This is a genomic window from Mesorhizobium sp. M0243 (genome assembly GCF_040321775.1).
Taxonomy (GTDB): domain Bacteria; phylum Pseudomonadota; class Alphaproteobacteria; order Rhizobiales; family Rhizobiaceae; genus Mesorhizobium.
The window spans coordinates 1-57,671 of the sequence record NZ_JAMYSF010000031.1 but is presented as its reverse complement, the minus strand read 5'-3'; the positions used below and the strand labels follow the sequence as shown (position 1 = coordinate 57,671).

Here is a 57,671-nt window from a genome sequence, read left to right as displayed (position 1 = left end):
GGATGGCGCGCCTCGAACTTTTCACGAATGGGGACGGGCCACGCGGGATTGGCGGTCGATTTAGGAATGCGGACGCGGATCGACAGTGAGGGATCGTCCTGCGGTTTTATCCATTTCTCAACTTCGATCCCCACCCACAGGAGCTTCTTGATTGCGACCAGCAGGTGCTTGGCAACCGTCCGGTTGGCGGCAAAGACGCTTTCGACAATCGCGCGCAGATGGTCGGCGTCGAGATGTTCTACTGGCGTATCGCGCCAAGTCAGCGGATAGGCAGGATCCACCTGCATTCGGAGGAAGCGTTCAATAAGCCGGGCATTTTTCCGTTGCGTCGCTTCGTCAAAGTCCAGCCATTCCATCGTCGCTTCAAGTCGCCGCGCAGCATGACCGAACGTCTTTGGCAACGCCCGACCGGGGAGGTCGATAATAATTGCCTTCAGGCCCTGACCCTGCGTTGCCCTTTCATAGGCAGCCTCGAATTCCGGATCGCCGGGCTGACCTGGGAGGCGGATTTCAGGCATTCCCTTTGCACGATAGCGATAGACTGTCTTTCCATGACATCTCCTACGAGTTGCGCGCCGGTTCCAAGGAAACAGGCCTTAATGAGGCCGTACTGGAGATCGGTGCAGTCCTGGAACTCGTCCAAGAATACCTGGCTGTATGTTTCCTCAGCGCGTTCCGCGCGATCACGCTGCCCTCGACGATCGTCTTCGCAAGAGGGATCATGTCCCTGAATGTAATCGACTGGCCCTGGATGCGAGCCGGCCCGACGGAGAAGTCCGCAGCCAGTACGTCCTGCCCGGTGAGCGCGAGGCGGAACTGCTGGATTATGCGGAGCACGAAGCGATGGAATGTGAAGCTGTCGAAGCGTTCCCCAAGCTGGTGGCCGCACCGGCGCCTTACGCGCGCCTTGAGGTTCGTGCTGGCATCGACCTTGAAGGAGATCGCAAGGATACGCTTTGGGTATCTGCAGCTTCGCGTCCGCAGGAGAAAGTCGGCGCGTTGCGAGCATCTCCGTCTTGCCGGCTCCCGGTCCGGCAGTGAGCGCTAGGTTGGCTTCGGTCTCTGTTGCTGCCTCTAGGGCATTGGGCTCCAGAACGAACCCGTCCGAAGGTTTCCAATGTTCCGCACGGATCATTCAGGAAGATTTCCCAGCATCGTCCTCACGCGTTCGAGAGCCGATCGAGGAGCTGGCGAAACGGCCGGAGGTGCGCTTTCGCACGCGCTCTTACGAAACGGTGCGCTCGGCCGTCGCATCCGGCTTCGGCATGGCCGTCCTCAACATGCGGCCTATCGGTCGCGCCACCGCCGATGGGGAGGAGATCGTTCGAAGACCAATCCTCGATGAACTGCCGCCACCGACGCTGATCGTCGCCGACATGAACAATCGAGTGGGAATGATTCAGGCCCACTCAAACGTCGATTGGCTTTGATGAACCTTCGCATATCGCCCACCCGGATTTCTAGGTACCACCATCAGAGCAATAAGGCTCACGGTGGTGCTTTTTAATGCCCAATGCGATGGAGAAAAGGCAATTTCCTGCCATGAAGCCTTCAATTGTCCTGAGGTATCTTTCAGGAGGCAATTGCTATGTTGTCGGCGTCGCCCTTAAAGCACTGAAAAGAACTATAAGCTGGCTGACCGTGACGGCATCTACGTCCGCGTCATGTCCAGGGGCGCGATCTAGGCAGATACGGCCGAGACGATCGCTCGCGGAGATCCGATGTCGCGCGCTATGGTACTTCGCTTACCCAAACGGATATGACTCTTGGGATCTGATTCCCCTGCGATAGTCCGGCCAGTCCAGAATGAGGCGGGCTATCTTGATTTCTTGGCTCCAATGACTGAGTACCCGCGCCTTGCCTACAGCATGAAAGCCGTTCGCAAGGCAGGCGACCGGCTGGCAAAACCTATTCAGTTCGGACGAGACATCACTGTCGGCCAGTATGTGGACGCACTCGAAATCTTCTCAATCGCCAATAGCTGGCGCGACTCGCACTTTCTGCCGATGCGCAGCGTTCGGTTCTCTGTCGGTCATCACATAAGAGCCCTGCGACTGGAGGGCGACATGGCATCCCGGCCGAAGCGCATGGCATCCATTCGTCGGAAGCTTCGAGAGTCCACCACCAATTTGGACACCATGAACGACATCGGCGGTTGCCGAGCGATCATGGCCGATATCAAAGGTGTTCGCTCGCTTCTCGCATCGATGCGAGACAAGTTCCCCCATGAGATCCACTCTAGGGAGTTTAACTATATCGATGAGCCGAAGCCGGACGGGTATCGAAGTCACCATATTGTTTTCAAATACCGACCCAGAGATGCCGACACCGAGGCTTTCGACGGACGACGCATCGAGTTGCAAGTTCGTACCAAGCTTCAGCACTCATGGGCAACTGCGGTTGAGGCTGTCGGGCTATTCCGGGGCCAGGATTTGAAGCACGGAGAGGGCGACCAGGATTGGCTTCGCCTTTTCCAGCTTATGTCGGCGGAATTCGCGCACGTTGAGCAGTGCCCCGTTCATGTAAGTGTTCCGGATCACAATGACCGGGTTCGAGAATTGCGGGATCTCAACAAGCGTATAGATGCGATCGGCATACTAGAAAAAATCAATAATAATACTCACTGCCCAGAAAACTTCGTACATAAAGCAGCCAAAACTCGATACTATTTGCTTCAATATGGAAAAGATCATAAATTGTCCATCGAGCCGTTCTGGGCGCTTATATTAGGTGCGCGAAAACTGAAAGAGATCGAGCAAAAAATCGAGCTAAGGGGCAGTGAGGTGAAGGCTGTCTTGGTCGAGGTAGATAAGAAAGAAAAGCTTGTGGAAATGTATCCGAATTACTTCGGAGACGTTTACTTATTTGCTCGTAATCTGAAATCCATCTGCACGGGAAAAGCGGCTATCGAATACAGTTAGCCTGCACAGGTGGTAGCTCCGAACCCTACGAAAGGCCCTATTATGGTTCGGCTTAAGCGCCGTCGCTCGCTTCCGTGTGAAGTAACCCGAGGCGAGGCGCTTGCCGACGATACCATCGAGGCTGCGACCGGCCCGTGCATCGTCGTTCATGCCAGGGGCTACGCGTGAATTATGGCGGAAGTCATATTCGGAGAGGTCGCGGTGCAGATGCTTTTTTGCGCAAGGCTGATAGGTGCCACGCATGCCGCGCTTGAAGATGCTGATGCGCCGGGTATTTTGGCAGTGTTTACTCAGCCGCCGGGGCAGGTCATTCCGATCTCGGGGTGACATCGGGCGATCGCAGCAGTCTGGCGAGTGCGGAGCGTTTCGTCGATCTTGCGCACGTGAGCGGGACCGATGACCGTGACAAAGTTCACCGTTTAATCGAGCATGGCCTCGACGGTGGCGACAAAGTCGTCGAGCGAGCGATCCCCGCGAATCTCGATGCGTGGAAGATCGATGGGATCGCAATTAAGGTCCGCCGGCCCGTGTCTGCTGCCGAAGCCGATCCGATAGCCGGACTCCTTGGCCAGTCTGCCGAGCCGTCGGTCGGTGACAGAGAAGGGTGCCGCGAACGCCGAGGTTGGCCGACCGGTCCAACGTTCGATGAACATACGAGAGCGCAGCAGTTCGGCGGCCAAGTCAGAGCTCGACAGACCATCGATCGCGCGATGCGTCGCGAGATGGCTTCCGAAGAACGCACCTTCGGCGGCGAGCCGCCGCACCGTCCCGGCATCCATAAGCTGCGTCGGCGGACCGTTTTCGGCATCCCACTGCGCGCTTTCACCCACCAGGTCAGTCACCAGGAACACTTCCGCGGTCAGGTCGTTCGCGCGCAAGGTTGGCCAGGCTTGGTCGGCAAAATTCTGGAAGCCGTCATCGAAGGTGATGAGCACTGGGCGGCCAGCGAAAGGCTGACGGTTGGCGATGGACCGTTCCAGTTGCTCGGACGTGGTCGCGTGAAAGCCATTGGCGCGCAGCCATGCCATCTGGCTGGCGAATGCGGCGGGCGTTAGCCGAAAACGGGCGAGGGCAGCCGGACCTTCTTCGGCGACGCTGTGGTACATGAGGACAGGGATACGTGGCCGCCGCTCGCTGCGCGCGACGTCGCGGCGCAAGGCCCGCGCCCCGCCCCAGACGATATTTCGGGCGACCCCGAGTCCGATGGGCGCGCGGATCGGCGCATGATCAATCCTCGGTTCCGTCACTACATCGTGCGGTGACAGGCGGCGGAAGCGGTCTATGCGATAGAGCTCGGTCTGGATCGACTGCTCGAGGACGAGACCTTCGGTCGCTGCGAGCGCCTCTGAGATCGCTTGTGCCCCGAATGTGTTCCAGTCGAAGCCCGTCCTTTCAACATTGTCACGCAGCACGAATGCGTGGGCGCTGATGAAACTGCCGCCAGGCGCCAACGCCTCTGCGAATTTTTTGGCAATGCGCCGCAACTCGGCGAGATCATCCAGATAGTAGAGCACTTCCGAACAGAAGATCAGATCCATTTCACCCGGCAGCGTGTCTGCGGAGAAATCCAGTACGCCGAATTCGACGTTCGGCTGATCGCTGCATCGCGCGCGGGCCCGTCCCACGGCTATGGCGGAGATGTCGGTTGCGGTCAGATGGCTCACTCGCGGCGCCAGCTGCCGCGTGAAGTGGCCCTCCGCGCAGGCGAGCTCAAGTGCCCGTCCGATGGGACCCGCAGGCAGAATCTCGAGTTGCCGCTCATATTTTTCCTGCTCATAGGACGAACCGTAGTTCCAGGGATCCTCGGTCGTGAAATAGCCATTCCAGAACAACGTGCGATTCTCGTCGTGCCTGGGCCGTGCACGGCGCGGCGCGGCAGAAGGCTCCGCAGGTTCGGCGCTCGACCGGACCAACTCCCGCGCTTGCGCAGCCAATCTCGCGAGTTTGCCGAAATGGCTGTCCGGATCAGGCTCGCGTTCGGCTGTGCCTGACAATGCCCGGGCTGGAAGCGTGTTCGGAGTGTTGGCGCCAGCCTCCTTTTGCGGTGCGAAATTCCGGATCAGTTCAATCCAATGATCCCTTGTCACTGTCCCGAGCACGCCGAATTGTACGACGGCCTCGATGTGGCCATCCATCATCAGGTAGGCATAGATTTGGTCGATTCCTTCCGGCAGTTCGGTCGAGGTCGGATTTCGAGCGTCGACGCGGATTCCAAGTGTTCGCGCCAGCCTGCGCGGCGCGCCAAGATCGTCGGCGTCGAGAAGCATTTGCTCAAGCTGATACTGGATGCGGCGAGCCGCTGCGGGATTGTCCCAGACCTTGCTGAGTTCGGTAATCAACTCGGTGATGGCGCGGCCGAACCTTCCCCACCTGGCAGCCAGTTGCGCCGGCACAGACAGGCTTCCCACCGCAAGGCCGTTGATGGCTACCTTGGCGATCTCACTCGCCCACTTGCGTCCGGCCGGAAGCGCGCGCAGGGACTGCGGGTTGATCGAGCCCGAGCCGCCGCCGCAATCCGACGCGGCGTTCCAAAATGCGAACCACGCGAGTGCTTCGGAAGCGGTGCGGCCATCCGCCGAGTTCGCTCCGTTGGCGTGGATAGTCACCGGGTGTTTGACTCTGGAGTCGGCAGAGAAGCCACGGGCGATGACGATTTCCGCGTCGGCCAGCATCTGAGATGAATTGCGGGTGAGCGAGTTGGGGCTAGCCCGGTAGAAGGCGAGCGGCTCGTCGACCATTACCCAATTTCTGCCGAGACGGGCGAGGCGCTGCCACAGATCCCAGTCCTCGCATGTACGCAGCGACACATCGAAACCGCCCAACTCGACGATTGTCTCCCGGTCGAGCAGCAGCGCGTGGGTGGCGATGGCACACCGGCGGGCAAATGTTTCAAAGGGCTGGATCGCAACCTCTGACGAGATGCTCAACCAGATAAGTTCGCCATCGGGCATCACGCATTGGGAGCCGCAATAGGCGGCCACTGAATCGGGCGCAGCCTCCAGTGCGGCTAGCATTTTCGCGAGGAAGCTGGCGTCTACCCAATCGTGCGCATCCAGAAACATGAGCCAGTGGCCGCGCGCCGTCGAAATCCCGCTATTGCGCGCGCCGGCGGGGCCACGGGCGCAAGAATTCAACGTCCGAAATCGGGAATCTTGTTCCACATAACTGGCAATGATCGCGGGGGTGCGGTCCGTGGAGGCGTCGTCGACGATGATCGCCTCCCAATCCACGATTTCCTGATCGAGAAGGCAATCGAGTGCGCGCGCCAGCGTCACCTCTGCGTTGTGCGCAGGAACCACGATTGAAACCAATGGATTATGCGCCATGCCGTCTTACCCAAGCCTGGTTCGAAGGTACAAGAGCCCCGAGACATAGCCGGCGATTTCCCGCCAAAGGAAACGGTCACCGAGGATGCTGCATCCAAACAGTCTCCCGTGAACTCTTCCGAGCCGTCGCGCCGCCATTTGGCTGCAGTGCGAGCTTGCTCCTGTCCTGCTAGCGACGTTAGAAGCCTGGCGCAGCATTTCATCCGTGCCGCCGAGATCGGACGCCGGCTGTCGCAGATGCACGTCAAAGCCAAGCATGCCGCATACTCATGTCGATCCCTGAACTCGGCGCCATGACCACAAGCTGCGGTCCCTGGCCTGGCTATGGCAAACTGCCGTCCTTTGCAATCGACGACGCAACAATGCAAGCCCACTGAAGCTTTGGTTGAATGACTGCCAGCTATTGGGACCTATTGCTCTCTCCTATCGACCGAAACACCTCGATTCCGGGCTGCATTCTTGATCGGCGATTCCGCGTGTGAAAAGAAGATTCTCCTTCTACTGTTGAGCTCGCGCCGGAAGCTGATGGTGGCAGTATATAGCGGAGCGAGAGCCAATATGCTGCCCGCTGGAACAGCTATTTTAGCAATCTCTAATGAAAACTCATTACTTACATCTGTCTAAATAGATATACATAATGCCATTGTATCACTCGGCTTCATAGTAGATTTCGCTCGATAACCAATTAGATTAAACGGCTATGGTTGCTATCACAGAGAGGGGCGAGAGCAACACCTAGCGGTACTGGTGCTTTTTCGGCCGGTCCAAGACGTGTAAAAAGAGCACGCAAATTGGCTTGCGCCAAGAAGATTCCGGCTTGCAGGTCGCGGATTTTGCTGGCATCTTCACCTGTTTATGGGTCTCTGCACTGTGGCAGGTGGTTCAAATAGAGGGGTATAAGGATGGCCAAGGAATCTTCGAGTACTTCGAGTGCCGTTTCCTCCGCAAACAAGGCGGACGCAAATTTGATCGGTAATGCAGACGGAAGCGGGCTGAACTTCATGGCGGCCCAGGTTCGCGAAAACGGGGGCGCCGGCGACGCCGTAGGTGTCGACAAGATACGCGATCTGCTGTTCGGCAACCAGATGCAGGACTATGACCGCCGTTTTTCCAAGCTTGAAGAACGGGTGTTGCAGCGCTTCAAGGATGTCGAATCCGAAGCCAAGCGCAATCTTGAGATGTACGAGTCAAATGCAAAGAAGCAGATCGATTCGCTCGCGGCGCAATTGCGGAACGAAAAAGACTCACGAGCCGATGCCGACAAGGAGATTGACCGGAATCTTCGCGAGCAAAACCAGGCACTTGAAAAGCAGGTGCGTGCGTTGTCGGATCAATTGAGCGCGCTTGAGCGGGACGTTTCGGACCGGATAAATCGAAACGATCATTTGTTGCGTGAGGAAATTAAGCAGAAGAATGAAGGCGTTCAGATGCTGATAGAGAAAATGTTTGCCGATCTCAGCAACGTTAAGACCGACCGAAATCTTTTGGCTGGCCTGTTTGTAGAGGTTGCGAAATGTCTGAATCAGGATCCCGTCGGCAGCAAGGGCAACTCGGATCGTAGCTGGAAAGTGAGTTGATGGGACCTTGACGTCAACCGTCGACCCAATCAGTCTTCCACAAAGAACAGCCTCGAACGATACAGAAATTGATCGCGAGGCTCTGGCTCGTCTTTTGGTCGAAATTGCCCGGAACGTTGATCCGGACTATCGTGCGCGTTTCGACGGAGTTCCAACCGCCGATCCTCGCATGGAAACGCTGCGCCAGTTGCTGGTCAGCCGCGAAATTTCGGAGCTTTCACGAGTTACGCATCTGCTGGACGAACCCGAGCAGCTTGCGGCAGCGGTGGGCGATGTTCTTCCCATTGCGGTCGCGCGAGCGACTCATGCGCAGCTCGGCGAGGCGCTTGCGCCAGCTGTCGAACGGGCTGTGCAACGGTCAATCCAGAAGAGCCCGCGCACGCTGACGGATATATTATACCCGGTGTTTCTGCCGGCAATCCGCAAGTCGATCGGGGAAAAGATCGACCAGACATTTCAGTCACTGAATGAAACTTTAAGACATATATTTACCTGGCATGGGCTCAAGTGGAGATTTGAAGCTTGGAGGACAGGTGCGAGCTTCTCGGAAGTTGTCCTAAAGCATTCTCTTATCTATCGTGTAGAGCATGCCTTTCTCATTAATCGTAATTCCGGGCTTTTGATAGCGCATGTAGCTGCCGACAATGCGACGAGCGAAGATCCCCAGCTGATTTCGTCGATGCTTAGTGCAATTCAAGATTTTGTGAAAGATTCATTCAACGAGAGAGAGCAGAGCGGCCTGGACACTATCCGTTTTGGCGACCTTCGTCTCTGGTCGGAAGTTGGACCGTTTGCGACCCTGGTTTCGGTGATCCGGGGAAATCCGCCAGAGGAATTGCATGAAATAGTTCGCGATGTATTGCTTCGCATCCATGAGGAATGCTCACAGGCTTTAGTAGAGTTTGACGGCGACAGTTCGCAGTTGGCCGGGGTAGAGGCGCAATTGCGGACCTGCGTGGAGCAGAAGCAGGAGGAATCAAACGAGGGATTTCCGTGGCTGGTGGCCGCCGTGGCCCTGCTGTTTTTGATTCTGGCAGGCGGTTGGTTCTTTCTTTCCTGGCAATCCGGGCAGCGCTGGCAGGCTTATGTGTCGCGCTGGCAGGCCTACGTGTCGCGACTGGAGGCCCAGCCGGGCATCATCGTTGCCGAACAACAGGCGCGCGACGGCCAATTCTATATTGCCGGCCTAAGAGACCCGCTTGCCGCCGACCCACAGTCGCTGTTGTCTGGAACGCAGGTCGATCCCGCCCGGGTTCATTCGCAGTGGCAATTCTATCAGAGCCTTCAACCGGAGTTCGTGCTGAAGCGGCTGAAGGCGTCGCTGGCTCCGCCGGATTCAGTACGACTATCAATCGACAATGAGCGCATCGTTGCCGAGGGTGAGGCTCCCGACACCTGGATAGATCGGGCGCGTGCAGCGGCCCGACAGCTTTCGGCAGGCGGACCGGAATTCGACATCTCCAAGGTTCGTGACGTAAGCCCCGAAGTACTCGAGGCGAAGCGCTGGCAGGCCTACGTGTCGCGACTGGAGGCCCAGCCGGGCATCATCGTTGCACAACAAAAAATACGCGATGGCCGATTCTATATTGCCGGCCTGAGAGACCCGCTTGCCGACGACCCGCAGTCGCTGTTGTCTGGAACGCAGGTCGATCCCGCCCGGGTTCATTCACAATGGCAATTCTATCAGAGCCTTGAGCCGGAGTTCGTGTTGAAACGGCTGACGGCGTCGCTGTATCCACCGGATACAGTACGACTTTCGATCGTCAATAATCGCATCATTGCCGAGGGCGAGGCTCCCGACACCTGGATAGATCGGGCGCGCGCAGCGGCCCGACAGCTTTCGGCAGGTGGACCGGAATTCGACATTTCCAAGGTTCGTGATGTGAGCCCCGAAGCACGCGCGGCGGAGCACTGGCAGTATTATGTGTCGCGACTTGAGGCCCAACCGGGAATTGTCGTCGCCCAACAATCGACCAGGGGTGGACATTTCTATATTTCCGGCCTGCGAGACCCGCTTGCCGCCGACCCGCAAGCTCTGCTGTCCGGAACGGAGGTCGATCCTGCCCGCGTTCATTCACAGTGGCAATTCTACCAGAGCCTTGATCCGAAGTTTGTGGTGAAGCGGCTGACGGCGTCGCTGACGCCGCCGAAATCGGTCCGACTTTCGATCATCCAGGGTCGCATCGTTGTCGTGGGCGAGGCTCCTGCCGCCTGGATCAACCGGGCGCAGGCCGCCGCTGAACAACTTTCGGCGGACGGAGTGGTTCTGGATGTCTCGCAACTGCGTGAGCTGGACCTTGCAGAGCTCAATCATTTGAGAGAGTCTATCCAGACGACCGACATTTTCTTCTCTTCCGGCAAAGTTGTGCCGGGACCAGAGCAGACGCCGGTTCTCGACAGATTGGCGGATCAAATAAAGGAATTCGCCCAAAATGCCCGCAAGTCAGGCGTAACTGCGCGGTTCATGTTGACCGGCCATTCGGACACCACGGGCCGTGAGACGGCCAACGCGTCGATCAGCGCCGCCCGTGCCGAGACAGTTCGTGCGCTTCTCAACAAGCGCGGCGTCGCCCCGGAACTGCTGCTGGTTCGGGGCGCGGGCACCTTTGAACCGGCGGTGCCTGAAAATAGTCAGGCTGGTAGCTCCACCAATCGCCGGGTTTCCGTTACGGTAAACTTGGACTAGGTCGGAGCCCAAGATGTTGCAAAAAAAGATCTGTATGTTGGGCGGGTTCTCTGTTGGAAAGACGAGCCTGGTTCGCAGGTTTGTGAAAAGCATCTTTTCAGAGACCTACTTGACCACGGTGGGAGTGAAAATCGACAAAAAGAGTGTCGCACTCCCGGACAAAACAGTGGATCTGATTTTATGGGATTTGGCCGGCGAAGATGATATCGGCTCATTCCGCGTCAGCCATGTGCGAGGTGCGACAGGCCTCGTGCTTGTCGTCGATGGAACCCGCGCCGCTACCCTTACCGCTGCACTCACGCTGCGCGAGCGGGTCGAGGCTGAATTCGGTGCTATGCCGTTCGTACTGCTTTTCAACAAATCAGATCTGGCCGATCGGTGGGTAATACCAGATAGAGAAATTGACGAACTGAGGCAACGCGGATGGCAAGTCTATCTGACAAGTGCGCTCTCGGGTGAGCATGTCGATGATGCGTTTCTTAAACTCGCTTCGATGGTCACCAAATAGACCATGCAAAGATTGCCAAGAGAGGTCGGAAGCTGGATTTACGATTTCTTCTACAACGAGCGTGCTATTGCGTATGTGAAAATTGACGCCCAGCTGCGGACAGCGGCGAAGGGCGGTAACGTTGAACATTACGGGCTCTCATGCCTTCGCATCGGTAAGCCTGTAGCCGACCAGCTTGAATTCATGGAAGGTTTGCTGCCTTGCCCGGAGCTTCCATTTCATATGCCTATGGTCGAACTGCCCAGCGGGCGTGTCGCGGACCTTCATCTTTTTGCTGATGATGACTGCGTGTGGCTGCTCTTTCTTGATGCCACTGCCGAACGCGACAACAAGCAGCGGCTTCAACAGAAGGCTTATGAAATGACTCTTCTGCAAGAGAGGGAGCGCCAACTCAACGAGAAGTTACATTCGGCCAATGAGGCGTTGAGGAAGAGTCAGGAGGGATTGTCGCGTGAATACCAGCGCGCGGAATCCCTGCTCCTCAACATTCTTCCGGCGTCGATCGCGAAGCGGTTGAAAGCGCAAAAGAAAATTGCCGACAACCACGCGGAGGTGAGTGTGCTTTTTGCCGACATCGTCGGTTTTACCGAAAGAGCGCGCAGCGTCGGAGCGGTGACTACGCTCGCTATCTTGAATTACTTTTTCAAGGCGGCGGATAGGCTGTCGGAACGACACGGCTGCGAAAAGATCAAGACTATCGGCGATTGTGTCATGGTGGTCGCTGGCCTGCCCACCGCGCGATCCGATCATGCACGAGCCCTCACGCACTATGCAGTTGAACTGCGCAAGGCGGTCAAGCGCGAACTCTTCGCAGGAGAACCGATAAGGCTGAGAATTGGAATTCACTCGGGACCGATCGTCGCTGGCGTCATAGGCAAAAGGCGGTTCGCCTATGACCTGTGGGGCGAGACCGTTAATCTCGCCTCACGTATTCAAACGTCCGCGGAGCCCGGTGAAATCCGTATCTCCGATGCAACGCGCCAACTGCTTGGGCCAAAATTTGCTTGCGACCCACTTGAGGAAACGGAATTGCGTGGTGCAGGTCGTGTACGAATGTGGCGGCTCCCAGCCTGATTTCCGGTTGCCGATCCTGGAGCGCACTGCATCTCAAGCCGCAAATGATCAACGCAAAGATTTGACCCAACTAGTGACCCTCATTGGGCGACTTGGGGCTGGCTCGCAACGACAGTTACGGCCATCTGGGCCGTTTTCCCCACGCGTGGGCGGCATGGCAGGAACTGCTCGCGTCAATCCTGACTATTCGCTGGAATACCGTCGCAAAGTCTTGCCTTACAAGAACCCTGCCGATATCGAACTCACGGTCGACGGGCTCCGCAAGGCCGGAATAGTGCAATGACAAATGAGGGCATGCGGCCGGATCAGACGCCAAAGGCTCGGCCTATCTTGCGCCATCGGGCGTTTTCACGAACCAGTTTCAGGTCGTCGGTCGTCTCGGCAAAGGTGTGCGAACGGTAGTGCCCGAGCAGGTCAGGAAACAGCCTCCCTGCCGGCAGGCCGGCAACCTGTTCGCGGACCGACATTTTTTCATCGATGACCCGGGTGCCCCAGGCATTTTCCCGAACCTGCAACTCGGCAGCCAGACCGCGCTCTTCCGGCGCGGTTTCATCCAGCGCGGCCAGCAGGATCGAATGGAAAAGCGCTACATAACCGATCTGCCTCAGGCCGCCCACGACCCGCACGCGCGGCAATATGGCAAGAACGAGGAACGTCAGGAACAAGTTCGGCAGCAGCACGCCGTCCAGCAGCGCCTGCTTGAGATGCGCCCGCTCGAACGGGATGGAAAGACCATTCGGCCTTTCAGGCTCGATCAGGTGCCCGTTCTCGAGGACGAGCTTGCGCACGCGCTCCTCGCGAATGCCCCAGAAATAGGCCGTGGCATTGGGCAGGAATCTGCCAAATGGGCCCGATTCGGTCTCTTGCAGGGTACGTTCGAGACGCTGACGCCTTGCGGGCTCAAGGAGCAGCTTGGAAAGAAGGCTGCTGTCATGGTCCAGATGCCGCGCCACGACGGAAGCCGCGAACCGGTCATCGATGAACACCGGCCGAGCCATGCCGGAACGATCCCAATCGGCGACCAGATCCTCGTTGAGTTCTGTCAGTGCATCGGCGGCGGTTCCAAACACCTTGTCCTGGCTGGCGAGCAGTGTGCCCAGCCAGCGGCTGGCATCCGTTTCGTCGCCCACCGCTTCGAGCGTCCGCTTGTTGAGGGTGACCGGGCCGGCCGCGCAGGCGCTTTTGCGGCATAGTTTGTGGCGCCCCATGCCAAACAAGTTGACCTTGTCGTCGCCGACATCGAGCCATCCCGGCCCCTCCCGGCCAATTGTCTCCATGGTCATCGTCGTTCCCATGAAGCCGACGAAGGCCGACAGCCCGTTTTCGACCGCGCCGAGCCAGGCAAACAGGAGGGCATCGAAGGTGATCCGGTCCATCAGAAGCAGGCAGTGGAGGCCGGACTGAATCACCGGTCTGTGGTCGAATTCTTCAAGGGCCTTGCCGACCTCTTCAGGCTGCATGATCAAATCAAGGCGCTGATGCAGTATATCAAGCAGGATCGAACGGGCAGCGATCGCCAGACTCGATGCAGGCCTTGCCACCGGCCGCCACAGATGGCGGGCGTATTCGGAAACCGGTGCATTCCAGTTCTGCTCGATGTCACGCACGACTTCCGGGCAGAGCAGTGATAGCACTGCCAGAACATCCACCGGAGCCTTAAGGGTCGGATCAAAGTCCGTGGTCATCAGAACCGCAGCCGGGCCATGCTCAGAAGGTCGTGATACCGCCCTTCGGTAAAGCCGGCCTTCACATGCCGGCCTTCGACCTCGAAGCCGTGGCTTGTGTAGAGGCGGATGGCCGGTTCATTGTCGGCATAGACGGTCAATTCGACTCGCTTCAGGGCGCGCCAGTTGTCGGCCACGTCAAGCAGCGCGCCAAGTATGGCAGAGCCGATACCCTTGCCGACAAAGCCATCGTCAAGGCCGATATTGATCTCGCCGATGTGCGAACGGCGCGGCGAACCCTGCACGACCAGGCTGCCATGGCCGACGACCTTGCCGTCCAGCTCGGCAACGATCCAGGTGGTTTCCTGGCCGGACTTGGCGATACGCCGTTCTACCTGCTCCACCATCTCGAATGGCATCCTGAGCGTGCCCCAGCGGAAGCCCGGCATGTTGAAGATGGCGCAAAGCGCCTCCGCATCGCTTGGCCGAATGGCCCGGAGTTGCGGCTGGATTTTCTTTGGGAATGGCGAGGTCGTGCTGGTCATGGCTTTCCCGGCAAAGGCAATGGGCCCGGCACGATGCACCGGACATCATCTGAAAATCCAGCCATCTCATCATCCTATGATGCCGATTGCGCGCTGAAGTACCAGGAGACGGCGTAGAGTTTGAAGATGCCGCTGATTCCGATCCAGCCGAAAATGGCGAGCCAGCACAATGTTCCCGTCGCCGTCCAGTCGATCCGGTGCACTGCGGCCTCGGTGATGACAAGGCCAAGGATGGCAAACAAGCCGACCAGAAACTGCGCCAGACCGAGCACCAGCAGCTCTTCGCGCGGCGCGCTTTTCCTGACGAGATATGTGCCGCCCGCTCCGGCGAGGAAGATGGCGCTGTAGACCTGAGCGTGGAAGGCGTCGATCGGCCACGGCCAGAAGCCGCCGAATGTCAGGGGAAACAGCAACAGACCGACGCCATAGAGCCCGAGGATCACCATTTCCATCGACATGTAGCCGCGCCATGCAGAGTTTAAGGTCACGCCCTTTGCGGAAGGACGGCCCCTGGCCCGCCAAAGGAACGATCCGGATACCGCGACCGAAGCAAGATAGACCAAGAACCAGAGCCAGGGCGCTTTGCGCTCGAAGTTGAAATAGCCGAGACTGAAGAACGAAGCCGCCGACACGATGACGGTGAAGATGAAGGCCATGACAAGCACGAGCCTGCCTGGCGACCAGCAGTTCCAGACCAGCAGCGCCGCCATCACGACCATTTCGGCGGTGTAGAAGCCGCCGAGGAAGCGGGCATTGAACGGCGTGACGGCCCAGGGCCAGCGCGGCTTGACCAGCGCAGGCGCGAAAAACAGGCCGGCGCCGACGATCAGGACGATGATGACCCCCGCCGAGAAAAGCCGCAGGGCCGCGGGAAATGGCGGGTTGCCGGGTGTCGGCGCGGGAGAAAGTCCCAAAGATGAATACCCCATGGACTCACCATAGTGCCGCTTGCGATCGGTGAAAATCCCGACGGAAATTGAACCGTCGCGCGGGCTCTGCCATTCGAATGGCCGTACGATCCGTTTCGAAGTAAGATGGAGCTCTCGGAACAAAGACCGGTTCCGGTGAACCACCTAGGGGGCGCATTTTCCGGAGCCTGCACGATGACCGAAATTCAGGATCTGTTCTCGCTTTTGCGGCAATCAACCGATGTCGATCTCCAGGCAATCGACGCGATCCGGCGGACCATCGCGGAAGGCAAGGATTATGAACTTTGCCGCATCAATGTGCCGGCTTTCGCCAGCAAGCATGGCCTCGACGAGGAACGCGCCATAAGCGCCTTCCTCCATGCGGCGCGGGTGGGCATCTTCGACATTTCATGGAATGTTCTGTGCCCCGGCTGTGGCGGCGTGCTCGACACCAACGCTACGCTGAAAACCCTGCAGAAGGACGAATACACCTGCGCGCTATGCTCCGAAGGCTATTCGCCGACCCTTGATGAGATGGTCGAGGTGACATTCACCGTCAGCCCTCGCGTGCGCAGGATTGCCGCCCACAATCCACACGAACTGCCGTTGGTGGAATATTTTCGCCAGATTTACTGGGGATCCGGCGTCGATCTGCCGGAAGAGGATCTGGCGAAAAACATAGGAGCGTTCTCGCTGGAGGATATCGAGCTGGCGCCGGGTGAAAAGGCCGTCCTGCTTATACAGCTTCCGCCCGAATTCATCATCGTCTTCGAGCCGGTCACCCATTCAGCGCAGTTCATCGACGCGAAGGGCGAACCAACAAAAGAGCGGCGAAGCCTGTCTTTGGCTTTCGACCGCGACCATGTCCAGAACCAGACACTGGAAATGCTACCCGGTCCGCTGCGTATTTCGCTGGAAAACAGGACCGACACCCGCGTGCTGCCGGCAGTCTTCATCGCCGGCGAGGCATTGCATAATCTCCTGGGCAAACGCCGGCCTTTTCTGACCGCCAAGCGCCTGCTCACCAACCAGACGTTCCGCGACCTCTATCGTACGGATACGCTCGACATCAACCAGCGCCTGAAGATCACCAGCCTCACCTTCCTGTTCACCGACCTGCGCGGATCGACCGCGCTTTACGAGCGGGTGGGCGACCTTTCAGCCTTCGATCTCGTGCACGTGCATTTCCAGGTTCTGCACGAGATCGTCGCGGCGGAGGCAGGCGCGGTGGTGAAGACCATCGGTGATGCGGTGATGGCGACATTCGCGACGCCTGATCGCGCGATGGCTGCGGCCCTCAGGATGCGTGATGCCATGCGTGCGCTCAATGACAGAAGCGGGCGCGAGGATCTGCTGCTCAAGATCGGTGTCCATGCCGGCCCCTGCATCGCCGTGTCCATGAACGAGCGACAGGACTATTTCGGCCAGACGGTCAACATTGCTTCACGGGTCCAGAACCTGGCCAACGCACAGGCTATCTTCGCCACCCGTGCAGTGGTCGACGACAATCTCACCGCCGATCTGTTGCGCAGGAACGCTCTGACGCCCGTGCTTCACGAAGTCTCGCTGCGCGGCATCGAGCGGGAGATAGCGGTGTATACAATCCCCTGAGCAATTGGGCCGTCCAGAGCAATTCCAAGGAAGTGTAAACGGTTTTCGGAAAAAGCGCCTAGCACTTTCCTTTGGAATTGCGGTAGAGCATCGTTTGCGTGAAAAGATGAGGGCTCTCGGCCGCTCACACGCGCTTGCAGAGGAAATAACGATCGGCGGGCTCTGAAGTCGGCGCCGGGAGGCGTTGCAGCAGCGGGTGATCGAGCGGCGTGCCACTGACCGCGAAGCCGCCGACGCGAAGCAGGCTCGCAATCAGATCGGGAAGCCAGGTAGCAGTCACTGCATCGCGATCGTCATAGCCGGTGCCGATGTCGGCATGAACAAGGGCGGCTTCGATGCCAATGAACTTGCGGGCCGTCTCGCGTATTTCGCCGAGCACGAGGTTTTCGGCTTCGGGAATTGAGCTGGCATGTGCACCGACTTCGCGGTCGAACACCACGATCCGGCGCCCGGGCAGGCGCTCGCGCAGATGGTGGAACGTCCGTCCGTTGCCGAGGCCGAGCTCGAGCACAAGCCCCTCCATCTTCGCCACCTCGACGCAGACTTGGTCGAGAATGTCGCGCTGTGCGGTCATCCTGCTGATGAAATTCTCAAGGCGACTCATATGCTTTGTGTGTCCTGAACCAGCTCAAGATCGGCAATGCCTCCGACAAGAACTGTTCACGGGTGTATCCCGAAGGCGTAGTGCCAAACTCGATCACGTGTCGGAACATATAGAGGCGGACGATGAACACTGCAACAACCGTACAGGCAGCCGGCAAGGATCATACCGGGTGGAATAGGCGGCACGGCGCGCGGCAAAATAACGACCTCACTTGTAGGGATCTGCGGCGTCCCGCAAGCCGTCACCGAGGAAGTTAAACGCCATGATGACGAGAATGACGGGGAGCATCGGCAGGAGAAGCCATGGATAGAACGCGATCACGCTGACGCTGCGCGCCTCGGTGAGCAGGATTCCCCAGCTGGTTATCGGCGCCCTCAGGCCGAGTCCGAGGAAGCTCAGCGCCGTCTCGCCCAGGATCATGCCAGGAATCGAGAGCGTCGCCGTCGCGATCAGATGCGACATGAAGCCGGGAATGAGATGCCGCCTAATGATGCGGCTGCTTCCGGCGCCCATCAACTGCGCGGCGAGAACGTAATCTTCCTCGCGCAAGGCCAGAAGCTTTGAACGCACGGCCCGCGCCAGTCCGGTCCAGTCGAGCACTCCGAGGATGACGGTGATGCCGAAATAGATCAGGATTGGGCTCCAGGTTATCGGCATGATCGCCGCCAGGGCCAACCATAGCGGAATGCTGGGAATCGATTGCAGAACTTCGATTATTCGTTGAACGATCAGGTCGAAGATACCGCCGTGATAACCGGCCAGTCCGCCGATGACGATGCCCAGCAGGAAGCTGAAACTGATGCCGACGAGGCCGATTGTCAGTGAAATGCGTGCGCCATAGATCATGCGCGAGAGCACGTCGCGCCCCAGCCGGTCGGTGCCCGCCAGGAAAAGCTGACCGTTTTCGGCAGCGCAGACAAAATGCCTGTCACCTTCGATCAGGCCCCAGAACCGGTAACGATCGGCCTTGCAGAAGAAACGGAGCCGCTGAACATCGTCCTGGTTGTCGATGTAGTTCCGCTTGAGCGTGTCCATGTCCAGCGTCATCTGGCGGCCATAGACGAACGGCCCGACGAACTGGCCGTTGTGGAACAGGTGCACCTGCTGCGGCGGCGAATAGATGTAGTCCATGTTGCGCGTGTGCAGGTTGTAGGGCGCCAGGAACTCGCAGATTAATATCCCGAAATAAAGCACTACCAGGAATATGCCGGATACAAGGGCGAGCCGGTGCAAGCGGAATTTCCACCACATCAGCCGCAACTGCGACGCCTGAAAGACCTTCGACTGCTCCACCGTCATCGCCTCGACCGACTGCAGGTCAAAGGGCGCGCTGGAAACATAGTGTTCTAGTGGAGCACTCGGAGCGGGGAGCGGCGAATCCGTTTTCATTTGGTGCTGCCGCCCTGCAAACGAATTCGTGGATCCAGCAGCGCCAGCGCCAGGTCGGAAATCAGGACGCCGATAACCGTCAGGAAGGCGAGGAACATCAGGAACGACCCCGCCAGATACATGTCCTGGCTTTGCAGCGCCTTGATCAGCATTGGCCCGGTCGTTTCCAAAGACAGCACGATCGCGGTGATTTCGGCGCCGGAGATGATGGCCGGCAGGATGGAGCCGATGTCGGAAATAAAGAAATTGAGCGCCATGCGCAGCGGATATTTGACCAGCGCCCTGAACGGATGAAGACCTTTGGCGCGCGCGGTCACCACATATTGCTTGTGTAGCTCATCGAGCAGATTGGCGCGCAGCCGCCGGATCATGCTTGCCGTGCCGCCGGTGCCGATGATCAAGACCGGGATCCAGAGATGGGAGAGTATCGACTTCGCCTTGGCCCAGCTCATCGGCTCGCTGAGATATTGCGGGTCCATGAGATGGCCGATGGACGTGCCGAACCAGATGTTGGCGAAATACATCAGGATCAGCGCCAGCATGAAGTTCGGAATGGCAAGGCCTAGGAGGCCAAAAAAGGTCAGGCCGTAATCGCCCCAACTGTATTGATGCGTCGCGGAGTACATGCCGATCGGAAAGGCGATGAGCCAAGTGAAGATGATCGTGACGAAGGAAACCAGCACAGTCAGCCACATTCGGTCCCCGACGACGCCGCGAACCGGCAACTCATACTCGAAGGAATAGCCGAAATCGCCGTGCAGCATCCCGCCGACCCAATAGAAGTAGCGAATGATCGGCGGCTTGTCGAAACCATATTCCTTACGCATCATCTCGATGCGATCGGAATCCACCCCTTCGCCCTGTGCCCGAAGCTCGGCGACATAGCTGTCGAAATAGTCGCCGGGGGGAAGTTCGATGATCGTGAACACCAGCGCTGATATCACCAGCAGCGTTGGAACCATCACAGTAATGCGCCAGACAATATATCGAAGCACGCTCAGGACTCTCCAAGCCAGAATGTATCCGGCATGTAGACACCGAAATAGGCGGTCGGATCGTAGCCGAAGAGCGCCTTGTCAGGCAGATTGCGCAGCCGTGAGGACACCAGAATCGGCTGATGCGTTCCGTTCACGGTCCCGATCGAAAACACCTGATCGGTGTAGATCGACAGCATCGAATTCCAGATTTCGGCGCGCTCTGTCGCTTCGATCGATGCGTTCCAGCGCTTGAGCAAAACCATCAACTCGATCACTTCAGGAAGATCGGGCGCCTCGCCCATCTTGCCATGGGACAAGTAGTGAGCACCCCAGAGCGGCCATTGCAGCTGATCGTCGATGGTGGGGGCCAACTGACTCGGGTTCATGTCGGCGGTCGGCACGCCATTGTCGATGCCCGACCACATCGACATCATGATCTGGCCGCCAAGCGCGCGGCTGCGGAAGATGTCGCGCTGCGAAGTCCGGATGAACAGGGCGATGCCGATCTTTCGCCAGTGATCGGTGATGAGTTCGAGCGCGTCGGTTTCCAGCGTGCTTTCGCCGGCGGTTTCCACGATGATCTGGGCAGAGCGTCCATCGGGAAGTATCCGCAGGCCGTCATCGTCACGTGCCAGAAGCCCGACCTCGTCGAGCAGCGCGTTGGCCTGGTCGGGATCATGGGCAACCCAAGCTTTAGCGAATTCCGGCCGGTAGAGCGGGCTCTCGGACAAAACCGTATCGGCGCTTTCCTGCGCCAATCCGTAGAACACGGCCATATTGATCTCGCGCCTGTCCACGGCGAGCGAAAGTGCGCGGCGCACGCGCACGTCACGCAGAAGGCCACGCCACACCTGGTCGGCACAATTCAGATTCGGCAGCAGCGCCAGCCGAGAACCCTGTGTGCGTTTCCACAGGTGCATCTTCACCGGATAGCGCTTCTCCGCGTCCTTCAGGAAGGAGTAATCGCTGAAGTCAATTCCCATGCATTGCAGGTCGCTCTCGCCCGCCCCGGTCTTCGCGGAGATGATCGCCGATGAGCTGACATTCATGATGATTCGGTCAACATAGGGCAGTTGCCGGCCGTTCTCGTCTGTCCGATGAAAGAAGGGGTTGCGCTCGAAGATGAATTGCTCGGCCGGCGGCTTGGTTCGGTTCTGCCAGGGGTCGAGCGTCGGCAGTTCCGGGTTCTCCGGGCGATATTGCCGCGACATACGGATATGCAGGAGCGTCCATTTCTGGGTCCGGTTCTCCTTCATCAGGCCGGCGAGCCGGAATGGATCCTGATATTTCTTGTGGAACTGCTTGAGATAGGCGGATGGCAGAACAAGCGATATCGGCGAAGCGGCAGCGAGCTTGGGCAGGAAGTCGGGATTGGGCGCATCCCAACTATAGCGCACCGTCAACGGATCGACGATCTCGAAGCGTGGCGGCTTGCCGTCCGCTATCAGGGTCGGGGCGAGCCCGCCTTGCGAAAGCTCATCGTTCAGCCAGACATCTTCCCAACAATAGCGAAAATCCTCCGGCGTCAGCAGGCTGCCGTCGGACCATTTGTGTCCTTCCCGTATCTTGAACGTGAAGATGCGATCATCCGCGACGTCGAAATTTTCGAGAATGTCGGCCTGCAAGCTAAGCTTTTCGTCGTAGCCGACCAGGCGAGAATATCCGTAAATCGTCATCATCCGGATATCTTTCTGGCTGCCGATGATCGTACGCAGCGTGCCGCCATATTGGCCCGGCTGCCGGCCCATCGTGGCGAGATTCAAGGCGCGCGGGCTCTTGGGCAGGCGCTCGGTGAGTGCTGGCAGCGCCCTGGCCGTCAGCTGCGGCCGAAGAAATTCCGGCTCCAGGTCGCCAGCGCGCGACGTGCCCGGCAGGAGTGCCGAAGCCATCACGCCAAGGACGGTGCGACGGCTGATCAATGGCGTAACTCGCTGACATCGGCCGAACGTCGGGCCAGCACGAGGTGGCCGCCGCCAAGATCGAGCGGCGCCAGGACATCCTCGTCGCCTTCTTCGCGGAATTGTGGTCCCCATGCGCTGGTGTCAGAAGCGCCGCCGAGCTTCAGCGTCTTGAAATCCATCGGCCGGTCGAGATCGGGGAAAGGTACCGCGGCGACCAGGGAGCGCGTGTAGGGGTGGATTGGTTTCCTGAGCAGAATTTCGCGCGGCGCAAGCTCGACGATACGCCCGCCGCACATCACCGCGATGCGGTCTGCCATGTAGTCCACCACCGCCAGATTGTGGGATATGAACAGGTAGGTCAGGCCCAGTTCTTTTTGCAGGTCCTTCAGAAGATTCAGGATCTGCGCCTGGACAGAGACATCGAGCGCCGAAACCGGCTCGTCGCAGATCAGGAGTTCAGGCCCCAGCGCCAATGCGCGCGCGATGCCGATGCGCTGACGCTGCCCGCCGGAGAAACTGTGCGGATAACGCTTGATGAAGCGCGGATCGAGCCCGATTGCCTGCATCAGGCTCTTGACCGTGGCGAGTCGGGACGCCGCATTGCCACGCTCATGGATCTCCAGCGGCTCGCTCAAGATGTTCTCCACCGTCATGCGAGGTGAAAGCGACGAAACCGGGTCCTGGAAGACCATCTGGATTTTCGCGCGCAATATGCGCAGGGCATCTCCCTCTGCGCCCAGGACGTCGGTCGGTCCATCGCGGCCGTTGAAGATCACAGAACCGCCGCTGGGGGTAATGGCCCGCATGAGGATCTTGCTGACGGTTGTTTTGCCACAGCCGCTTTCGCCGACCAGACCCAGACACTCACCCCGCCTGATGTCGAAGCTCACGCCGTCCACGGCGCGAACAGAGGATTGATGACCCCCGCTGAACCATCCTGACTTGCGGATGGTGAAGGTCTTAGTAAGATCCCTTACCGACAGCAGGATGTCGTCTGGCCCCTTCGATGCCGGGGCAGTCTGCTTGCCGAGCAGGTTCCCGACATTCACCGGCACCTCGCGGAGCGCCTTTAGCCTTTCACCGGGCTTCAGGTCGAAATGCGGAACGGCTGCCATTAGGCCCTTCAGGTAAGGGTGGCCCGGCCGGCGGAATATCGCCTCGACAGGCCCCATTTCCATGATCTCGCCATGGTACATGACCACCACCTCGTCGGCGACATTGGCGACCACGCCGAGGTCGTGCGTGATCAGCAGCATCGCCATGTTCAGCTTGGTCTGAAGCCCGCGCAGCAATTGCAGGATTTGCGCCTGGATGGTGACGTCCAACGCCGTCGTCGGCTCGTCGGCGATCAACAAAGCAGGCCGGCAGATAAGCGCCATGGCGATCATGGCGCGTTGCCGCAATCCTCCCGAAAGTTCAAATGGATACATGTCGTAGGCGCGCTTGGGATTGGGGAAGCCGACAAGGCCGAGCATTTCCTCGGTCCGCGCCTTGCGCTCCGCCCGAGCCATAGGCGTATGAATCTGCAAGGATTCGCTGACCTGGTTGCCGATCGTGTGCAGCGGCGAGAGCGATGTCATTGGCTCCTGAAAGATTTTGCCGATGCGGCTGCCTCTCAACGCCCGGATTTCGGTTCCGTCACGCTGCATCTGCAGGATGTCTTGCGTCGTGCCAGGCTTTTCAGGATCAGAAAACAGGATACGGCCGCGAACGTGGGCCGTATTCGGCAAAATGCCCATCACTGCCTGGCTGAGAACCGATTTTCCGGAACCGGACTCGCCCACAAGCGCGGTAACCTTGCCGGGCAGGACGCGGAGATTTGCGCGTCTGACGGCATGCAACGGTCCCCCGATCATGGCAAAAGAGATGCCAAGATCCTCGATCCGCAGCAGATCCATGCCCGAATTCATCCTCACACCAGCCCCACTCTGGCAGTCTGCCGGGCGGCAGACCCAAAAAGCGAGACTAGCGTATTGCCAGCCTAGAGCAACTTGGATTCGAATCGAATTCCGCGACGGAACCGGCGACCGGGCTGCACACCAAGGCTTTCGGACCGGATCGTGTCGGTTACTGGAGCTTCCTCCGGTCGCTTGCCGACAACCGCGCGGCATCGCGATGAAGCAGCATGACCTGCTCGGCGTCCGATATCCGGTCCTGAATCGGCGCAGCGTCTTCATCGAGCGCGAGAGCACCCGACAAATCGGGTGAAAGCACCGTCAGCTTCTGCTTGATACCCGCCAGTTCCTCCGTGCCGAGCGTCAGCCAACTGTTGTCGCCGCAATAGCTGGCGAAGTCCTTGCTGGCGAGAACGCTGTGCGGATATTTCTTGGTCAGGGTCTGGAGACGCTGGACCTCGTTTACAGCCGAGCCGAAGACAGAGAATGTCAGCCGGTCGGTAAGTCCGACGTTGCCGAACATCACATTGCCGACATGCAGGCCGATACCAAACTTTATGTCGCCCAACCCCTGCTCCTTTCTGCGCAGATTGAGCTCCATCATGCGCGCGCTGGCCTTGTGCGCTGCCGCAAGAGCAGCCTGGCAGGCGATCTCGGACTGCGAGCGATGCCTTTCGCAGGGGTAGACGGCGATGAAGCCATCCCCCAGGAAACTCATGATCTGCCCGCCTTTGCGATTGAAAGGTGCAGCGATGGCATCGAAAAACTGGTTCAGCGTATCGATGTAGATTTCGCGACCGGAGGTTTCGGCAAGCCTTGTCGACCCCCGCATATCGCCCATGACCAGTGCGGCCCGGATTGTGTCACCCTCGCCGCGCTTGATCTGGCCGTCCAGCACACGTCTGCCGGCGTCGCCGCCAAGATAAGTGGTCATCATGTTGTCGGCGAGCTTGGTGAGCACCGCCATCTTGGTGGCGATAGCGAGATAGTTCTGGATCCGCAATAGCGCCGAAATCATGCCGTCGCTGAAGCCAGACGCACTGTCGGTCGACCACGACCCCATCATGCCCTGGCTGGTATCGCCGTTGAAGGGATGCACGAATGCCATGTAATCGGTGACGCCCATACGCCTGAGGTCGTCGAAAACAGGAAACTCCGACCGCACCGAGGGGTCAAGCCGGCGCCGCAGGTGGTCGAGCTTGTTGCTGAGCAGATGGTAGTATGGGCTGGTCAGGAATCTGTCGGAATGAACGCCGTTCTCACTGCGGAAGCCTTCCACTTCCAGGCCCTGGCCGCGAAGCCAGGTAAAACCAAGCGCGTCATAGAGCGGATGAAGCATCGAAAAGCTCAAATGCACCCGCTTCAGCGGCAGGCCGGCAGCAGCCAACCGTTCACAAAAGCCCTTTACCAATGTTTCCAGGTCGTTGCCCGCCAGCGCCGATTGGCTCAGCCAGTCGGCAACTTTATCCATGAGAATGGTGGAAACTTCTGCTTGCGCTGTGCTCATGCTATCTCAAACCCGTCGAAGACGAGCCATCTCCTTTGATCCGCCACACAAGTGAAGGCAGTGAAGCCGGCTTCGGCGACGAAAGCCGGCGAAGAATTTCCTAAATAACTCCTTGCAGGAAGGAAGCAGGCGTAAACAGCATCTATCACCTGGAACCCTATGTGGCGAGGCTTCCGGCGGAGTGCAATCTCGATCCTGACATCGGGCAAAGAATTCGCCGTCTCAGACATCGTCGGGCCTTCACCACCACTGTCGCTTGGACCAGCCCGAGGCGGCCAAAATCATTGCGTGTGTCGACGACCAGAGGAGCGTGATCAGCGATCGCCTGATAGTCGATCGCGTCGTGGTAGGTTGCCACACGACAGCATCGGATCCTTCGGGGATCCTCTCCGGCTCCCGGTGTTTCGTCAGCGGTGTCGGAACGCAGATTATGATGGCATCGCAGACGGCTAGTTCGGCAAATCCGCAGTGGTGCGGAACCGCCCGGCCGGCACGGCTGTCGACGTCACTGCCTCAAGTAGGATTGGCCGTTGCTCAGGCATCGACCTTCCGGGCTTCGATGTCGAAGCCGGAAACCGGGAACCCGGCGCGTGCGATCGCAACCGACAGCGGCAACCCGACATAGCTCGGTCCGATCACGCCGACTTGCGCGACGCACCTCGAAATCCGGTTCAGAAGACGGTCATATGTTGATCGTTAGGCGTCCAAAAATCTGCTTTCCCGTCAATTCGGACAGGCTACCCGCTCCCATGGCGCGGCTCACCGGTGCCAAGAACCATGAGTGAGGGCATATTGCGGAAATCGATTTCCGCAAGCAGTCAGCAGACCGGCGCCTTCGCCTTCAGGCTTGCGGCAGCCATCGCGTAGCCGCCGGCGGCGCCATCGATGAAATGAACATGATCGCGCTGCAGCGGCGAGATGACGAGGCAGGTCATCAAGGCCGACTTCTGGCGGTGCAGGCCATAATTGCAGATGCCCGCCTCTTCCGCCTGCTTCAGCCGGTCTTGGATCCGATGCAGCACATCCGCGTCAACGTCGATGGTCATCTTCAAGCCGTCGTCGAACTTTCGGAAATCCGAATTGCTGGCCACCTCGCGTTTGTAGACCTTCGGATCGAAACGGCCAATCGTCCAGCCAAATCGATCGGTTACAGCCGTAAGCGTCATCAGGAACACGATCCACAGCTTCGACCGCCACCGCCATCCTGCCGTGGCCATCGCCCGCGCCTCGACATCCAGGCCGGCGGGCAGCAGACTGTAGCCCGGGCCGTCCACCGGCACCGGGTGGCCATCGCGCTCCTGCCTGCCGGCGAGGGCGATGATGTCGGAAGCCAGAAACTGAAACCCGCGCAAGTCGCGCGACGCCCCCGGTGTGGCTATGATCGAGACGATTTCGCCATGCCGTGCTTCGATCGGGTTCCAACGGCAGGAAAGGCCGGTCAGATCCGGCCGCGCGCCGACCGGCGCAGGATCGATGCGGTAGCGCCCCGCTTTCATCTCAGCTTCCGCCCAACTGCCGCCACCGCCGGCGAACATGGCATAGAAGGCCGCTTCGGAGGCCTGGAACCTCGCCACGCGAACGTCGAGGCCCTGCGCCCTTATGTCCCCTATCGGCACGATCGCGGCGCGCAAGGTCAGGCCCAGTTCGTCCGCCACCCATCTTTGGACGGCCGCCAGCGCGTTGCGGGCGATCTCCAGCGCCGAGCCGGGAAACGCCACGAGTGCGCCGTCGCCGCCGAAGACAAAGGGGAGATCTTGCCGACCCAGCGCATTGAGCAGCGCCGAAATGACGCTTGCGCCGGCCATATTGACGGTTTTATAGCGCCCCGCCTCGATCGCCTTGGTCGAGCCGACAATGTCGGCAGTGGCCAGCGCCCAGCCATCGGGGAGGGGCCGATAGTTATCGATATCGGCAACGCTTTCGAACTTTGCGAAGACCGGCAAAGAAGCGACAAAAGGGTCGGACGCGACAGCTGTTTCCATGGCCATCAGATAGCACATTCCACGACTTGAAGGTGAAGTCGATCACGCTTGGAAATTGACTTGCGCAGGCTTTCCGATGATAGGGTCGCGCGATGCGAATTGCCTTCTACGCGCCGCTGAAGTCACCCAATCATCCCGTTGTCTCCGGCGACCGCCAGATGGCACGGATGCTTGTCAAAGCGCTGGAGTACGGAGGGCATAGCGTCGAATTGGCATCTGAGTTGCGCTTCTATCTACGCCAGCCGGAGTCGAAAAGTTTCGAGGCACTCAAGATCGAGGCCGCAGAGGAAGCCGCGCGGCTGACCAAGCTTTGGGATCGTGACGGCAAGCCCGATCTCTGGTTCACCTACCATCCCTATTACAAGGCGCCCGACTTGATCGGGCCGGAGCTGGCGTCGGCCTTTGCTGTCCCCTATGTGACAGCGGAAGCCTCCTATTCCAGGCGACGCAATGCCGGCTTGTGGGCCGATAGCCAAGCATTGGTGGCGCGAGCCATCGAACAAGCGGCTCTGAACATCTGCTTCACCCAAAGGGATCGTCAGGGACTGGCGGATGCTATTCCCAAGGCCGCTTTCGGTATGCTTTCGCCCTTCATCGACATATCGGCATTCCGGGAAATCCCGGCACGGGGTTGTCCGACGCGCCTCGTTACCGTCGCCATGATGCGCCCGGGCGACAAACTGGGTAGCTATCGCATGCTGGCGCAAGCGCTCGGCTTGATCGGCCATATGCCCTGGACCATGTCGGTCGTCGGAGACGGGCCAGCTCGCGACGAGGTCGAAGCGCAATTCGCCGGCTTGCCCGCCGATCGTATCGAATGGATCGGCTCGATCGAGCCTGCCGCCGTGCCGGATGTCCTTTATACCGGGGGAATCTATGTCTGGCCGGGTTATGGCGAGGCCTACGGCGTTGCCTATCTTGAAGCACAGGCCGCCGGCCTTCCGGTGGTGGCTCAGGACATCGCCGGCGTGCCGGAGGTCGTGCGGGATGGCCAGACCGGGTTTCTCACCCCGCCGGGCGATGTCGCGGCGTTCGCTTCCGCCATTGAAAGGCTTCTGGCCCGGGACGACGAAAGAACCATCATGGCCGCGGAAGCCCGGCGTTTCGTTCTCGAAGAACGTTCCCTCGGTGGCGCAGCTGCGCGTCTGGCCGAACTTATTGCGAAGGTCCCGGTCTCATGACGTCCGATCCGATCTGGCAGCCCTTGGTGGAAGAGCTGGCGCGCCTGCAACGGGCGGGCCGCAAGGCGGAGTTCTGGCTGCGCGACGACGACGCCGTGTATCCGACGCCTGCGCTTGATCGGCTGCTCGACCTCACCGGTGAATTCGCGGTTCCGGTCACTCTGGCCGTCATTCCGGCCCTGACCGACGCGAAGCTTGTCGCCCGGCTCGACGAGGCCCCGCATGCCACGGTCGCCATCCATGGCTGGGCGCACCGGACTCATGCGCCCGAGGACCAGAAAAAGCAGGAGCTCGGCGCGCATCGGCCACGCGAGGCGGTGCTCGATGATCTGGCTCGCGGACTGTCGCGAGTAACCGGCCTGCACGGCGCACGTGCCGTTCCGATGCTGGTGCCGCCCTGGAACAGGATCGACGCCGGCGTGGTATCCCACCTTGGATCGATAGGTTTTGCGGCCTTGTCAGTCTATGGGCCGCCGAAGCCGGCTTCATTGGCGGTCATCAACAGCAATGTCGACATCATGGATTGGCATGGCACGCGCGGCTGCCGCGATCATGGTGTATTGGTCCAGGCTATCATCGCACACTTGCAGCATGCATCCGACGGCGAGCCGATCGGCCTGCTCACCCACCATCTTGTACATGATGAATCGGCCTGGCTTTTCCTCGAACGATTGTTGACAGTCACCGCACAGGCTGAACCCTGTGCATGGCTTCCGATCAGGACATTGATCGGGCGCCACGCGGGTAAAGGAAAATAGCTCAGCGCTTTCTGTGCGATGAGACCGGGAATTTGAGCATCTGGCCATCCCGCGCGGCAAAAGCGCCGGCAAACCTGTCCTTGGCCAGCTTCTCCATCTCGTCCAGTTGCTCGTCGGTGCGTGTCGGATCGTGGTGAAACAGCGCAAGCGCCCGTGCACCGGCCGCCTCACAGAGCTTGACGCCCTGTTGCCATGTCGAGTGACCGTTACCGCGGCGGCGTTCCATTTCCTTCTCGGTGTAGGTGCAATCGTAAATGACGAGGTCGGCATCTTCGATCAGGTCGAGCACCGACTGATCGAGTTTGTCCGGCTCGTGCTCGGTGTCGGTGATCACCGCCACGACGCGGCCGCCCCATTCGATCCGGTAGCCTATGCAGCCTCCCGGATGGGTGAGACTGCCGGTCCGAACCACCACCCCTTCGCGCGGCCGAAGCACGTCTCCGGATACGAAATCGCGGCAGTCGAGATTTGCCTTGCAGACGTTCATTTTCACCGGAAACCACGGCGGCCGTATGAACTCATCGATAATCTGCCGGGTCGTCATGCGTCCTGCAAGATGCCCGGACCAAAGCGTAAGCTTGACGCTCGGGTCGAAGATAGGCGCAAAAGCCGGCAGCCCGATGATGTGATCGTAATGGCAATGGGTGAAAAGCAGGTCGAAATCGGTCACATCCGACGCCTGAAGCGCCTTGCCGGCAGGCCGCAGGCCAGAGCCTGCGTCGAACAGAAGCGTATGCTTGCCGCATCGCATCTCAATGCAGATTGTGTTGCCGCCATAGCGAGCGAATTCTGGCCCGGATACAGCAATGCTGCCGCGCACGCCCCAAAATCTGACCAGGAAAAAATCGTCGTCCATGCTACCTTTCGCCCATCATAGCTCTAGGCGCTTCGTGCGTCGATCAGATCCGCGGTCGTATGGCTTAGCCGATCGGCAAGAACCCGCAATATCTCGATGGTCATTTCCGGGAACTCCTTCATAAGCCTCAGGAAATGATCCTTGCGGATTCTCAAGGCCTCCAGATCACTTGCCGCGCTGACGGTGGCAGTGCGGGAGCTGTTGCACAATATGGCGATCTCGCCGACAATCGAATTTGGCAGCAGTTCGGCAACTTTCATCGGCCCGCTGTCGGAATCGACCAGAATATCCGCCCTGCCTGAAAGGATGACATAGGCAGCGTCTGCCTCGTCGCCCTGCCGGAAAAGAATCTGGCCGGCGCTGTAATTCACGCGATCGGATGTGAACGCGAGCAGCTTGAGCTTTGCCGGCTCAATGCCAGAGAACAAGGGAACGCGTTGCAGCATTCCAACTTCATCCTTGAGCAGCATTGTCGCAAACCTTCCTAAATTCGCGTCTGCCAGACTATGACAGAAGTTCCTTGAAGATACCGTTCTCTGCCAAAAGTGTCTCGTGTGTACCGTCTTCCACCAATTGACCCGAGTCAAAGACGATAACGCGATCGAACATCATCGCCATTGCCGGACTCGTCACGACCCACACAATTGCCGGCGAATGGCCGTCGCGTCTGGCTTCCTCGAGCACGTTTCGCAGCACCTTGTCCTGAATGCGCTGGTCGAGCGCCGACAGCGGCCGGTTGAGAATGAGAAAATCGGGACGCTTGAGCAGAGCCCGGGCAACATCGAGCTTCTGTCGCTGTCCGCCGGTCAGCCGCCTTCCACCGGCGCCGACGTTGAAGTCCAGGCCGACATCCAGAAGCTCGGCATAGAGCCCCAGCTCGTCAAGAATGTCATAGACGATGGAGCGTATGCGGTCCGGGGCGTCGGGATGGTTGTTTCCCACACGGCCGAATAGGACATTGTCCATGACGGTGGCCGCGGCAATGTATTTGGCAGGATCATACCGTTCGATCGCGTTGTGCAGTTCGGGCGGCAGGTTTTCATAGAACTGGTTGCGTGCGGCGACGATCTTGCTCATCAACTCGTCGGTCAGCAGGCCGAAGCGGTGCCGGGGCTCGATATAGGCAAAGCTCAAGGTGATGATCATGGCGCGGTCGGCCTCCGAAACCGCCTCGTAGGGGCGGTTCTTGAGCCGCTGCAGCAAGGTCTCGTAGGCGGGGATCTCCTCGGCGCTCATGAAGGCGAGCTGCTGGAAGAACTGGTGATCTGGCGGCAGGTCGGCAAACAGCTCGATGGCCTGTTCGGCGATCTCCATGCCCATCTCGTAGAGCGTGCTGTCGAGGCCGGCCTGCTTCAGCACGGAAGCAAAGTAGGGATTGGCCGCCAGAGCCTTGTCGGCCAGTTCGGGGCCGGCGGCGGCGCCGAAAAGCAAGTTCTGGCCGATCGTCGCTTCCGTGTTGTAAGCGCCCGGCTCGAAAGGAACCACCAGTTCGCGCAGCCCTTCCTGTTCCAGCCGGGTTCGCAGCGCTGCACGCAGTTCGACGATCCGCCCGGCGAGCTTCGTGTGACGCGTGAGGTCGGCCGAAGAGCGCAAGCCAAGATCCAGTATGTCGCGCGACAGAAGAACCGCGTCGAGCACCCGGCGCACCGCTTCAAAGAGGTCGTGCGGGCCGGTAGCACCGGCGGAAGCATAGTCGATCCAGTCGCTATGGACGTCGAAATCCGGATTGCCCGACCGGCGCGCCTCGTCCATGTTCCAGCGCTGCTGGTCTGCCGCGGCGCCGTCATAAGTCACCGATGTCAGCGGTGCATGCTTCAACCCGTAGAGCAGGTTATCGCGCAGGCTTGCTTGGAACAGGAAAACATCCGACGAGGCGTAAGACATGCGCCGGCCGGTCACGGCTTCGGGGAGTTCAAGCAGGTCATCGGCGCCCGAAGCGACCTTTCCACTCTCTGGCCAGTTCAGACGCGCGAAGGCTTCTGCTAGCGCCTCCGCTCCGCCTGTCGGGGTGCTGACCAGCGCCACCGTCTCAGCCGGCTTGACCTGCATGGAGACACGGTTGAGGAGCATTGCACCGCCATCGTCTGCCATGGAGAGACCGACCGCCGACAGCGGGTTTGTCATCGGACCGCGATCGTCGATCGTCAGTGCCGCGATTCCCGGCGCAATGATATCCTCGACGGTGAACTGTTCAACGACCTGCTGATATTTGACCTGGACATCCTGCCGATCCTGATCCCAGTCGATCAGTTCCTTCATCGGTCCGGGCAGGTCCTTGTAGGCTCCGATCACCGCCACGAGTTGGCCGACGTCCAGCCGGCCCCCGATGACCAGATACCCGCCGATCATGTAGAACAGAAAGGGCGTGAGCTGTGCGAGAAAATTGTTGAGGAACTTTACCATGAATTTCCATTGGTAAAGATCGAAGCGGATCTTGAAGATGAGCCCTAGCCTAGCAGCTATGTCGGCGCGCTCGTAGTTCGACGTATCGTGGACGTGAACCGCGCCGATGCCGTCAACGATTTCGCCAACCCGGCCAGAAAGCGCGCGCGCCGTCAACTGCCGTTGGCGCCCAAGCACGAGCAGCCGCCGCCGCATCCGCGGGATGAGTACGATCTGGATGATCACGATCACCACCGCTATCATTCCGAGCCAGACGTTCTGGACCATGATGAACAGCATGGCCGTCAGCGCCTGGCCGCCGAGCAGCACCGGCTGCAGGAAGGCATCGCCGATAAAGCCGCCCAGCGGCTCCACCTCATCCTTCACCATGGTCGCCACTTCGGCGGATTTCACCCGCTTGAAGTAAATCGGCGGAAACCGCAGCACACGATCGATCAGATCGAAGCGAATACGCCGCAGCATGCGTTCGCCGAGGCGGCCCTTGTAGGTGTTGATGTAGAGTTTGAACAGGCCGTTGATGACGACCAGCAAGAGGAACACAAGGCTCAGGGCAAGCAGCGTCTCCTTGCGGTCAAGCTGAAAACCGGAGAAGAACTGGACCTCGCCAATGAACGGCAGGTTATAGTGCAATCTCATGAAGGGCAGGGTCGTGCCGGGTTGCTCGAACCCCTTCCCCTGGATCGGGCCGTTGACGATCAGCTTCGGCAGGTCGAAGGACATGAAATATGGGATCATCGAAAGCAGGACGATCATCAATATCCAGATCTGCTGCTTCCGGGTGTGCGTCCAGATATAGCGGGCTAGGCTGGGTTCCATATGCGACTGTCAGTTTGGAGGATGCAGGCGGTGAAAGCACCTGCTGGCAAACGATGTATCGGCAATGTCTTCGCGGATGGACGCCGCTGGTCGGGACAGACGCAATCGGCCCCCTTCGCCACCGTGCAACGGCGAAACGGCTGGCGGCATCGTCTTATCCGCAAGTCGAACAGGCTCGCGTGAGGCAATATTGCGTTGTGTCGCCCGAAATCCCAACATAGAGGACGAATATGATGGATGTCACACAAGCACGCAATGCCGGCGGGCACGAACAAGCCTTGGATCTCGCCCGGGGAATTGCCGCCTATGTCGACCACCCTCTCGTCGCCGGGCTGGCGCGCGTCATCGCCAAGCATCCGACGGCCGACATCGCCAACGCCTTCAACCACAAGCAGGTCGCTTGCAAGATGTGGGCGCTCGACGAGCTGTTTGGAAGCTGCGGCGGCCGGTTCGGGCGTATATGGGTGCTGGGTGGATGGTACGGCGTATTGCCGGCAATGCTTTTCAACGACGCCCGTTTCGACATTGCGGCGATCGACAGCATCGACATCGATCCGGAAGTCGGGCCGGTCGCCCGGACCCTCAACCGGGAAGCCGGCGACCGCTTCCGGGCGCTGACGGAAGATATGTACGCACTCGACTATGCCGCCGGGCGGCCCGACCTAGTGGTCAATACGAGCTGCGAACACATAGCCGAGCTGGGTGCCTGGCTGGCCCTGCTTCCGCGGGGCACGAATGTGCTGCTGCAATCGAACGATTACTTCAGCGAGCCGACGCACATCAACTGCGTGGCTTCGCTTGCAGCCTTCGAAGCAATGGCGGCGCTACGGGAGATCAGGTTCTCCGGCGAACTGCCGACAAAAAAATATACGCGCTTCATGCTGATTGGAACTGTTTGAAGCGCGTTTCGCGAATCCAACGAGATGCGACCTGCGTTAGGATTTCGAGGACCAGGTTCGTTGCCGCTCGCGCAGGATTTGCGCAGAGTGACGGGCGCCTTCCAGATCGAGACGATGCGCCGCTGGCGCCGGTCCCGCAAGCGCCTGTTCGATCGCTTGCGCCAGACACTCAGGCGTCAGGTCCTTTTCCATCCGCACCGTTGCAAGGCCGAGCTCTTCGAGCATAAGGGCTCGAACCGTCTGTTCCGTTTCCCCGCCGGCTGCAAAGGGAACGAGCAGCGAGCGACAGCGCGCGCGCAGGACATCGCAGACAGTGTTGTAACCCGCCTGCGAGACCGACAGGCGGGCGCCGGTCAGCAAGCTGGCGAAATCCTCGCGAAACCGGAAGATGGACAGGCGCGGCGTCGCATCGCGTGTAATCGCGTCAAATTCGTCCTTCGGCAGGTTTGGGCCGGTGATCAGACACCATTTCCAGGCGTTGTCGGCATTCCGCGCTAATGCGATGGTGGACCGGACAAGGCTCTTTCCGGCGGCCCCGCCGCCAACCGACACCACAACGTCGAAACGCTCGGAGGCCGCGGGCGCTGGTGGCGCGGCAACGAGCCCCGTGTACGCAACCTCGGCCCTGATCGCTCCCGCCAGTGGAAATGTCTTGTCGATGGTTGCGAAAGCCGGATCGCCATGGACCATGACAAGGTCAAAATGCCTGTTAACGAGATCGACCGTTTCCTCGTTTCGGCCCGGCTTGACGCGCTCCTGAAGGATATCACGGACTGACGTCACCAGCAGCGGTCTGGGCGACGCCGCGTCGATGGCCTCGATCAGCGGCAAGAGTTCGAAACGCATCTGCCGGCGCCCAAATGGAAACGCCTCGACAATGACGATATCAGGCCTGCAATCCCGGAATGCCTGCAGCAGCATCTCTGAACGCCGTTTCTTGAAATCATCGTCGATGGGCTTGCCCTGCAGGTCGACAAGACCGGAAAATCCTTCATCACCGGAGGTGACAGATGGCAGGGTTACAGATATTGCCCCCAATCCCGGAAACCCCGCGACCGGCGCTCCGCCAGTGACGATGGTTACGTCAAACCCGTCATCGACCAGAGCCGCCGCGACGCGGCTGGAGCGCGCGAGATGGCCGATGCCGAGCAGGTGCTGGACATAGAAGAACGCGCGCAGCCGCTTCATTCGGCGGCCCGCCACTCCCGTTCGAACAGCTCCTTGAGCTGTCCAATGCTTGCTATGTGATCGAAATTGCCGCGCACGCGCGCCTCTGCGGTGTCGCCGAGGCGGGCACGCAGCACGGGATCACGGATCAGCCGCTCCAGCGCCTGTGCCAGGGCAATTGGGTTTTCCGTCGGAACCAGCAGCCCGGTTTCATCCGGCGATAAAAGCTCCGGCACGCCGGAAATATCGGTCGACACGCAGGCAAGCCGCTGGCTGGCCGCCTCCACCAGAACATTCGGCAGACCATCGCGGTCACCATTTGCGGTGATCCTGCAGGCCAGGGCGAAGATATCGGCGCGGCGGTAGTGCTCAAGCACCTCTTCCTGCGCGAGCGCGCCTTTCCAAGAGATGCGACCATCCAGTCCGAGCTTTTGCGCCAACGCCTTGAGCCGTTCCAGTTCCTCGCCGCCGCCAATATGCTCGAAACGCCACGCTAAATCACCGGGCAAGAGGGCAAGGGCCTCCAGCAAGGTGTCGTAACCTTTCTTTGCAACGGCGCGCCCGACACTCAGAACGATAACCGGTTCGTCCGGCGCCGAGCCGTCATGCTGTTTTCGTGCCTCGCCGAAAATGCCGAAGCGATCAAGGTCGAGCCCATGATAGCTCAAATGCACTGACGAGTTGCCGTCGGCGAGTTTTTTCAGACGGTCGAAGCCGGTTTTCGTGCAAGTTACCGTCCAGCGCGCCGAGGAAAGCTTGCTGGCCAGATCCCAATCCGCCGAAGTCCAGATGTCCTTGGCATGGGCCGAGCAGCTCCAGGGCAGACCAAGAAGCTGGCTGGCATAGCGCGTCACCGATGCCGGCGTGTGCGCGAAATGCGCATGCAGCCATACCGCGTCTTCGGGCCATTCGGCCGCTAGCACGAGCGCTTGCCCGAAACGGCGCGCGCGATTGCGCGTAAAGTCGCGCGGCATATCGACGGCCAGCGATCCCAGTGCACGCCAGAAGCCCGGCCGCAGCAAACAAGCAGAAAGCGAGCGAACCACGCGCAGCGGCTCTTCATGCAGATATTCCGGCAGATAATGGACGGGCGCTTTGATCTCGTCATGCACGGGGTGGCGTTTTGCGTCGGTCGGCCGCCTGAGCGCGACGAGTATCAGATCGAACCCCGCACGCTCCAGTCCGAGCAGTTCCTGCGCGATGAAGGTTTCCGAGAGCCGCGGATAACCCTTCAGAACCACGACGATCTTGCGATGTTGCAACTCAGTTCATGCCTTCAATAACCGAAAGGTGAGGGCCAGCCTGCCGGTCGAGCAGTTCCGCGACGATTTCGGAAATATGAGGGAGCCCTTCCAGGGTCAGATGTGGATTACTCTGGGATGGACGAGGCCGATTCGGCAGCGCCACCAGTGCATCGGCAAATCGCTGGGAGTCCTTGGCTTCCTCCGGCAAAAGCATTTCGACGAGGCCCAGTTCGGCTGCGCGCCGCGCGCGGATCAGTTGTTCCTGGCGGGGTTCGATGCGCGGCACGATGAGCGCCGGCTTGTCGAAAGATAGTATCTCGCAATAAGTATTGTAACCGCCCATCGCCACTACCGCCTTGGCGCCGGCAATCAGGTCTTCCATGCGGTTGTCGAACTCGATAATCTTGATGTAGGGGATCGTGGCCCCCTTCTTCAGCAACTTGTTGCGCTTGCGAGCCGGCATGTAAGGCCCAAGCACGATCAGCGCCTTGTGCTGCAATTTCGGATCCTGCTGATAAGCGTCGATGACGTCGTGAATCAATTCGGCGCCGTCGCCGCCGCCACCGGTGGTAACCAGGATATAGTCGCCCTCTGGCCGGTGGCCGGGCAACTGGTTCCGCTGCAGGCTCCGTTGCAGGAAACCGACGAATCTCATTTTTGCCCTGACAGCCGGCGGCACATCCAAGCCAGTCAACGGATCGTAGAAATCCGGCGGGCCATAGGCCCAGACCTTGTCGTAGAACAGGCCTATCTTGCGCATCACATCCCTGCGCGCCCACTCTGCTTCGAGCAGATGCGGTGCATCCATCACCTCGCGCAGGCCAAGCACCAGCGTGGTGCCCCGCGTCTTGAGGTAGGACAGCGTGTCCTCAATCTCACCGCGCAGGCCGAGCGGTTCCTTGTCGACGATGAAGATATCCGGCCGGAAGGTCTCGGCTGTGTGGCGGATGATCGACTGACGCATCCTTAGCGTCTCATGCAGATCGATGTCCTTTTCCAACGAGGTGTATTCGCCGTTGCGCAGCTTGATGACGCTGGGGATCTTCACGAAGTCGACACGGGCGCGGTAGTCGAAGGCGCCAGCGATAGTCGCACCCGAAATGATAAGCACCTGAAGCCCACGGAAATCCTCGACTAGCGAATGCGCAATAGTCCGGCAGCGCTGCAAGTGGCCGAGCCCGAACGTGTCGTGGCTGTACATGAGAATTCGTGCGTTTTCTGCGTGCTGGGTCATTCTTGAACGTCTCTTAAAATTCTCGCCTTGACACCGTGAGTGGCCCGCCGGCTTCGAAACCATCCTGGGTTTGGCCGCAATTTTCAATTTTATATTGCTTCTATGGAATGCCGTTCAGATATGCTTTCTGATCGCGAGTCCGAGACTAGATGGGTTGGCGAATATCGCCGCGCGGGTGTGAGCAGAGACTTCCTGTTATATTGTGGGATGGATCGAAGAGGAAAGCGATGTCAAAAAAATCGGCAGAAATCATCCCTCTTGATTCCAATCCGGACTGGTAAAGGTGAAATTCCCCTATCTTGCCCATATAGCCAATTGCTTGATCGGTATACGAAAGGACAAGGTCGCTGGCGTCGCACGGCGCATTCTTGTAGAACTCATTCGTGCGCCATTGCACTCGCCTCGGGACCAAAGGTGCCGCCCATTATTCTCTTGACGGGCGGTCTCATTGTGATTCACCGACCAGAAATTGAGCCATCTGTCGCCAAGCTAGCCGGAATTTCAGCAAAAATCGAGTGGATGCCAGCGCGGTCGCAACACACCACCCGCTGCAGGGTGTGTGCGACACCGGTTGCTTGTCGATCGTTATGGCCCATGCCAATGCCTTATTGGAGCGGTGACGGTACTTCTTTAAACGGCTTGGGCAGGCCGTCGAACGTCGTGAGGTACAAAAATCGCCCGATTGGTCCCGATAGTTGGTGAACCCTCGAAAATTCTTTGCGGCGAATTCCCTTTAAAACCAAAAGCGTAATTTTTTGACGGCTCTGGTGTCGGTCTCTTTTGGGATTATAGGGATATTTTAGTGCAATTTCAATGAGTTATAGGCTACTTGATCATGCCTTGCGGATCGAGCCGCTTGTCGGCCAGCCATTCGACGACGCGTGGCAACAGCCGGCGATTCAGGCGCGAGCCGGCACGGGATCGCGCACGGAGTGGATCACCTTGTCGGCACCGAAGCGTAGCGCCCGCTCGAGGCGAGCTTCATCGATGTCGGCCACGATGCAGCGGGCACCATGCATTTTGCCAACCTGCAGCACCGTGACGCCGACGGTTCCGGCACCCTGATCAGCAGTATCACAGAGCCACAGCCGGTGCGGTCGAGGACGTTGGCGGCAATCGAAATCGGTTCGGCCAGCGCCGCCAGACTGAACGGCATGTCGGCCGGAATTGGAATGGCATTATGCGCCGGGACGGCGACGAAGTTACGGAAACCGCCGTCGCGATGGACGCCGATCACTTCGAGGTGGGCGCAGACATTGGAACGGCCGATCCGGCAGGGATAGCAGTGGCCGCACGACACCACGGGGTCGACCACCGCGCGGCCTCCTCCCACGGCAACGCCGGTCACATGGCGTCCGAGCGCGGTGACGGTGCCCGCGAACTCATGGCCGATGACGCGCGGATAGAACGGCGAACGGATTGGAGCCATGCAGGATGTGAATGTCGGAGCCACAGATGCCGGCACGGCTGACGTGAACGACCACTTCGCTGGCGCCGGGCTGTGGCATGGCGCCCGGCCGGATTTCTAGCGACTGCGGCGCGCTGACAAGAACCTCAGCATGAACACTCCAGCTAAGTATACTAGTCGACAATTGCCATGGCTAACAGATCGTCAAGTTGGTGCGCGACCAGAGGCCTCCTGATGAGGCGATCGAAGCGGAACGGGCCGGGGATAATTGGACAAGCGTTTCGGCGCTTCTCGCCTAGCGACGTCGTCGAGTCTCCGATGGGACATGCCAGACTTGTAAAACGTCCGCTAGGGCCATCCCGAAGTCGCGAAGCTGTCAGTCGGGTTCCGGCCCCATTTCCGCCGTTCTGGACCCTGCTCCCAACGTTCGTAAAACGAGGTCAGCTATGGTCGGCAGTTTGGGGTCGCGGGAGCATACGAAACGATACCGGAAGCTTTCAGATTCTGGCCCACGAAAAACTCAACAGAACCAAGGATTTTAATATGCCCTCCGGGCCCACCATTATCGTCAAACTGCTTTACAACACAGGGCGGCGCGAAAGGAATCGAACTGCCCGTTATGCGCTCGTTCGCAATTGACGACCCAAATTCAGTAGCGTTTGTTCAATCTTCGCAAATGGCAGCAATGCGCTTCAAGTCGGCCGTTCGACACTGGGTGATCTCCCGAAAGCTGACATCGCCTCTGAAGTCAACTGCGGTCGCTCCTGCGCACGCCCCATAGCACGACCGGCCGCGGGCAATTCTCCATCCGTTCGGGCGGATGCAGTCCTTCGGCGCGATAGCGGGCTAACTCTCAGCAAATATATGCGCCGTGCTTCCGGGCTGATCGAGTCTCCAGATGCGGGCTATACACGCGCGCATCTCGTCGGCGGTGGCGCCGCCTCGAAATTCGGCAAGGCGTATGGCCTTGGCTTCCAGTTCCTGTTTCGCAAGCGTGTTGCCGGGGTCGCCCTTGGGCTCGTCGACGCGGGTATCGAGTTTGCGGCCGTCAATGGTCATGACGCTCACCTTGCCGACCCATTGCTTGGGATAAAGTCTGTCGATCTCGGCGTCGAACTCCATCCGCACCTTGGCGCGGAAACGGGCGACGCGCGTGTCGGCAAGTGCTTGGTGTTCGAACGCGTCGAGATCGGCGACGCCATGGACGGCGATGAGGCCCAACACTGTGCCCATGGAGAACTTCGCCTGGTGGACGGTTTGTGGAATGACCACCGCGCCCAGGACATCGATGGCTCCCTGATGGACATGGGTTACCACATCAGCGATGTCGTCCGGACCGAGCCCCTCGCCGCGCATGAGAAGCTGCAGCGCATCAGCGGCCGGATGGGTGTGCCGGCAGGCGGCGTGCCATTTGAAGGAGGTCTCCTCGGTTGCCCAACGGCTGCCGAGGCCGTCCGTCAGGCGGGCCGGATCGGCGTCGCTGGACATGCCTGAAGCCATGCCCTTTTTCCCTTCGAGGATCTGCGCGGCCCCCTTGAAGCCATCGCGTGCCAGATAGGCAGAAAACAGGCCGTTGGCGGCGGCTCGCGCCGTATGAAGCTGCTTGGAATCGGCGGCATCGCGCAAGAATTCCCAGAGCCCTGCCGCCTGGGTGCCGGCGGAGCCGAGAGCATGGTTGAGACCGGCTGCGTCCAGTCCGATCAATCTGCCGACCGCCGCGGCCGCGGCGACAGCGCCAGCGGTGCCGGTGGTGTGGAATATCTCGTAGTGCGAGCGTCCGAGGAATTCTCCTACGCGGATGCCCACTTCATAGCCGGCGATGCAGGCAGTCAGGACGTCGCGGCCGGTCTTCCCCTCAGCCTCGGCAACCGCCAGGACCGCCGGAAAGATCACGGCCGCCGGGTGAAAGACCGAGCCGTTGTGAACGTCGTCCTGTTCCACGATATGGGAGGCCGCCGCATTGACCATCGCCGCGAAATAGGGGCTTGTGCGCCGCCGCGTCGGGATGATGGTGCTTGGGCCGTCCGCCGGCCCCATGGCACGCGCAAAGCCGTCGATGATCTCGACCTGGTGCGCACCCTTGCCGGCCAGCGCCGAGCCGAGCCAGTCGATCATCAGTCCTTTCGCGAAATGAACGACGCGCGGCGGGATCTGTTCGAAGTCGAGTTCGGCGATGAACGAGCAGAGCCTGGCGGTCGGCCAATCGGCGGTGTCCGTGCTCATCTGTTGCTCCTCCTCTGGCATGCCCTTTAGACCAAAGCGGCCCGGCGCAGGACCTGCCTTGCACGTTCGATGACCGGCCGATCCACCATCTCGCCGTTCACCTGGCTGGCTTCGCCTGATGAGGCCGCGCCAATGATGTCGCGTGCCCATGTGATGTCATTTTCGCTCGGGCGAAAGCCATTGCGAATCGGCTCGATCTGCCTCGGATGGATGGCCATCTTGCCGCCAAAACCCATCTTCATGGCGTGGCGGGCGTCATCCTCCGTGATTTCAGGATTGCTCAGGTCGGTCGTTACGCCGTCGATCGGCGCGGCCCGGCCAGCGGCGCGCGAGCGCCAGACGATTTCGCTGCGAGCCGCAAGCAGGATCAGCCGATCATGCGCGCAACCGAGATCGAGCGAGAAGTCGACCGAGCCGAAGGCGACGGCAACGACGCCGGGCGTGGCCAATATGTCCGGCAGATTGGCAAGGCCGACAGCACTCTCGACCAGCGCGATGACGGAAACGCTGCGTGCCATGTGCCTGGTCATATCAGTAATGTCTTCCGGCCGCTCGGCCTTGGGCAGCATGACGGAGACGCCGTCGAGGCGCCGCACGGCATCGATATCCACTTCGTGCCAGGGTGTGCCGACGGCGTTGATGCGAACCACGACCGCGGATGTCAGCACGGCTGCATGGGCAACGACTGCTTCCCGGGCGCGCTCCTTGTCGCCAGGGGCGACGGCATCCTCGAGGTCGAGAATGACCGCATCCGCGCCGCTGCTGTCGGCCTTGGCAAAGCGCTCCGGCCGCGAGCCGGGTACGAAGAGCGGCACCACAGGCGTGACGAAGCTCACCATTGCGCCGTGGCCTTCACCGTCACATGGCCGTCGGCCGACCGTACCTCGAGGGCCATGCCATCTTGGCCTCGGGATGTTGCGCTCAAAAGCAGGCGCTGCGGGCCGGTCGCGGGATGCACGCCGCGGAACGAGAAACGGCGCGGCGACGTGCCGGCAATGGCGGTGGCGAAGTTCATCAGCAGCGTCGCCTGCAACGGGCCATGGATGACGAGCCCGGAATAGTGCTCGACCGTCGTGGCGTAGGGCGCGTCATAGTGGATGCGGTGCCCGTTGAACGTCAGCGCGGAATATCGAAAGAGCAGCACGGGATCGACGTTGATCGTGCGCTCGTGCGATGCGGCCAGGGGCGAATTGGCCGGCGGGGCAGGGGTCGCCGCAGCAGCTTCGGCGGCGCGATAGACGATGGTCTGGTCCTCCTCGATCACCGGACCGGAATCGTTGGCAATGTCGTGCCGGACCGTGACGAAGGTGAGGGGGCCGCTGCGGCCATGCTTCTCCTCTATGGCGGTCAATGTCGAGCGGCGGCGGATGGGGTCGCCGGAGCGGATCGTCGCCATGAAACGCACGTCGCTGGCAGCCCACATGCGGCGCGGAAGCGGCACCGGTGGCAGGAAGCCGCCTTTGGCCGGGTGCCCGTCAGGTCCGAGTTCACGCATGGCGGCAATGTCCGGCGTCAGGCACCAGTGCAGTCCTGGCGGGGCCGCGCCCTCGGCAGTCTGCGCCGCGTGGTCCCCAAGCGTGGCGCCAAAGCTGGCCAGCAGGCGCGGGGTGACAATGTCCTCGACCGTGTGTGTGCGTCCAACCCATTCCTGCAGCGTGGTTATGTCCAGGCTCATCAGGTCCTCGTCAGGCGGCGAATTCGGACCGGATCCGGTCCGTATCGGCGCCAAGGGCGGGAACGCTGGGGACCGTTGCGAACCCCTCCGACCGCCCTGCCGGCATCGGCACGGAGATGCGCCTGCCGTCCGGCAGCGCCACCTCTGTCCGGCGCAACGCCTTGTGGTGCGGCAGGTCGTTCATTGCGCTCACCCGGCCCCAGGCGATCTGCGCCTCGTTGAGACGGTTTATAGCCACTTCGCAGTCGATTGCCGCGAAGATCGGTTCGATCTCGGCGTCGAGTGCCGTGCGATTGGCCACCCGCCAGGCATTGGTGGCGAAGCGTTCGTCGGCGAACAGATCCTGCCTTTGCAGCACGAGCGTGCAGAAGCGCTTCCATTCATTGTTCTGCTGGATGGACACGACCACGCTGCCATCCCGACAGGCATAGGGTCGATAGGGGTAGATCGAAGCGTGCGCCAGGCCATATCTCTGGGTCTCACGGCCCGCATATTCGTAGTGCAGCAGCGGCACGGTCATCCAATCGGCCATGGCGTCGAACATGGCAATCTCGACAATGCGACCGCGCCCAGTCTTCTGGCGCGCGAGCAAGGCTTCGAGGATCGCTGCATGGGCATTCATGCCGGTGGCGATGTCGGCGGCGGAAACCCCGACCTTGCTCGGCGTGTCCGGTGTGCCGGTAACGGCGCAGATGCCGCTTTCGGCCTGCACCAGCATGTCGTAGGCGCGCATGGCCGCGTAGGGCGTGTCCTGCCCGTAGCCAACGATGTTGATGGCTATCAGCCGAGGAAACTCCTTCGCGATTGTATCGGCCGAGAGGCCGAGCCTGTCGATGGCGCCCGGCACGAGATTCTGCACGAGGACGTCGGCGCGCGCGACCATCCGGTGCAGGAGAGCCAGGTCGTGCTCGGTCTTCAGGTCGAGCACCGCGCTCTCCTTGCCGCGGTTGAGCCAGACGAAGTAAGCGGACATGCCCTCCACTGCGGAATCGTAGTGACGCGCGGTTTCGCCTTCCGGGCGCTCGATCTTCACGACGCGTGCGCCGGCATCGGCAAGGCGGACCGTGCAGAGCGGAGCGGCCACGGCCTGCTCGATCGAAACGACAAACAGGCCCTCCAGTGGGCGGGCGCCGTCAGACATTGCGCTGCACTCCCGAGCGCGCCAGCACACCAGGCTTCAGCCGCTCGTTCTTGCCGTAGTCCTCGGCTGCGTGGAAGAACAGATGCGGCGTGCCATCAATGTCCTCAAGCCTCTTGCGGTAGGCTTCCAGATAGGCCTTGCGGCCATCGTCGCCGACACGGCCCGGCATATAGGCGACGAAGGGCGGCAGCACGTCGAAGCCGGAATAGCGCAGCAGACCATTGTGGATCGGCCACAGCACCGTGAGGATGTCGCCGTCGATGCCATCGGGCGCGTAGGTGTCGGCCGACGTGCCCGTGGTGGCGGCCACCATGGCGAGCTTTCCCCTGAACATGCCGGTGTCGTATTTGCGGCCCGGCATATAGGCGAAACCGCGCGCGAAGACGCGATCGGCCCAGCCCTTGAGCATTGCAGGCATTCCGAACCACCAGACCGGGAACTGGAACAGCACGAAATCCGCCCGCTTCACCTTTTCGACCTCGGCGTTTATGTCGGCCGCGAGTGCGTCGGCCTCGTAGGCGGCGGTCTGCTCGCGCGGCAGGCTGAAGAAGTCTGGATCGTTGCGCTCGCCCGATATGTCGCCCGGCCCTGCGACAGGATTGAAGCCCATCGCATAGAGGTCGCTGACAACCACGTCGTGGCCGGCGCGGGTCAGGGTTTCCACGGCGAGATCCTTCATGGCGCCGTTGAAGGATTTTGCTTCCGGGTGGGCGTAGACGATGAGGACGTTCACGGACGACTCCTAGTAGGAACGCGGCAGTCCAAGCACGTGCTCGGAAAGGTATGACAGGATGAGGTTGGTCGAGATCGGCGCGACCTGATAGAGACGCGTCTCGCGGAACTTGCGCTCGACATCGTATTCTTCAGCGAAACCGAACCCGCCATAAGTCTGGATGCAGACATTGGCGGCTTCGTTCGAAGCGTCGGCCGCCAGCATCTTGGCCATGTTGGCTTCAGCGCCGGGGTTCTTGCCGGCCTCGTAGAGGCTCAGCGCCTGGCGCACCATCAATTCAGCTGCGCGCATGTTGGCGTAGGCCCTTGCGATCGGGAACTGGATGCCCTGGTTCTGGCCGATTGCCCGGCCAAACACATGCCGCTCCTTTGCGTAGGTGCTGGCCTTTTCGATGAACCATTTCGCATCGCCGATGCACTCGGCGGCAATCAGGATACGCTCGGCGTTCATGCCCGAGAGGATGTAGCGGAATCCCTTTCCCTCTTCGCCGATCAGGTTTTCGACCGGCACGCGCAGATCGTCGAAGAAGACTTCCGTGGTGGCATGGTTCATCATGGTGCGGATCGGCCGGATTGTGAGGCCGTTGCCGACGGCTTCGCGCATGTCGACGATGAGGACGGAGAGGCCGTCGGTCTTTTTCATGCCGTCCTTCAGCGGCGTGGTCCGCGCCAGCAGCAGCATCAGATCGGAATGCTCGGCACGGCTGGTCCAGATCTTCTGGCCCTTGACCACGAAATGATCGCCGTCGAGGCGAGCAGTAGTCTTGAGCGCGCCGGTGTCGGTGCCGCTGCTCGGTTCCGTGACGCCGAAGGCCTGCAGGCGCAATTCTCCTGTGGCGACCTTCGGCAGATATCGCTGCTTCTGGGCTTCCGAGCCGTGGCGAACAAGCGTGCCCATCGTGTACATCTGGGCATGGCAGGCGCCACCATTGCAGCCGGCGCGCTGGATTTCCTCCAGCACGGCAGCGGCGGCCGAAAGCGGCAAGCCCGAGCCATCATAGGCCTCCGGGATCAGGATCGAGAGCCAACCGGCCTGCGTCAGCGCTGCGACGAATTCACCGGGGTAGGTCATGTCCCTGTCGAGTGCGCGCCAGTATTCTCCGGGAAAGCGCGCGCACAACCTGGCGACGGCATCGCGAATGTCCTGGTAGTGTTCCATGAGGTTTGTCCGGCTTTTCGTCTTGCTGCAGGCCTCACTATCGCGCCTCGACGCCCTATCCGCAATGCAAGGCAGGCGTGAGCAGATATAACGAAATTCAAATGCTTATGGCGGAGGACCGAGAAGCTGGCCAACCCAGACGGCCCGCCCGACAAGATCCTTGGCGATGTCCTCGATCGCTTGTCCGGCAAACCGCGCCAGCCGCGAGGCAGGCCGGTCCGCCGGGTATGCAAGGATCAGGCGGCGCACGGGCACCGGATCGATCAACGGCGCGGCGGTGAGCAGCCCGGCGGTCACGTCGGCATGGATAGGAGCGAGCGGCAGGATCGTCCAGCCATGGCCGTTGCGCACTAGGTCCTTCAGCGCGGAGTATGAGTCCGCTTCGATGCCGACATCGAGCGTGATGCCGGCATCCGTGGCGCAGCGTTCGACGATGATGCGCAACCCGTGCTTGATGCTGGGCAGCAGCAGGCGCTTGCCCGCGAGCGAGGCGAACGATACGGCGCGCACGGTTGAAAAACCCGCGTCCGGCGGTCCGATCAGGAACAGGTTTTCCAGGAGCAGCGGGCGCGAGCGCAGCGAACGCGCCATGCGCGGGTCGTAGAGCACCGCAACGTCCACCTCGCCGCGGTGCATCCAGTCCAGCAGATAGCCGGTGTAGGCACTGACAAGCCTGAGCTTGGCCTTGGGATGGGCCTTGCCGAAGGCGGCCGCCAGCGGTAGCGAAATAATGTCGGCAACGGTGGGCGGCAGGCCGATGGCCACTTCGCCGGTTAGCGGCGCATCGGCGGGCGTGGCCGTGGCGCGGATCTCGTCGATCTCGGCCATCACGCGCATGGCGTGCGCCAGCACCTCCTTGCCCTGCTCAGACAGCACCATGCCGCGTCCATGGCGCAGGAAAAGGGCAAAGCCCAATTCCTCCTCCAGCATGCGCACCTGCCGGCTGAGCGCCGGCTGCGCAATGTGCAGCCGGTCGGCGGCCTTGCTGAGGCTGCCGAGTTCGGCGACGTGGATGAGCGTGCGTAGCTGCGATAACTCCATGAGCTATCGAATATCATTATATCTGATCACAATAAAGGGACGAAGATTAGATTGGACAGCCGAGGTAACCTGGTTCCAATCCAAATTCCCGGGGGTCCAAGGTGACGGCGAGCATAGAAGCAAAACATCCGCAAGCGGCAGCACTTGCAGCCGCTCCGGCGGCGTCTGAAAAGCAGTGGCCGGATCCGGTCTATGACGTGCTCAAGGCCGCCGGCATCAGCCAGATGTCCTACGTGCCCGACGCAGGCCACACCACATTGATTGAGCGCTTCAGCACGGATCCCGAGGTTGTCACCAATGTGCTGACGACGGAGGAGGAGGGCATCGCCATTGCCGCAGGCTCCTGGCTCGGCGGCAAGCGGAGCGTCGTGCTCATGCAATCCTCAGGCGTCGGCAATTGCATCAACATGCTGTCGCTTCCCGTGCAGGCGCGCTTTCCCCTGCTCGTCCTGGTGACGATGCGAGGCGAGTGGGCCGAGTTCAATCCGTGGCAGGTGCCAATGGGGCAGGCGACGGAGGCCTCGCTGAAGGCGATCGGCCTCAGGGTGCTGCGCGCCGAGACCGGTCCCGATCTCGTGGAGACGGTGGCGCAGGCAGCCTTGATGGCTTTCGACGCCGACCAGCAGATTGCCGTGCTGATCGGGCAGCGGCTGCTCGGCAAGAAGAAGTGGTGAGCGACATGAATTTACCGACGATGGACCGCCGGGTTGCGGTGAAGAAGCTGCTTGACGCCCGCGACGGAGCCCTGGTCGTGACCGGTCTCGGCTCGCCGAGCTACGACGTGCATGCTGCCGGTGACCGCAACGACAACTATTATCTGTGGGGCGCCATGGGCGGTGCTGCGCTGATCGGCCTGGGGCTTGCCCAGGCCCAGCCGCAGAAGCGGGTCATGGTGATCACCGGAGATGGCGAACAGCTCATGGCGTTCGGTTCGCTGGCGACGATCTCGGTGGCGCGGCCGAAAAATCTCGACCTGATCGTGCTCGACAATCAGCATTTCGGCGAGACCGGCATGCAGTCCAGCCATACCGGCAAGGGCATTGGTTTCGACAAGGTCGCGGCCGCTTGCGGTTTTTTGAAGACCGCCGAGCTGCGTACGCTGGAGGAGGTCGACACGCTGTGTGAAGAGCTTCGGCATCCGGCCGACGGTCCGCGCCTTTTCGTGCTGAAAATCACCGCCGAGAACCTGCCGCGCTCGCTGCCGCCGCGCGACGCGGTCGAGGTCAAGAACCGCTTTCGCGCCCATCTGGGCTTTACCACCTGTTGAGGACCGATATGGCGCTGGTCAGTTTCCAGAACACGGTCGGCGGTCGGTTGCAATCGACAGCCGATACATTCGAGAGCCATGATCCGTTCACCGGCAGGCCCTGGGCGCTGATTCCGCGCGATGGACAGGCCGAGGTGGATGCCGCCGTAGCCTCCGCCAAGGCTGCTTTCCCGTCGAAGGAGTGGGCCGGGATCACGCCCACCGCGCGCGGCAAGCTGCTCGTGCGGCTGGCTGAGCTGATCGCGGAGAACGCGGATCGCATTGCCGCCATCGAGACGCGCGACAATGGCAAGCTGCTCACCGAAATGACGGCACAGCTGCGCTATATCCCGGAATGGTTCCGCTATTTCGGCGGTCTTGCCGACAAGATCGAAGGTGCGGTGCTGCCGATCGACAAGGCTGGCATGTTCGCGTTCACCCGCCACGAGCCGCTGGGTGTCATTGCAGCGATCGTGCCCTGGAATTCGCCGCTTTTACTCCTGACATGGAAGCTCGCGCCGCTGCTGGCGGCAGGCAACACTGTCGTCATCAAGCCGTCGGAACACGCCTCGGCCTCGACGCTGGAGTTCGTGAAACTGTTTGCGCGGGCAGGCTTCCCGCCCGGCGTGGTCAACACCGTTACCGGCATGCCGCTTGATGTCGGCGCGCCACTCGTCTCTCATCCCGACGTCGCCAAGATCGCCTTCACCGGTGGTGAGCCTGGCGGGATCGCGGTCTATCGAGCGGCTGCCGAACAGCTAAAAGTCGTCACGCTGGAGCTCGGCGGCAAATCGGCCAACATCGTCTTCGACGACGCCGACATCGAGGGCGCGGTCAACGGCGCGATCTCAGGCATCTTCGCCGCCAGTGGCCAGACCTGCATCGCGGGTTCGCGGCTGCTGGTGCATCGCAAAATCCACGACCGGTTCGTGGAGAGCGTCATAACGCTGGCGGCCAGCGCTCGACTGGGCAATCCGGCGCTGCAAGAGACGCAGGTCGGGCCGATCACCACGCAAGCCCAGCGCGAGAAGGTGCTGTCCTATCTCGGCATCGCGCGCCGCGAGGGTGCGCTTTGCGTGCTGGGCGGCGGCAAGCCGGCCTCGGGTGAATTGGCCGAGGGCTGGTTCGTCGAGCCCACCATCTTCACTGGCGTGAACAACACCATGCGGATCGCGCGCGAAGAGGTGTTCGGACCGATCCTTTCGGTCATTCCGTTCGACGACGAGGAAGAGGCTTTCGCCATTGCCAATGACAGCCCCTACGGGCTGGCGGCAGGAATATGGACCAGCGACATGGGCCGGGCGTTGCGCGGCGCGGCCGCAATGGAGGCGGGGATGGTCTGGATCAATTCATACCGTGCCGTCTCCTACATGGCGCCCTTCGGCGGCTACAAGAGGAGCGGTATCGGGCGCGAAAGCGGGCAGGATGCCATCAATTCCTATCTGCAGACCAAGACGGTGTGGATAGACACCGCCGGCAAGACCGCCAATCCCTTCGTTATCCGCTAGGCTAGGCTTCGGTGGGAGAATCCCCATCCGTAGCCAAGCTCGGCCCATACTCCTTGAGACGGTGGCCGACTTACAAATGATCGAAGGATTGGACATGAGACAGGCAGGCAAGGTGGCGGTTGTCACAGGCGCGGCGCGCGGCATCGGACGCGCTTGCGCGGAACGCTTTTTGGCCGAAGGCGCGAAGCTCGTGCTCGGCGACATCAATGCCGTGGAGCTAGAAAAATGTGCCGCTGAAATCGGCACCACCGACAGCGTCCTGGCGGTCGTTACGGATGTCAGCAAGAAGGAACAGATCGATGGGCTGATTGCAGCGGCGGTGGCGAAGTTCGGCCGTGTCGACATCATGGTCAACAATGCCGGCATCGCTCCGGTCCAGGACTTTCTCGACATCACAGAGGCGGACTACGACAGGGTTCTCGCCGTCAATCTGAAGGGCGCGTTCATGGGCACCCAGGCGGCCGCCCGCCAGATGATCGCGCAAGGTGGAGGCGGCGTCATCATCAACATGTCGTCGATCAATTCGGGCCTCGCCAACCCGCGTGTCGCCACCTACGCGATCTCCAAGGGCGGCATGAACCAGGTCACCAGCACCGCGGCCGTCGCCTTCGCTCCCCATGGCATCCGTGTGGTCGGTGTCGGCCCGGGCACCATCGCCACGGACATGGTCATGGACGGGACATTCATCGATTCGGAAGAAATGAGACGGGCGGTCCTTTCGCGTACACCGCTCGGGCGCCTCGGCACGGCAGCCGAGATCGCCTCGGTCGTGGCGTTCCTGGCCAGCGACGACGCTTCCTACATCACCGGCGAGACGATCTACCCCGACGGGGGGCGCCGCGTGCTGAACTATACGGTCCCGATCAAGGAGTGAGAAGAATGGGGAGTGACGACATGGGTAATTTCGAAAAGCTGCATCACATCTGCATCGTCGTGCACGATATCGACAAGGCGCAGGCCTACTACGACTCCATCGGCATCGGGCCATGGGAGCCCTATCCGCCGCTGGCTGAATACGAAGAACTGCAGGTCCCAAGCCCCGAGGGTTTCAAGGCGATGCAATATCGGATTTGCAACTTGCCGAACGTTCAGCTGCAGCTGTGCCAGCCGAACGGCGATCCTTCACCGCAGCGAATTCATCTCGACAGCAAGGGTGAAGGTGTCTTCCATATCGGCTTCGAGGTTCGTGATGCGGACGCAGCCGAAACCAAGGCGAAAACCGACGGACTTGCCGTGCTGATGCGCGGGCGCCGGGAAAACCGCACCGGCTTCACCTACTACGACACAGCCGACAAGGCAGGCGTGATCCTGCTGACCCGGGCGACCAATCTGCCCGGCAAATGATCTTCGCGCGAAGGATTGGGGCTGGACAAGGAGACGGGGCGACTGATCAGCTGCCCCGCAATTCCTCAAGCCGGTCGACCAGGAATTTGCCGCTGGTGATGATATGCATTTCCAAAAGGCCGACGGCGCGCAGCGTATCCTTGGCTTCGCACAGGTCGATGAGCTGCCAGTGGTCGCGGTCGGACTGGGCCTGGATTTCGGTGAGCGTCACCATCATGCGCGTGTAGCGTTCCAGCTGCTGGTAGATGCGCCCGACCAGTTCGATCGTCGCCTTGCGGCCGGACGGCGCGTAGAGCGCGGCGTGGAAGTTCCAGTTGAGCTGGTTCGAGTACTCGCCTGTCTTGCCCTGCTCCTGGTGCTGCTTTGCGCGCTCGCGGGCCAGCGCGAGGTCTGCCTCCGTCATCCTTGGAATGGCCAGGGCTAGCAGCCATGTTTCGATCCGGGCTCGCAATTCGTAGAGCTCGAGAATCTCGTCCAGGGAAATGGAGGTAACGACGGCGCCCTTGTGGGAAACCAGCGTGACGAAGCCTTCCGAATGAAGCTGATGCAGCGCCTCTCGCACCGGAATTCGGCTGACGCCGAACTCGGTGGCCAGATGCTCCTGCCGCAGCTGAAAGTTGGCCTCGTATTCGCCGATCAGGATCTTCTGCCTGATGGCATCGGCGACCTGGGTCGAGATGGTTTTCTTCTGTACGAGCATGAATCAGCCTGAGGCGGCCGCCGTGTTTGTTGACTGGCGCCGTTTTGATTGAAGAAGTGGACGCATAGCACCGTTGTCACTGCGATGCCATGTCGCCCGTTTCGCTTCAGTAGACATGTTCCTCGATAGGCTGATTGCCAGCGATCCGTTCGTAGCGGAAGGCCGAGAGGTCGACAGATCGGTACTCGCCGTAGGCAATGAGGTCGCTGACGCCCGACCCGGTCGCCGCCGCGTGCATCATGCCGTGGCCGCTGAAGCCGGTGGCCAGGACGAAGTTCGAGATCTCGGGATGCCGGCCGATGATGCCGCTGTGGTCGAAGGTGTTGTACTCGTAGAGCCCCGCCCAGGCGCGCAGCATGCGCAATTGTTCGAAGCCTGGCACACGATAGGCGAGTGCTGGCCAGATCAACTCGTCGAACAGGTCGTAGTCCACATCCAGGCCGAAATCGTCCGGGTCGTTCTCGCGTACCGGTGGAATACCGCACAGGAAGAGCTGACCTTCCGGCCGCAGCCAGAGGCCGCTTGTGTCGAAGATGAAGGGGCAGTTCTCGATCCTTGCCGGTGTTTCGAAGACGAAGACGCATCGCTTGCTCGGGACGACCGGTAGGTCGGCGCCGGCCATCCTGGCAATGCCCGCGCTCCATGGCCCGGCCGCGTTGATCACCGCGCCGGCGGCAAGCCGGTCGCCATTGTCCAGAACCACTTCGCCAACCTTGCCGGGAGACGCCATGGTCAGTCCTGTCACGGTCGCGGCAAGATAGTCCACGCCCTGCGTGCGTGCCTTGCGGCGGAATGCCTGCATCAGGCCGGGGCCGTCGAACCAGCCTTCGCTGCCAAGGCCGAGCGAGCCAAGGGCGAGATCGTCCGTGTTGAGCCATGGGAAGCGTCGCGCCAGATCGGCCTGCTCGATCAGTTCGGCGTCGACGCCCATGCCGCGCTGAACGCGGTTCTTGGCACGCTGCGCGTCGGCCCGCTCGGGTGTCGCCAGCACGAGGTAGCCGGGCTCATGCAGGCCGATGTCGGCCAACTCGTCGCCGATGGCAAGCCGCGTCTTTACCTGGCGCAGGAAGTCGATGCTGAACTTCGACATGGCAATGTTGGGCGCCGTGCCGAACTGCTGGCGGATGGCGCTGGTCGACAAGGAAGACGAGGACGCCGTGTAGTACGGGTCCCGCTCGATCACCGCGATCCTGCCATCGAAATCCGGATTGGCTGACAGAAAGTAGGCGATCGAGCTGCCGACAACGCCGCCGCCGACGATCACCACATCATAGTTTGTGCCCATACCAATCGCGTTCCCTATCTCGAATATCATCCGCGGCGACAAGGATTGGATATCTTCCTCTATCGGTCCACGTCCAAAACGAGACATAACCCGGTCTTCGATGCAGAAAAAGAGGTTTGACGTGAAAAACAGAATACATTATCCAATTTGTAACAGATATCACCTGCCCGGCAACGTCGCGGCAGCCATGCCGAGGATTTCCCGTGGGCCTCATCGCTCCCCGTCTCGACGTCATCAAGCCAAGCCCCAGCATGGCGGTCACCGCGCGGGCAATCGAAATGCGTTCGGCCGGCATCGACGTCATCAGCCTGAGCGCCGGCGAGCCGGATTTTCCAACGCCACCGCACATCGTCGAGGCGGCCTACGAGGCGATGCGCAGGGGGGAGACGCGCTATACGGCGGTCGACGGCACCGCCGCGCTGAAGAAGGCGGTGGCCGGAAAATTCAGGCGCGAGAACGGCCTCGATTACAAGCCTTCGCAAATCAGTGTCGCGGGCGGCGCCAAGCAGATCATCTACAACGCCCTGCTGGCAACGCTGGCCCCCGGCGACGAGGTGGTTGTCCCAGCGCCCTATTGGGTTTCCTACACCGACATCGTCCTGCTCGGCGAAGGCAAGCCCGTGGTCGTTCCCTGCACGGAGCCGCAGGGCTTCAAACTGACACCGCAAGCCCTGCGAGCCGCGATCACCGGGCGCACCAAATGGCTGCTTCTCAACACGCCTTCCAACCCGACAGGCGCCGTCTACAGCCGCGACGAACTTGCGGGGCTGGCGGGGGTGTTGCTCGATCACCCGCATGTGCACGTTCTGACCGACGACATCTACGAGCATATCCTGTTCGATGGACGAACCTTCCATACCATCGCCGGCGTCGAGCCGAGGCTGAAGGACCGTACGCTGACAGTGAACGGGGTGTCGAAGGCCTATGCCATGACCGGCTGGCGGATCGGCTATGCCGGCGGGCCGGAACCGCTGATCCGCGCCATGGCGACCGTGCAGAGCCAAAGCACGTCCAACCCGTCATCCATCTCGCAGGCCGCGACCATTGCCGCACTGGAAGGTCCTCAGGACTTTCTTCGCCCTCGGGCGCTCGAATTCCAGGCACGGCGCGACCGCGCTTTGGATCTGCTGCGCGCGATTCCCGGTCTCACCTGCCGGACGCCCGAGGGCGCCTTCTATCTCTATCCCAATTGCTCGGCCCTGATCGGTCGTCGCCGCCCGGACGGCACTCCTATCGGCAGCGACGACGACTTCTCGCTTTACCTGCTCGATCAGGCGCGGGTCGCGGTGGTGCAGGGCTCTGCCTATGGCCTGTCGCCGCATTTCCGCATTTCCATAGCCACGTCGATGGACCTGATCGAAAAAGCGATCGGGCGTATCGCCGAGGCTGTCGAAGCGCTGCGGTAGGGCCGGCGATGGATCTCGACTTCGTCCAGAAGCTGATCGAATTTGTCTCGCGTTCGCCCATTGCCGAGTTGGAGATCGAGCGCGATGGCGTTCGTATCCGCATGTCCAGGCAGGGGGTGCTGGCGCAATCCGCGTCGCAGCCTTCGCCGCAGTCGGGGTCAGCCGCCGGCCCTGCCGTCTTCACAAATCCGGCTTCGACAGCTCCGCCCATCGCGCGGCATTCGATCCGCGCGCCGCTGACCGGCGTGTTCTACCGTTCCGGCACCGAAGGCGAACCGCCGCTCGCTTCGGTTGGCGATGTGGTCGTGGAAGGGCAGAAGGTCGGTGTCCTCGAAGCCATGAAGACGTTCAACGTCGTGGAATCCGATCGCGCTGGGCGGATCGTCCAGATCGCGTTGGACGACCATGCCGCCGTGCAGTCCGGCGATGTGCTGTTCGTTCTCGAAGATTTGGGCTAGCGGCGATGTTCGACACCGTCCTTATCGCCAACCGCGGTGAAATCGCGCTGCGCATCCTGCGCGCCTGCCGCGATCTCGGATTGAAGACGGTGGCAGCGCACTCGGAAGCCGACGCGAGCCTTCGCCATGTCGCGCTGGCGGACAGGGCGATCTGCATCGGGCCGGCTGCGGCGACGGAGAGCTATCTCAATATCGCCGAGATCATCGCGGCCGCGCAACTCACCGGCGCGGGCGCGATCCATCCGGGCTATGGTTTCCTCTCGGAAAACGCCGCCTTCGCCGAGGCCGTCGAAAATGCCGGCCTCGCCTTCATCGGGCCGTCGGCCGCGGCGATCCGCACCTTGGGCGACAAGGTCTCCGCCAAGCGCACGATGATCGCTGCCGGCGTTCCCTGCGTTGCAGGGTCGGAGGGGGCGCTGCCGCAGGACGAGCAGGCAGTGCGCGCCATTGCCGAGGCCATCGGCTATCCGGTCATCGTCAAGGCGGCGGGCGGCGGCGGCGGGCGCGGCATGCGCATCGTGCGCGAGCAGCGCGCTCTGTTGGAAGCCGTTTCGATGGCGGTGAAAGAGGCGGACCGGGCCTTCGGCAACCCGCAAGTCTATCTGGAGAAATTCCTTGAGCACCCGCGCCATATCGAGATTCAGATTCTGGCGGACAAGCATGGCAAGGCGGTGTGGTTAGGCGAGCGGGATTGCTCCATGCAGCGCCGCCACCAGAAGATCATTGAGGAGGCGCCGGCGCCCGGCATCGCCCGCGAGGCGATTGCCGAGATCGGCGAGCTGTGTGCCCACGCATGCCTAACCATCGGCTATACAGGCGCGGGCACGTTCGAATTCCTCTACGAGGACGGGCGCTTCTCTTTCATCGAGATGAACACCCGCGTGCAGGTGGAGCATCCCGTCACGGAACTTGTCACCGGCATCGATATCGTGCGCGAGCAGATCCGCATCGCCCGGGGCGAAGCCCTGTCGTTCAGCCAGGAAGACATCCGCATCCAGGGCCACGCCGTCGAATGCCGCATCAACGCTGAAGATCCCTACAGCTTTCGCCCGCATCCGGGCCGGGTCGAGCGCTGGACGCCGCCCGGCGGCCCGGGAATCCGCGTCGAATCGCATCTCTACTCCGGTTACACCGTGCCGCCGCACTACGATTCCCTGGTGGCCAAGCTGCTGGCGCATGGCGCGACGCGGGCCGAGGCGATCCGGCGCATGAGCGGCGCGCTGGGCGAGATGGAGGCTGTCGGCATCGCCACCAACGCGCCGCTCCACGGCCTCCTGATGGAGGAGCCCGGCTTTGCCGCCGGCGGCTTCGATATCCATCATCTTGAACGTCTCATTGAAGGCGGTCTGCTCCAGGGACGAGGCGGCGATGACGGTTGAGGAGCTCGAAAGGCTGGCCGGCTGGTGTGTTAGCGCCGGCATCGGCGAGATCGAAGTGTCGGAGGCCGGCTTTTCGTTGCGCCTGCACATGCAATCCGTTGTTCCCTCGACACCCGCGGCCGAAGCCCCGAAGGCCGAAACGGTCTTCAAAGGCGTGCGCGCGCCCGGCGTCGGCGTGTTCCGTCTCGATCATCCAACGACCGGTCGGCCGGTTGCCGACCCTGGCCAGGTGGTTCGCAAGGGCGAGACGGTCGGCGTCCTGAAGGTCGGCCCATGCCTGAAGGCCGTGCTCGCGCCGGTAGACGGCGTGCTGGGCGCGGCGCTGATCGAGGACGGAGCGGTCGTCGGCTACGGCACGCCGCTCTACGAGCTGGTGTGAAGCAAAGGCGATGGTTCGAACCACTGAGGAAAGCGCCATGGCGGCCCAAGGATTGCAGGTCGATATCAATTCCGACATGGGCGAGGGTTTTGGAGCCTACAGGCTCGGCGACGATGCGGCGATCCTCGACATCGTCAGTTCCGCCAATGTCGCCTGCGGCTTTCATGCCGGCGACCCCGAGATCATGGCTGCCACCTTCTCGATGGCGCGCGACAAGGGCGTTGCCGTTGGCGCGCATCCGAGCTTCGCCGATCTGTGGGGGTTCGGACGCCGCATCATTCCGCATTCCATGGATGAGATCGAAAGGCTGGTCGCCTACCAGATCGGCGCGGCGCAGGCGCTTTCCGCCTATGCCGGCCACCCGATCCACTATGTGAAGGCGCATGGCGCGCTAGGCAATCTTACCCAGACCGATCGTGGCGTCGCCGAAGCGGTGACGCGCGCGGTCAAGGCCGTCGATCCCGGCCTGATCTGCCTGGTCATTGCGCTCGGCTTCCAGGACAGGATCGCGCGCGACGCTGGGCTGACGGTCAGGTCCGAGATATTCGCCGACCGCGCCTATACGGAGGAAGGCTTCCTTGTTTCGCGCAAGCTGGAAGGCGCTGTCATCCACGACGCCGAGAGGGCAGCCGAACGGGTCGTCCGAATGGTCAAGCAAGGCGCCATCGAGACGCTTTCCGGGCAGATGCTGCGGACGCCGATCGATTCGATCTGCGTCCACAGCGACACGCCGGCTGCCGTCGCCATCGCCGCGCATGTCAGGAGACGGCTTGAGGCAAGCGGCGTCAGGGTCAGAGCGTTCGCGGCCTAAGCGACCGAACGGTTACGCGGGCCGGGCGGACGGGCCCGGCCCCGGCGGGTTAAAAACCCCCCAACGGGGGGGGGGGGCCCCGGGGGGTAAATGGTGTTTATAAACTCGTGAGCGGGGCGCCCCAACCTTGGGGTGGATAAGTG

General features: G+C 60.9%; 50 protein-coding genes and 1 pseudogene (1 of these 51 running past the window's edge). 20 read left to right on the top strand and 31 right to left on the bottom strand.

All coding sequences use genetic code 11. The features are described 5' to 3' along the window. Both NKJ11_RS28720 and NKJ11_RS28715 read right to left on the bottom strand, forming a co-directional pair. Positions 1-518, bottom strand: partial view of a tyrosine-type recombinase/integrase gene (locus NKJ11_RS28720; RefSeq protein WP_352774931.1) — the beginning only. It extends 583 nt beyond the left edge of the window; only the first 518 of its 1,101 coding nucleotides appear in the window; it begins with the start codon at positions 516-518; the stop codon falls past the left edge of the window. Between the two features lie 43 nt (positions 519-561). Beyond that, positions 562-942: a DEAD/DEAH box helicase family protein gene (locus tag NKJ11_RS28715; protein WP_352722856.1), complete on the bottom strand. Its 381-nt coding sequence runs from the start codon at positions 940-942 to the stop codon at positions 562-564. A 107-nt stretch (positions 943-1,049) separates the two neighbouring features. Between NKJ11_RS28715 and NKJ11_RS28710 the strand changes: the two genes are divergently transcribed. Together NKJ11_RS28710 and NKJ11_RS28705 are read left to right on the top strand one after the other, a co-directional pair. Further along, positions 1,050-1,430 (top strand): type 2 periplasmic-binding domain-containing protein, encoded by a 381-nt coding sequence (locus NKJ11_RS28710; protein WP_206638033.1) that lies wholly within the window; start codon positions 1,050-1,052, stop codon positions 1,428-1,430. Positions 1,431-1,766: 336 nt separating this feature from the next. Further along, on the top strand, positions 1,767-2,921 hold the full coding sequence (locus NKJ11_RS28705; protein WP_352794811.1) for a RelA/SpoT domain-containing protein: 1,155 nt from the start codon (positions 1,767-1,769) through the stop codon (positions 2,919-2,921). 93 nt (positions 2,922-3,014) lie between these two features. On the opposite strand, the pseudogene NKJ11_RS28700 reads toward NKJ11_RS28705, so the two are convergent. Beyond that, positions 3,015-3,182: pseudogene (locus tag NKJ11_RS28700) on the bottom strand (IS1595 family transposase); the annotation flags it as partial. Between the two features lie 158 nt (positions 3,183-3,340). Beyond that, the gene (locus NKJ11_RS28695) at positions 3,341-6,247 is read right to left on the bottom strand and encodes a trifunctional glycosyltransferase/class I SAM-dependent methyltransferase/polysaccharide deacetylase (RefSeq protein WP_352794810.1); all 2,907 of its coding nucleotides are present in this window, start codon (positions 6,245-6,247) and stop codon (positions 3,341-3,343) included. A gap of 902 nt (positions 6,248-7,149) precedes the next feature. Here NKJ11_RS28695 and NKJ11_RS28690 point away from each other — a divergent pair. The 4 genes from NKJ11_RS28690 to NKJ11_RS28675 are packed head-to-tail and all read left to right on the top strand — an operon-like array spanning position 7,150 to position 12,092. Beyond that, the gene (locus NKJ11_RS28690) at positions 7,150-7,824 is read left to right on the top strand and encodes a coiled-coil domain-containing protein (RefSeq protein ID WP_031212622.1); all 675 of its coding nucleotides are present in this window, start codon (positions 7,150-7,152) and stop codon (positions 7,822-7,824) included. A gap of 7 nt (positions 7,825-7,831) precedes the next feature. Continuing rightward, a complete protein-coding gene (locus NKJ11_RS28685; protein WP_352679995.1) occupies positions 7,832-10,510 on the top strand; it encodes an OmpA family protein in 2,679 nt (892 codons plus the stop codon). Between the two features lie 13 nt (positions 10,511-10,523). Beyond that, on the top strand, positions 10,524-11,018 hold the full coding sequence (locus NKJ11_RS28680; protein ID WP_023809564.1) for a Rab family GTPase: 495 nt from the start codon (positions 10,524-10,526) through the stop codon (positions 11,016-11,018). A gap of 3 nt (positions 11,019-11,021) precedes the next feature. Then, complete coding sequence (locus NKJ11_RS28675; RefSeq protein ID WP_128303844.1) at positions 11,022-12,092, top strand: adenylate/guanylate cyclase domain-containing protein; 1,071 nt, start codon at positions 11,022-11,024, stop codon at positions 12,090-12,092. 305 nt (positions 12,093-12,397) lie between these two features. On the opposite strand, the gene NKJ11_RS28670 is transcribed toward NKJ11_RS28675, so the two are convergent. The 3 genes from NKJ11_RS28670 to NKJ11_RS28660 all read right to left on the bottom strand — a co-directional run bounded on the left by NKJ11_RS28670 (position 12,398) and on the right by NKJ11_RS28660 (position 15,215). Continuing rightward, the gene (locus tag NKJ11_RS28670) at positions 12,398-13,777 is read right to left on the bottom strand and encodes a hypothetical protein (protein ID WP_352794809.1); all 1,380 of its coding nucleotides are present in this window, start codon (positions 13,775-13,777) and stop codon (positions 12,398-12,400) included. Then, positions 13,777-14,301, bottom strand: a complete 525-nt coding sequence (locus NKJ11_RS28665; RefSeq protein ID WP_023809560.1) for a GNAT family N-acetyltransferase — start codon at positions 14,299-14,301, stop codon at positions 13,777-13,779. Before NKJ11_RS28665 ends, NKJ11_RS28670 begins: the two co-directional genes overlap by 1 nt. 74 nt (positions 14,302-14,375) lie before the next feature. Next, positions 14,376-15,215 carry a hypothetical protein gene (locus NKJ11_RS28660; RefSeq protein WP_245486163.1) on the bottom strand — a complete coding sequence of 280 codons (840 nt, stop codon included), beginning with the start codon at positions 15,213-15,215 and terminating at the stop codon, positions 14,376-14,378. Positions 15,216-15,404: 189 nt separating this feature from the next. On the opposite strand from NKJ11_RS28660, the gene NKJ11_RS28655 reads away from it, so the two are divergent. Next, positions 15,405-16,820: an adenylate/guanylate cyclase domain-containing protein gene (locus tag NKJ11_RS28655; RefSeq protein ID WP_352722837.1), complete on the top strand. Its 1,416-nt coding sequence runs from the start codon at positions 15,405-15,407 to the stop codon at positions 16,818-16,820. 124 nt (positions 16,821-16,944) lie between these two features. Here NKJ11_RS28655 and NKJ11_RS28650 read toward each other — a convergent pair whose 3' ends face one another. From NKJ11_RS28650 to NKJ11_RS28615, 8 genes are all read right to left on the bottom strand, one after another. Next, positions 16,945-17,424: a class I SAM-dependent methyltransferase gene (locus NKJ11_RS28650; protein WP_023809557.1), complete on the bottom strand. Its 480-nt coding sequence runs from the start codon at positions 17,422-17,424 to the stop codon at positions 16,945-16,947. Between the two features lie 207 nt (positions 17,425-17,631). Then, positions 17,632-18,813 carry an ABC transporter permease gene (locus NKJ11_RS28645; RefSeq protein ID WP_031212616.1) on the bottom strand — a complete coding sequence of 394 codons (1,182 nt, stop codon included), beginning with the start codon at positions 18,811-18,813 and terminating at the stop codon, positions 17,632-17,634. After that, positions 18,810-19,808, bottom strand: coding sequence for an ABC transporter permease (locus NKJ11_RS28640; protein ID WP_352794808.1), 999 nt, complete (start codon positions 19,806-19,808; stop codon positions 18,810-18,812). Before NKJ11_RS28640 ends, NKJ11_RS28645 begins: the two co-directional genes overlap by 4 nt. Positions 19,809-19,810: 2 nt before the next feature. Beyond that, positions 19,811-21,709 carry an ABC transporter substrate-binding protein gene (locus tag NKJ11_RS28635; RefSeq protein ID WP_352794807.1) on the bottom strand — a complete coding sequence of 633 codons (1,899 nt, stop codon included), beginning with the start codon at positions 21,707-21,709 and terminating at the stop codon, positions 19,811-19,813. Continuing rightward, positions 21,706-23,601 carry an ABC transporter ATP-binding protein gene (locus NKJ11_RS28630; RefSeq protein WP_352794817.1) on the bottom strand — a complete coding sequence of 632 codons (1,896 nt, stop codon included), beginning with the start codon at positions 23,599-23,601 and terminating at the stop codon, positions 21,706-21,708. Before NKJ11_RS28630 ends, NKJ11_RS28635 begins: the two co-directional genes overlap by 4 nt. A 157-nt stretch (positions 23,602-23,758) precedes the next feature. Continuing rightward, positions 23,759-25,093, bottom strand: a complete 1,335-nt coding sequence (locus tag NKJ11_RS28625) for an adenylate/guanylate cyclase domain-containing protein (protein WP_352442503.1) — start codon at positions 25,091-25,093, stop codon at positions 23,759-23,761. 534 nt (positions 25,094-25,627) lie between these two features. Next, a complete protein-coding gene (locus NKJ11_RS28620; protein WP_023809549.1) occupies positions 25,628-25,732 on the bottom strand; it encodes a hypothetical protein in 105 nt (34 codons plus the stop codon). Positions 25,733-25,911: 179 nt separating this feature from the next. Beyond that, on the bottom strand, positions 25,912-27,093 hold the full coding sequence (locus NKJ11_RS28615; RefSeq protein ID WP_081734769.1) for a DUF3095 domain-containing protein: 1,182 nt from the start codon (positions 27,091-27,093) through the stop codon (positions 25,912-25,914). Between the two features lie 74 nt (positions 27,094-27,167). Between NKJ11_RS28615 and NKJ11_RS28610 the strand changes: the two genes are divergently transcribed. Further along, positions 27,168-28,256, top strand: coding sequence for a glycosyltransferase family 4 protein (locus NKJ11_RS28610; protein ID WP_023809547.1), 1,089 nt, complete (start codon positions 27,168-27,170; stop codon positions 28,254-28,256). Then, positions 28,253-29,014 (top strand): polysaccharide deacetylase family protein, encoded by a 762-nt coding sequence (locus tag NKJ11_RS28605; protein ID WP_352612688.1) that lies wholly within the window; start codon positions 28,253-28,255, stop codon positions 29,012-29,014. Before NKJ11_RS28610 ends, NKJ11_RS28605 begins: the two co-directional genes overlap by 4 nt. Before the next feature lies 1 nt (position 29,015). On the opposite strand, the gene NKJ11_RS28600 is transcribed toward NKJ11_RS28605, so the two are convergent. From NKJ11_RS28600 to NKJ11_RS28590, 3 genes are read right to left on the bottom strand one after another with little or no spacing between them, the layout of a single operon-like run. Further along, positions 29,016-29,870 (bottom strand): MBL fold metallo-hydrolase, encoded by an 855-nt coding sequence (locus NKJ11_RS28600; protein ID WP_023809545.1) that lies wholly within the window; start codon positions 29,868-29,870, stop codon positions 29,016-29,018. 23 nt (positions 29,871-29,893) lie between these two features. Then, positions 29,894-30,340: a cyclic nucleotide-binding domain-containing protein gene (locus NKJ11_RS28595; RefSeq protein ID WP_031212612.1), complete on the bottom strand. Its 447-nt coding sequence runs from the start codon at positions 30,338-30,340 to the stop codon at positions 29,894-29,896. 34 nt (positions 30,341-30,374) lie between these two features. Beyond that, positions 30,375-33,089, bottom strand: a complete 2,715-nt coding sequence (locus NKJ11_RS28590; protein WP_352442505.1) for an ABC transporter transmembrane domain-containing protein — start codon at positions 33,087-33,089, stop codon at positions 30,375-30,377. A 233-nt stretch (positions 33,090-33,322) separates the two neighbouring features. Between NKJ11_RS28590 and NKJ11_RS28585 the strand changes: the two genes are divergently transcribed. Then, the gene (locus NKJ11_RS28585) at positions 33,323-33,988 is read left to right on the top strand and encodes a class I SAM-dependent methyltransferase (protein WP_081734794.1); all 666 of its coding nucleotides are present in this window, start codon (positions 33,323-33,325) and stop codon (positions 33,986-33,988) included. Between the two features lie 36 nt (positions 33,989-34,024). Here the strand turns inward: NKJ11_RS28585 and NKJ11_RS28580 are convergent, their stop codons facing one another. From NKJ11_RS28580 to NKJ11_RS28525, 11 genes are all read right to left on the bottom strand, one after another. Then, positions 34,025-35,176 carry a glycosyltransferase family protein gene (locus NKJ11_RS28580; protein WP_023809542.1) on the bottom strand — a complete coding sequence of 384 codons (1,152 nt, stop codon included), beginning with the start codon at positions 35,174-35,176 and terminating at the stop codon, positions 34,025-34,027. Next, positions 35,173-36,417: a glycosyltransferase gene (locus tag NKJ11_RS28575; RefSeq protein ID WP_023809541.1), complete on the bottom strand. Its 1,245-nt coding sequence runs from the start codon at positions 36,415-36,417 to the stop codon at positions 35,173-35,175. Before NKJ11_RS28575 ends, NKJ11_RS28580 begins: the two co-directional genes overlap by 4 nt. A gap of 1 nt (position 36,418) precedes the next feature. Continuing rightward, entirely contained in the window at positions 36,419-37,633 is a 1,215-nt protein-coding gene (locus NKJ11_RS28570; RefSeq protein ID WP_023809540.1) for a glycosyltransferase family protein, read from the bottom strand. A gap of 937 nt (positions 37,634-38,570) precedes the next feature. Continuing rightward, positions 38,571-39,062, bottom strand: a complete 492-nt coding sequence (locus NKJ11_RS28565; protein ID WP_023809539.1) for an alcohol dehydrogenase catalytic domain-containing protein — start codon at positions 39,060-39,062, stop codon at positions 38,571-38,573. A gap of 825 nt (positions 39,063-39,887) precedes the next feature. Continuing rightward, complete coding sequence (locus NKJ11_RS28555) at positions 39,888-41,264, bottom strand: MmgE/PrpD family protein (protein ID WP_023809537.1); 1,377 nt, start codon at positions 41,262-41,264, stop codon at positions 39,888-39,890. Positions 41,265-41,290: 26 nt separating this feature from the next. Beyond that, the gene (locus NKJ11_RS28550; RefSeq protein ID WP_023809536.1) at positions 41,291-42,103 is read right to left on the bottom strand and encodes an HpcH/HpaI aldolase/citrate lyase family protein; all 813 of its coding nucleotides are present in this window, start codon (positions 42,101-42,103) and stop codon (positions 41,291-41,293) included. After that, positions 42,097-42,939 carry an HTD2 family dehydratase gene (locus tag NKJ11_RS28545; protein WP_023809535.1) on the bottom strand — a complete coding sequence of 281 codons (843 nt, stop codon included), beginning with the start codon at positions 42,937-42,939 and terminating at the stop codon, positions 42,097-42,099. Before NKJ11_RS28545 ends, NKJ11_RS28550 begins: the two co-directional genes overlap by 7 nt. A 10-nt stretch (positions 42,940-42,949) precedes the next feature. Then, positions 42,950-44,080, bottom strand: a complete 1,131-nt coding sequence (locus NKJ11_RS28540; RefSeq protein WP_352442506.1) for a CaiB/BaiF CoA transferase family protein — start codon at positions 44,078-44,080, stop codon at positions 42,950-42,952. Further along, the gene (locus NKJ11_RS28535; RefSeq protein ID WP_023809533.1) at positions 44,073-44,813 is read right to left on the bottom strand and encodes an NAD(P)H-dependent oxidoreductase; all 741 of its coding nucleotides are present in this window, start codon (positions 44,811-44,813) and stop codon (positions 44,073-44,075) included. Before NKJ11_RS28535 ends, NKJ11_RS28540 begins: the two co-directional genes overlap by 8 nt. Positions 44,814-44,822: 9 nt before the next feature. Continuing rightward, a complete protein-coding gene (locus NKJ11_RS28530; RefSeq protein WP_023809532.1) occupies positions 44,823-45,971 on the bottom strand; it encodes an acyl-CoA dehydrogenase family protein in 1,149 nt (382 codons plus the stop codon). Positions 45,972-46,076: 105 nt separating this feature from the next. Next, positions 46,077-47,012 carry a LysR family transcriptional regulator gene (locus NKJ11_RS28525; RefSeq protein WP_127267891.1) on the bottom strand — a complete coding sequence of 312 codons (936 nt, stop codon included), beginning with the start codon at positions 47,010-47,012 and terminating at the stop codon, positions 46,077-46,079. 101 nt (positions 47,013-47,113) lie between these two features. Here NKJ11_RS28525 and NKJ11_RS28520 point away from each other — a divergent pair, with 101 nt between their 5' ends. The 5 genes from NKJ11_RS28520 to NKJ11_RS28500 all read left to right on the top strand — a co-directional run bounded on the left by NKJ11_RS28520 (position 47,114) and on the right by NKJ11_RS28500 (position 51,110). Beyond that, a complete protein-coding gene (locus NKJ11_RS28520) occupies positions 47,114-47,686 on the top strand; it encodes a thiamine pyrophosphate-binding protein (RefSeq protein WP_023809530.1) in 573 nt (190 codons plus the stop codon). Positions 47,687-47,691: 5 nt separating this feature from the next. Continuing rightward, complete coding sequence (locus NKJ11_RS28515) at positions 47,692-48,279, top strand: thiamine pyrophosphate-dependent enzyme (RefSeq protein ID WP_023809529.1); 588 nt, start codon at positions 47,692-47,694, stop codon at positions 48,277-48,279. An 8-nt stretch (positions 48,280-48,287) separates the two neighbouring features. Next, positions 48,288-49,766 (top strand): aldehyde dehydrogenase, encoded by a 1,479-nt coding sequence (locus NKJ11_RS28510; RefSeq protein ID WP_352794806.1) that lies wholly within the window; start codon positions 48,288-48,290, stop codon positions 49,764-49,766. A gap of 94 nt (positions 49,767-49,860) precedes the next feature. Next, positions 49,861-50,640 (top strand): SDR family NAD(P)-dependent oxidoreductase, encoded by a 780-nt coding sequence (locus NKJ11_RS28505; RefSeq protein WP_023809528.1) that lies wholly within the window; start codon positions 49,861-49,863, stop codon positions 50,638-50,640. Between the two features lie 20 nt (positions 50,641-50,660). Beyond that, a complete protein-coding gene (locus NKJ11_RS28500) occupies positions 50,661-51,110 on the top strand; it encodes a VOC family protein (protein WP_023809527.1) in 450 nt (149 codons plus the stop codon). A gap of 46 nt (positions 51,111-51,156) precedes the next feature. Here the strand turns inward: NKJ11_RS28500 and NKJ11_RS28495 are convergent, their stop codons facing one another. Together NKJ11_RS28495 and NKJ11_RS28490 are read right to left on the bottom strand one after the other, a co-directional pair. After that, a complete protein-coding gene (locus NKJ11_RS28495; protein WP_023809526.1) occupies positions 51,157-51,810 on the bottom strand; it encodes a GntR family transcriptional regulator in 654 nt (217 codons plus the stop codon). Positions 51,811-51,916: 106 nt separating this feature from the next. Continuing rightward, a complete protein-coding gene (locus NKJ11_RS28490) occupies positions 51,917-53,095 on the bottom strand; it encodes an NAD(P)/FAD-dependent oxidoreductase (protein WP_352794805.1) in 1,179 nt (392 codons plus the stop codon). A 203-nt stretch (positions 53,096-53,298) separates the two neighbouring features. Between NKJ11_RS28490 and NKJ11_RS28485 the strand changes: the two genes are divergently transcribed. The 5 genes from NKJ11_RS28485 to NKJ11_RS28465 are packed head-to-tail and all read left to right on the top strand — an operon-like array spanning position 53,299 to position 57,528. After that, positions 53,299-54,501: a pyridoxal phosphate-dependent aminotransferase gene (locus NKJ11_RS28485; RefSeq protein ID WP_352442509.1), complete on the top strand. Its 1,203-nt coding sequence runs from the start codon at positions 53,299-53,301 to the stop codon at positions 54,499-54,501. Positions 54,502-54,509: 8 nt separating this feature from the next. Then, complete coding sequence (locus tag NKJ11_RS28480; RefSeq protein ID WP_023809523.1) at positions 54,510-54,959, top strand: acetyl-CoA carboxylase biotin carboxyl carrier protein; 450 nt, start codon at positions 54,510-54,512, stop codon at positions 54,957-54,959. 5 nt (positions 54,960-54,964) lie between these two features. Continuing rightward, on the top strand, positions 54,965-56,338 hold the full coding sequence (gene accC, locus NKJ11_RS28475; protein WP_023809522.1) for an acetyl-CoA carboxylase biotin carboxylase subunit: 1,374 nt from the start codon (positions 54,965-54,967) through the stop codon (positions 56,336-56,338). Further along, positions 56,328-56,717, top strand: a complete 390-nt coding sequence (locus tag NKJ11_RS28470; protein WP_352794804.1) for an acetyl-CoA carboxylase biotin carboxyl carrier protein — start codon at positions 56,328-56,330, stop codon at positions 56,715-56,717. The genes accC and NKJ11_RS28470 overlap by 11 nt, the downstream gene beginning before the upstream one ends. Before the next feature lie 37 nt (positions 56,718-56,754). Then, the gene (locus NKJ11_RS28465) at positions 56,755-57,528 is read left to right on the top strand and encodes a LamB/YcsF family protein (RefSeq protein ID WP_031212611.1); all 774 of its coding nucleotides are present in this window, start codon (positions 56,755-56,757) and stop codon (positions 57,526-57,528) included. The last annotated feature ends 143 nt before the right edge of the window (positions 57,529-57,671 follow it).

Excerpts from the sequence above, each read along its gene's own strand:
- NKJ11_RS28695 (WP_352794810.1), bottom strand. The coding sequence starts at position 6,247 with ATGGCGCATAATCCATTGGTTTCAATCGTGGTTCCTGCGCACAACGCA.
- NKJ11_RS28690 (WP_031212622.1), top strand. The coding sequence starts at position 7,150 with ATGGCCAAGGAATCTTCGAGTACTTCGAGTGCCGTTTCCTCCGCAAAC.
- NKJ11_RS28680 (WP_023809564.1), top strand. The coding sequence starts at position 10,524 with ATGTTGCAAAAAAAGATCTGTATGTTGGGCGGGTTCTCTGTTGGAAAG.
- NKJ11_RS28675 (WP_128303844.1), top strand. The coding sequence starts at position 11,022 with ATGCAAAGATTGCCAAGAGAGGTCGGAAGCTGGATTTACGATTTCTTC.
- NKJ11_RS28670 (WP_352794809.1), bottom strand. The coding sequence starts at position 13,777 with ATGACCACGGACTTTGATCCGACCCTTAAGGCTCCGGTGGATGTTCTG.
- NKJ11_RS28665 (WP_023809560.1), bottom strand. The coding sequence starts at position 14,301 with ATGACCAGCACGACCTCGCCATTCCCAAAGAAAATCCAGCCGCAACTC.
- NKJ11_RS28655 (WP_352722837.1), top strand. The coding sequence starts at position 15,405 with ATGACCGAAATTCAGGATCTGTTCTCGCTTTTGCGGCAATCAACCGAT.
- NKJ11_RS28650 (WP_023809557.1), bottom strand. The coding sequence starts at position 17,424 with ATGAGTCGCCTTGAGAATTTCATCAGCAGGATGACCGCACAGCGCGAC.
- NKJ11_RS28645 (WP_031212616.1), bottom strand. The coding sequence starts at position 18,813 with ATGAAAACGGATTCGCCGCTCCCCGCTCCGAGTGCTCCACTAGAACAC.
- NKJ11_RS28630 (WP_352794817.1), bottom strand. The coding sequence starts at position 23,601 with ATGAATTCGGGCATGGATCTGCTGCGGATCGAGGATCTTGGCATCTCT.
- NKJ11_RS28625 (WP_352442503.1), bottom strand. The coding sequence starts at position 25,093 with ATGAGCACAGCGCAAGCAGAAGTTTCCACCATTCTCATGGATAAAGTT.
- NKJ11_RS28615 (WP_081734769.1), bottom strand. The coding sequence starts at position 27,093 with ATGTGCTATCTGATGGCCATGGAAACAGCTGTCGCGTCCGACCCTTTT.
- NKJ11_RS28610 (WP_023809547.1), top strand. The coding sequence starts at position 27,168 with ATGCGAATTGCCTTCTACGCGCCGCTGAAGTCACCCAATCATCCCGTT.
- NKJ11_RS28605 (WP_352612688.1), top strand. The coding sequence starts at position 28,253 with ATGACGTCCGATCCGATCTGGCAGCCCTTGGTGGAAGAGCTGGCGCGC.
- NKJ11_RS28600 (WP_023809545.1), bottom strand. The coding sequence starts at position 29,870 with ATGGACGACGATTTTTTCCTGGTCAGATTTTGGGGCGTGCGCGGCAGC.
- NKJ11_RS28595 (WP_031212612.1), bottom strand. The coding sequence starts at position 30,340 with ATGCTGCTCAAGGATGAAGTTGGAATGCTGCAACGCGTTCCCTTGTTC.
- NKJ11_RS28590 (WP_352442505.1), bottom strand. The coding sequence starts at position 33,089 with ATGGAACCCAGCCTAGCCCGCTATATCTGGACGCACACCCGGAAGCAG.
- NKJ11_RS28585 (WP_081734794.1), top strand. The coding sequence starts at position 33,323 with ATGGATGTCACACAAGCACGCAATGCCGGCGGGCACGAACAAGCCTTG.
- NKJ11_RS28580 (WP_023809542.1), bottom strand. The coding sequence starts at position 35,176 with ATGAAGCGGCTGCGCGCGTTCTTCTATGTCCAGCACCTGCTCGGCATC.
- NKJ11_RS28570 (WP_023809540.1), bottom strand. The coding sequence starts at position 37,633 with ATGACCCAGCACGCAGAAAACGCACGAATTCTCATGTACAGCCACGAC.
- NKJ11_RS28565 (WP_023809539.1), bottom strand. The coding sequence starts at position 39,062 with ATGGCTCCAATCCGTTCGCCGTTCTATCCGCGCGTCATCGGCCATGAG.
- NKJ11_RS28555 (WP_023809537.1), bottom strand. The coding sequence starts at position 41,264 with ATGAGCACGGACACCGCCGATTGGCCGACCGCCAGGCTCTGCTCGTTC.
- NKJ11_RS28550 (WP_023809536.1), bottom strand. The coding sequence starts at position 42,103 with ATGGTGAGCTTCGTCACGCCTGTGGTGCCGCTCTTCGTACCCGGCTCG.
- NKJ11_RS28545 (WP_023809535.1), bottom strand. The coding sequence starts at position 42,939 with ATGAGCCTGGACATAACCACGCTGCAGGAATGGGTTGGACGCACACAC.
- NKJ11_RS28540 (WP_352442506.1), bottom strand. The coding sequence starts at position 44,080 with ATGTCTGACGGCGCCCGCCCACTGGAGGGCCTGTTTGTCGTTTCGATC.
- NKJ11_RS28530 (WP_023809532.1), bottom strand. The coding sequence starts at position 45,971 with ATGGAACACTACCAGGACATTCGCGATGCCGTCGCCAGGTTGTGCGCG.
- NKJ11_RS28525 (WP_127267891.1), bottom strand. The coding sequence starts at position 47,012 with ATGGAGTTATCGCAGCTACGCACGCTCATCCACGTCGCCGAACTCGGC.
- NKJ11_RS28515 (WP_023809529.1), top strand. The coding sequence starts at position 47,692 with ATGAATTTACCGACGATGGACCGCCGGGTTGCGGTGAAGAAGCTGCTT.
- NKJ11_RS28510 (WP_352794806.1), top strand. The coding sequence starts at position 48,288 with ATGGCGCTGGTCAGTTTCCAGAACACGGTCGGCGGTCGGTTGCAATCG.
- NKJ11_RS28505 (WP_023809528.1), top strand. The coding sequence starts at position 49,861 with ATGAGACAGGCAGGCAAGGTGGCGGTTGTCACAGGCGCGGCGCGCGGC.
- NKJ11_RS28500 (WP_023809527.1), top strand. The coding sequence starts at position 50,661 with ATGGGTAATTTCGAAAAGCTGCATCACATCTGCATCGTCGTGCACGAT.
- NKJ11_RS28495 (WP_023809526.1), bottom strand. The coding sequence starts at position 51,810 with ATGCTCGTACAGAAGAAAACCATCTCGACCCAGGTCGCCGATGCCATC.
- NKJ11_RS28490 (WP_352794805.1), bottom strand. The coding sequence starts at position 53,095 with ATGGGCACAAACTATGATGTGGTGATCGTCGGCGGCGGCGTTGTCGGC.
- NKJ11_RS28480 (WP_023809523.1), top strand. The coding sequence starts at position 54,510 with ATGGATCTCGACTTCGTCCAGAAGCTGATCGAATTTGTCTCGCGTTCG.
- accC (WP_023809522.1), top strand. The coding sequence starts at position 54,965 with ATGTTCGACACCGTCCTTATCGCCAACCGCGGTGAAATCGCGCTGCGC.
- NKJ11_RS28470 (WP_352794804.1), top strand. The coding sequence starts at position 56,328 with ATGACGGTTGAGGAGCTCGAAAGGCTGGCCGGCTGGTGTGTTAGCGCC.
- NKJ11_RS28465 (WP_031212611.1), top strand. The coding sequence starts at position 56,755 with ATGGCGGCCCAAGGATTGCAGGTCGATATCAATTCCGACATGGGCGAG.